The 56896-nt window shown below is 62.9% G+C and carries 50 protein-coding genes (1 of these 50 only partly in view); 20 read left to right on the forward strand and 30 right to left on the reverse strand.

Features of this window, described 5'->3' with window-relative positions; all coding sequences use genetic code 11:
- The first annotated feature begins 25 nt into the window (after window positions 1-25).
- Window positions 26-1048, forward strand: a complete 1023-nt coding sequence (adhP, locus tag MCB86_RS14290; protein ID WP_239611294.1) for an alcohol dehydrogenase AdhP — start codon at window positions 26-28, stop codon at window positions 1046-1048.
- A 40-nt stretch (window positions 1049-1088) separates the two neighbouring features.
- Here the strand turns inward: adhP and MCB86_RS14295 are convergent, their stop codons facing one another.
- Window positions 1089-2015, reverse strand: coding sequence for a LysR substrate-binding domain-containing protein (locus MCB86_RS14295; protein ID WP_045164135.1), 927 nt, complete (start codon window positions 2013-2015; stop codon window positions 1089-1091).
- A gap of 190 nt (window positions 2016-2205) precedes the next feature.
- Here MCB86_RS14295 and MCB86_RS14300 point away from each other — a divergent pair, with 190 nt between their 5' ends.
- The 3 genes from MCB86_RS14300 (at window position 2206) to MCB86_RS14310 (ending at window position 5912) form a co-directional block, all read left to right on the forward strand.
- Entirely contained in the window at window positions 2206-3630 is a 1425-nt protein-coding gene (locus MCB86_RS14300; protein ID WP_045164136.1) for an aspartate ammonia-lyase, read from the forward strand.
- A gap of 106 nt (window positions 3631-3736) precedes the next feature.
- Window positions 3737-4996 (forward strand): dicarboxylate/amino acid:cation symporter, encoded by a 1260-nt coding sequence (locus MCB86_RS14305; RefSeq protein ID WP_239611295.1) that lies wholly within the window; start codon window positions 3737-3739, stop codon window positions 4994-4996.
- Between the two features lie 157 nt (window positions 4997-5153).
- Window positions 5154-5912 (forward strand): transporter substrate-binding domain-containing protein, encoded by a 759-nt coding sequence (locus MCB86_RS14310; protein WP_239611296.1) that lies wholly within the window; start codon window positions 5154-5156, stop codon window positions 5910-5912.
- Window positions 5913-5967: 55 nt separating this feature from the next.
- Here MCB86_RS14310 and MCB86_RS14315 read toward each other — a convergent pair whose 3' ends face one another.
- A complete protein-coding gene (locus MCB86_RS14315) occupies window positions 5968-6789 on the reverse strand; it encodes a helix-turn-helix transcriptional regulator (protein WP_045164139.1) in 822 nt (273 codons plus the stop codon).
- A 151-nt stretch (window positions 6790-6940) separates the two neighbouring features.
- On the opposite strand from MCB86_RS14315, the gene MCB86_RS14320 reads away from it, so the two are divergent.
- Both MCB86_RS14320 and MCB86_RS14325 read left to right on the forward strand, forming a co-directional pair.
- Window positions 6941-8386 (forward strand): alanine/glycine:cation symporter family protein, encoded by a 1446-nt coding sequence (locus tag MCB86_RS14320; protein ID WP_239611297.1) that lies wholly within the window; start codon window positions 6941-6943, stop codon window positions 8384-8386.
- 204 nt (window positions 8387-8590) lie between these two features.
- Window positions 8591-9583, forward strand: coding sequence for an asparaginase (locus MCB86_RS14325; RefSeq protein WP_239611298.1), 993 nt, complete (start codon window positions 8591-8593; stop codon window positions 9581-9583).
- A gap of 30 nt (window positions 9584-9613) precedes the next feature.
- Here the strand turns inward: MCB86_RS14325 and MCB86_RS14330 are convergent, their stop codons facing one another.
- From MCB86_RS14330 to nudE, 3 genes are all read right to left on the reverse strand, one after another.
- Window positions 9614-12463 carry an ATP-binding protein gene (locus MCB86_RS14330; RefSeq protein ID WP_239611299.1) on the reverse strand — a complete coding sequence of 950 codons (2850 nt, stop codon included), beginning with the start codon at window positions 12461-12463 and terminating at the stop codon, window positions 9614-9616.
- 103 nt (window positions 12464-12566) lie between these two features.
- A complete protein-coding gene (gene cysQ / locus MCB86_RS14335) occupies window positions 12567-13382 on the reverse strand; it encodes a 3'(2'),5'-bisphosphate nucleotidase CysQ (RefSeq protein WP_239611300.1) in 816 nt (271 codons plus the stop codon).
- Window positions 13379-13945, reverse strand: coding sequence for an ADP compounds hydrolase NudE (nudE, locus tag MCB86_RS14340; RefSeq protein ID WP_045164383.1), 567 nt, complete (start codon window positions 13943-13945; stop codon window positions 13379-13381). The genes cysQ and nudE overlap by 4 nt, the downstream gene beginning before the upstream one ends.
- Window positions 13946-14070: 125 nt before the next feature.
- On the opposite strand from nudE, the gene yrfG reads away from it, so the two are divergent.
- A complete protein-coding gene (yrfG, locus tag MCB86_RS14345; protein ID WP_239611599.1) occupies window positions 14071-14748 on the forward strand; it encodes a GMP/IMP nucleotidase in 678 nt (225 codons plus the stop codon).
- Between the two features lie 201 nt (window positions 14749-14949).
- On the forward strand, window positions 14950-17052 hold the full coding sequence (locus MCB86_RS14350; protein ID WP_239611301.1) for a PAS domain-containing protein: 2103 nt from the start codon (window positions 14950-14952) through the stop codon (window positions 17050-17052).
- Window positions 17053-17159: 107 nt separating this feature from the next.
- On the opposite strand, the gene fdhD is transcribed toward MCB86_RS14350, so the two are convergent.
- From fdhD to MCB86_RS14375, 5 genes are all read right to left on the reverse strand, one after another.
- Window positions 17160-17993 (reverse strand): formate dehydrogenase accessory sulfurtransferase FdhD, encoded by an 834-nt coding sequence (gene fdhD, locus MCB86_RS14355; RefSeq protein WP_239611302.1) that lies wholly within the window; start codon window positions 17991-17993, stop codon window positions 17160-17162.
- 122 nt (window positions 17994-18115) lie between these two features.
- On the reverse strand, window positions 18116-18352 hold the full coding sequence (locus MCB86_RS14360; RefSeq protein ID WP_230623710.1) for a formate dehydrogenase subunit delta: 237 nt from the start codon (window positions 18350-18352) through the stop codon (window positions 18116-18118).
- A gap of 75 nt (window positions 18353-18427) precedes the next feature.
- Entirely contained in the window at window positions 18428-21271 is a 2844-nt protein-coding gene (gene fdhF, locus MCB86_RS14365; protein ID WP_239611303.1) for a formate dehydrogenase subunit alpha, read from the reverse strand.
- Window positions 21272-21286: 15 nt separating this feature from the next.
- Window positions 21287-22858: an NADH-quinone oxidoreductase subunit NuoF gene (locus MCB86_RS14370; protein ID WP_239611304.1), complete on the reverse strand. Its 1572-nt coding sequence runs from the start codon at window positions 22856-22858 to the stop codon at window positions 21287-21289.
- Window positions 22855-23349 carry a formate dehydrogenase subunit gamma gene (locus tag MCB86_RS14375; RefSeq protein WP_168422956.1) on the reverse strand — a complete coding sequence of 165 codons (495 nt, stop codon included), beginning with the start codon at window positions 23347-23349 and terminating at the stop codon, window positions 22855-22857. The genes MCB86_RS14370 and MCB86_RS14375 overlap by 4 nt, the downstream gene beginning before the upstream one ends.
- Before the next feature lie 199 nt (window positions 23350-23548).
- On the opposite strand from MCB86_RS14375, the gene MCB86_RS14380 reads away from it, so the two are divergent.
- Complete coding sequence (locus MCB86_RS14380) at window positions 23549-24637, forward strand: substrate-binding domain-containing protein (RefSeq protein ID WP_045164152.1); 1089 nt, start codon at window positions 23549-23551, stop codon at window positions 24635-24637.
- Between the two features lie 141 nt (window positions 24638-24778).
- Complete coding sequence (locus tag MCB86_RS14385; RefSeq protein ID WP_045164153.1) at window positions 24779-25237, forward strand: YMGG-like glycine zipper-containing protein; 459 nt, start codon at window positions 24779-24781, stop codon at window positions 25235-25237.
- A 52-nt stretch (window positions 25238-25289) separates the two neighbouring features.
- Here MCB86_RS14385 and MCB86_RS14390 read toward each other — a convergent pair whose 3' ends face one another.
- The 4 genes from MCB86_RS14390 to MCB86_RS14405 all read right to left on the reverse strand — a co-directional run bounded on the left by MCB86_RS14390 (window position 25290) and on the right by MCB86_RS14405 (window position 30082).
- Window positions 25290-25724: a thioesterase family protein gene (locus MCB86_RS14390; protein ID WP_045164154.1), complete on the reverse strand. Its 435-nt coding sequence runs from the start codon at window positions 25722-25724 to the stop codon at window positions 25290-25292.
- 57 nt (window positions 25725-25781) lie between these two features.
- Complete coding sequence (locus MCB86_RS14395) at window positions 25782-26945, reverse strand: iron-containing alcohol dehydrogenase (protein WP_239611305.1); 1164 nt, start codon at window positions 26943-26945, stop codon at window positions 25782-25784.
- A gap of 105 nt (window positions 26946-27050) precedes the next feature.
- A complete protein-coding gene (locus MCB86_RS14400) occupies window positions 27051-28841 on the reverse strand; it encodes an acyl-CoA dehydrogenase C-terminal domain-containing protein (RefSeq protein ID WP_239611306.1) in 1791 nt (596 codons plus the stop codon).
- Window positions 28842-28843: 2 nt separating this feature from the next.
- Window positions 28844-30082, reverse strand: a complete 1239-nt coding sequence (locus tag MCB86_RS14405) for a 3-hydroxyacyl-CoA dehydrogenase (protein WP_239611307.1) — start codon at window positions 30080-30082, stop codon at window positions 28844-28846.
- Between the two features lie 102 nt (window positions 30083-30184).
- On the opposite strand from MCB86_RS14405, the gene MCB86_RS14410 reads away from it, so the two are divergent.
- On the forward strand, window positions 30185-31096 hold the full coding sequence (locus MCB86_RS14410) for a LysR family transcriptional regulator (RefSeq protein WP_239611308.1): 912 nt from the start codon (window positions 30185-30187) through the stop codon (window positions 31094-31096).
- A 389-nt stretch (window positions 31097-31485) separates the two neighbouring features.
- Here MCB86_RS14410 and MCB86_RS14415 read toward each other — a convergent pair whose 3' ends face one another.
- From MCB86_RS14415 to MCB86_RS14445, 7 genes are all read right to left on the reverse strand, one after another.
- Complete coding sequence (locus tag MCB86_RS14415; RefSeq protein WP_239611309.1) at window positions 31486-32433, reverse strand: alpha/beta hydrolase; 948 nt, start codon at window positions 32431-32433, stop codon at window positions 31486-31488.
- Between the two features lie 127 nt (window positions 32434-32560).
- On the reverse strand, window positions 32561-32836 hold the full coding sequence (locus MCB86_RS14420) for a hypothetical protein (RefSeq protein WP_239611310.1): 276 nt from the start codon (window positions 32834-32836) through the stop codon (window positions 32561-32563).
- Window positions 32837-33024: 188 nt separating this feature from the next.
- On the reverse strand, window positions 33025-34236 hold the full coding sequence (locus MCB86_RS14425; protein ID WP_239611311.1) for an aldose 1-epimerase family protein: 1212 nt from the start codon (window positions 34234-34236) through the stop codon (window positions 33025-33027).
- A gap of 144 nt (window positions 34237-34380) precedes the next feature.
- Complete coding sequence (locus MCB86_RS14430) at window positions 34381-34944, reverse strand: fructose-2,6-bisphosphatase (protein ID WP_239611312.1); 564 nt, start codon at window positions 34942-34944, stop codon at window positions 34381-34383.
- Window positions 34945-35055: 111 nt separating this feature from the next.
- Complete coding sequence (locus MCB86_RS14435; RefSeq protein WP_045164161.1) at window positions 35056-35478, reverse strand: HPF/RaiA family ribosome-associated protein; 423 nt, start codon at window positions 35476-35478, stop codon at window positions 35056-35058.
- A gap of 214 nt (window positions 35479-35692) precedes the next feature.
- On the reverse strand, window positions 35693-36997 hold the full coding sequence (locus tag MCB86_RS14440; RefSeq protein ID WP_045164163.1) for an MFS transporter: 1305 nt from the start codon (window positions 36995-36997) through the stop codon (window positions 35693-35695).
- Window positions 36998-37042: 45 nt separating this feature from the next.
- A complete protein-coding gene (locus tag MCB86_RS14445; RefSeq protein WP_239611313.1) occupies window positions 37043-37960 on the reverse strand; it encodes an aldo/keto reductase in 918 nt (305 codons plus the stop codon).
- A gap of 353 nt (window positions 37961-38313) precedes the next feature.
- Between MCB86_RS14445 and MCB86_RS22955 the strand changes: the two genes are divergently transcribed.
- The gene (locus tag MCB86_RS22955; RefSeq protein ID WP_275589482.1) at window positions 38314-38445 is read left to right on the forward strand and encodes a hypothetical protein; all 132 of its coding nucleotides are present in this window, start codon (window positions 38314-38316) and stop codon (window positions 38443-38445) included.
- A gap of 9 nt (window positions 38446-38454) precedes the next feature.
- On the opposite strand, the gene MCB86_RS14450 is transcribed toward MCB86_RS22955, so the two are convergent.
- Complete coding sequence (locus MCB86_RS14450; RefSeq protein ID WP_239611314.1) at window positions 38455-40089, reverse strand: methyl-accepting chemotaxis protein; 1635 nt, start codon at window positions 40087-40089, stop codon at window positions 38455-38457.
- Between the two features lie 338 nt (window positions 40090-40427).
- Here MCB86_RS14450 and MCB86_RS14455 point away from each other — a divergent pair, with 338 nt between their 5' ends.
- Window positions 40428-42449, forward strand: coding sequence for an FIST N-terminal domain-containing protein (locus MCB86_RS14455; RefSeq protein ID WP_239611315.1), 2022 nt, complete (start codon window positions 40428-40430; stop codon window positions 42447-42449).
- A gap of 18 nt (window positions 42450-42467) precedes the next feature.
- Here the strand turns inward: MCB86_RS14455 and MCB86_RS14460 are convergent, their stop codons facing one another.
- From MCB86_RS14460 to MCB86_RS14480, 5 genes are all read right to left on the reverse strand, one after another.
- Window positions 42468-44393, reverse strand: a complete 1926-nt coding sequence (locus tag MCB86_RS14460; RefSeq protein WP_239611316.1) for an ATP-dependent DNA helicase RecQ — start codon at window positions 44391-44393, stop codon at window positions 42468-42470.
- 241 nt (window positions 44394-44634) lie between these two features.
- Complete coding sequence (locus MCB86_RS14465; RefSeq protein ID WP_045164169.1) at window positions 44635-45237, reverse strand: nitroreductase family protein; 603 nt, start codon at window positions 45235-45237, stop codon at window positions 44635-44637.
- 168 nt (window positions 45238-45405) lie between these two features.
- Window positions 45406-46947, reverse strand: a complete 1542-nt coding sequence (locus MCB86_RS14470) for a phosphoenolpyruvate carboxykinase (RefSeq protein ID WP_239611317.1) — start codon at window positions 46945-46947, stop codon at window positions 45406-45408.
- A gap of 155 nt (window positions 46948-47102) precedes the next feature.
- On the reverse strand, window positions 47103-47996 hold the full coding sequence (gene hslO / locus MCB86_RS14475; RefSeq protein WP_239611318.1) for an Hsp33 family molecular chaperone HslO: 894 nt from the start codon (window positions 47994-47996) through the stop codon (window positions 47103-47105).
- Window positions 47997-48130: 134 nt separating this feature from the next.
- A complete protein-coding gene (locus MCB86_RS14480; protein ID WP_045164172.1) occupies window positions 48131-48526 on the reverse strand; it encodes a S4 domain-containing protein in 396 nt (131 codons plus the stop codon).
- A gap of 102 nt (window positions 48527-48628) precedes the next feature.
- On the opposite strand from MCB86_RS14480, the gene MCB86_RS14485 reads away from it, so the two are divergent.
- Both MCB86_RS14485 and rimK read left to right on the forward strand, forming a co-directional pair.
- The gene (locus tag MCB86_RS14485; RefSeq protein ID WP_045164173.1) at window positions 48629-49096 is read left to right on the forward strand and encodes an ATP-dependent zinc protease; all 468 of its coding nucleotides are present in this window, start codon (window positions 48629-48631) and stop codon (window positions 49094-49096) included.
- Window positions 49093-49998 (forward strand): 30S ribosomal protein S6--L-glutamate ligase, encoded by a 906-nt coding sequence (gene rimK / locus MCB86_RS14490; protein WP_025243607.1) that lies wholly within the window; start codon window positions 49093-49095, stop codon window positions 49996-49998. The genes MCB86_RS14485 and rimK overlap by 4 nt, the downstream gene beginning before the upstream one ends.
- 24 nt (window positions 49999-50022) lie before the next feature.
- Here the strand turns inward: rimK and MCB86_RS14495 are convergent, their stop codons facing one another.
- From MCB86_RS14495 to MCB86_RS14505, 3 genes are all read right to left on the reverse strand, one after another.
- Window positions 50023-51342 carry an ATP-binding protein gene (locus MCB86_RS14495; protein ID WP_045164174.1) on the reverse strand — a complete coding sequence of 440 codons (1320 nt, stop codon included), beginning with the start codon at window positions 51340-51342 and terminating at the stop codon, window positions 50023-50025.
- Between the two features lie 96 nt (window positions 51343-51438).
- Window positions 51439-52173 (reverse strand): two-component system response regulator OmpR, encoded by a 735-nt coding sequence (ompR, locus tag MCB86_RS14500; protein ID WP_045164175.1) that lies wholly within the window; start codon window positions 52171-52173, stop codon window positions 51439-51441.
- Between the two features lie 121 nt (window positions 52174-52294).
- The gene (locus tag MCB86_RS14505; RefSeq protein ID WP_045164176.1) at window positions 52295-52681 is read right to left on the reverse strand and encodes a diacylglycerol kinase; all 387 of its coding nucleotides are present in this window, start codon (window positions 52679-52681) and stop codon (window positions 52295-52297) included.
- 234 nt (window positions 52682-52915) lie between these two features.
- Here MCB86_RS14505 and MCB86_RS14510 point away from each other — a divergent pair, with 234 nt between their 5' ends.
- The 5 genes in view from MCB86_RS14510 to bcsQ are tightly spaced (at most 7 nt apart) and all read left to right on the forward strand, a layout consistent with a single transcriptional unit that may run on beyond the window.
- Entirely contained in the window at window positions 52916-54457 is a 1542-nt protein-coding gene (locus MCB86_RS14510) for a BcsE family c-di-GMP-binding protein (protein WP_052679349.1), read from the forward strand.
- Window positions 54454-54645 carry a cellulose biosynthesis protein BcsF gene (bcsF, locus tag MCB86_RS14515; protein ID WP_045164177.1) on the forward strand — a complete coding sequence of 64 codons (192 nt, stop codon included), beginning with the start codon at window positions 54454-54456 and terminating at the stop codon, window positions 54643-54645. The genes MCB86_RS14510 and bcsF overlap by 4 nt, the downstream gene beginning before the upstream one ends.
- Entirely contained in the window at window positions 54642-56279 is a 1638-nt protein-coding gene (gene bcsG / locus MCB86_RS14520; RefSeq protein ID WP_045164178.1) for a cellulose biosynthesis protein BcsG, read from the forward strand. The genes bcsF and bcsG overlap by 4 nt, the downstream gene beginning before the upstream one ends.
- A 7-nt stretch (window positions 56280-56286) precedes the next feature.
- Complete coding sequence (bcsR, locus tag MCB86_RS14525) at window positions 56287-56520, forward strand: cellulose biosynthesis protein BcsR (RefSeq protein WP_045164179.1); 234 nt, start codon at window positions 56287-56289, stop codon at window positions 56518-56520.
- Window positions 56517-56896: the 5' portion of a cellulose biosynthesis protein BcsQ gene (bcsQ, locus tag MCB86_RS14530; protein WP_045164180.1), read on the forward strand. It continues 355 nt past the right edge of the window; only the first 380 of its 735 coding nucleotides appear in the window; its start codon is at window positions 56517-56519; the stop codon falls past the right edge of the window. The genes bcsR and bcsQ overlap by 4 nt, the downstream gene beginning before the upstream one ends.

Consider the following 56896-nt stretch of genomic DNA (forward strand, 5'->3'; position numbering starts at 1 on the left):
GCTCCGATGCAAAGGAGACTCCCCAATGACCCAGACCATGAAAGCCGCCGTGGTGCATGCCTTCGGCGAACCACTGCGTATCGAGGAAGTGAAAGTGCCGGTGCCAGGTGCCGGCCAGATACTGGTGAAAATCGAAGCCTGCGGCGTCTGCCACACCGACCTGCATGCCGCCGAAGGCGACTGGCCGGTACGCCCCGCCCTGCCCTTCATCCCCGGCCATGAAGGCGTCGGCTACGTCGCCGCCGTGGGCAGCGGGGTGACGCGCGTCAAGGAGGGCGACCGCGTCGGCGTGCCCTGGCTCTATACCGCCTGTGGCTGCTGCGAGCATTGCCTGACCGGCTGGGAAACCCTGTGTACCGCGCAACAGAACACCGGTTATTCAGTCAACGGTGGCTACGCCGAATATGTCCTGGCTGACCCCAACTATGTCGGCATCCTGCCGGACAAGGTCGCGTTCGATGAGATTGCACCGATCCTCTGCGCCGGCGTCACGGTTTACAAAGGCCTGAAGATGACCGGCGCCCGTCCCGGCCAGTGGGTGGTGATTTCCGGTGTCGGTGGACTGGGCCATGTCGCGGTGCAATACGCCAAGGCGATGGGCTTGCACGTGGTGGCGGTCGACGTCGACGACGCCAAGCTGGAACTGGCGAAGAAGCTCGGCGCCAGCCTGACCATCAATGCCCGCAGCGAAGACCCGGTGGCGATCGTCCAGCGCGACATCGGCGGGGCGCATGGGGTGCTGGTCACTGCGGTGTCCAACAGCGCTTTCGGCCAGGCCATCGGCATGGCTCGCCGTCACGGAACGGTCGCGCTGGTTGGCCTTCCGCCAGGCGATTTCCCCACGCCGATCTTCGATGTGGTGCTCAAGGCCATCAGCATTACCGGCTCGATCGTCGGCACCCGCGCCGACCTGCAGGAAGCGCTGGATTTCGCCGCCGAAGGCTTGGTCAAGGCGACTATCCATGCTGGCAAACTGGACGACATCAACCAGATCTTCGACCAGATGCGCGCGGGGACCATCGAGGGACGCATTGTTCTGAGCCTTTAAGCGCAGGCCCGGATGCGCCAAGCTCGTGTCCGGGCCCAACTCAATCCTCGACCGCCATCTCAGCAACCTGACCCGCGCCGCTTTCCAGCTTGCGCCAGAGCAGTCGCACCGGCGCCTTGCGCACCAGCGCACAGCGATACAGGCGAATCTCCAGCGGCACCCGCCAATGCTCGGCTCCGCAGATCACCAGCTCACCACGCTCCAACTCGGCGGTTACGGAGAGCCGTGGCACCCAGGCCAGGCCCAGCCGCTGCATCGCCATGCTTTTCAAGCTGTCGGCCATCGCCGTTTCGTACACCGTGGACGAGCGCAGGCCGCGTTGACGCAGCAGCAAATTAACCGACCGACCCAGCGAGGCGCCGGCGCTGTAGGCCAGCAGCGGCACGGTCTGGCCGCTGTCGGGATCGAACAGCGGCCTGCCGGCGTCATCGACAGCGCAGACCGGCACGATCTCGGTACGTCCCAGCGACAACGACGGAAACAGCTCCGGATCCATCTGCAGCGCGGCATCCGGATCGTAATAGGCAAGGATCAGGTCGCAGGCGCCTTCGCGCAGGGAATGCACCGCCTCGCCGACGTTGGTCGCCACCAGCCGGCTGTTGACCGGCACACCATCGAGACGTAGCCGGGCCAACCAACCTGGAAAGAAACCGAGCGCCAGCGAATGCGCAGCGGCGATCTGCAACACCTCGCCGCGTTGCCCCTCAAGGTTGTGCAGGTAGTGCACCACCTCGCCCAGCTGTTCGACCATGTTGCGTGCCGTGACCAAGAACAGCTGTCCCGCCTCGGTCAGCTCGATCGGCGTACGGGCGCGGTTCACCAGGGTCAGGCCCAGGGTGTTCTCCAGGCTGCGGATGCGCCGGCTGAAGGCCGGCTGGGTGACGAAGCGTCGCTCGGCGGCCTGGGAGAAGCTGCGAGTAGCCGCCAGTGCGACCAGGTCTTCCAGCCACTTGGTTTCGATGTTCATGCCGGCTCCTGGCAGGCTGGGAATGGGATCGGGATGAAGCGCAATAACGCTCGCCAGCCTAACGGCGTCACACCGCAATTATGCCGATTGTGCATAGGCCAGTGTTTAACGGCATTGGCCGAGAAAGGGCCTCAGCCCTATGGTAGCGGCCTTCGCGGCAAATGCCGCTTTTCTCTCGGATGAGAACCTCATGTCCTCCGCTGCATCCTTCCGCCTCGAAAAAGATCTGCTTGGCTCGCTCGAAGTACCTGCCGATGCCTATTACGGCATCCAGACCCTACGCGCCGTGCACAATTTCCATCTTTCCGGCGTGCCGTTGTCACACTACCCGAAGCTGGTGGTCGCGCTGGCGATGGTCAAGCAGGCGGCGGCAGACGCCAACCGCGAGCTGGGGCACCTCAGCGACGCCAAGCACCTGGCGATCAGCCAGGCCTGTGCGCACTTGATCCGCGGCGAGCATCACGATCAGTTCGTCGTCGATATGATCCAGGGTGGTGCCGGCACCTCGACCAACATGAACGCCAACGAGGTGATCGCCAACCTGGCGCTGGAATACATGGGCCACGCCAAGGGCGAGTATCGCCACTTGCACCCGAACAACGACGTGAACATGGCGCAGTCGACCAACGACGCCTATCCCACGGCTATCCGCCTGGGGTTGCTGCTGGGCCACGACACCCTGCTGGCCAGCCTCGACAGCCTGGTGCAGGCCTTCGCTGGCAAGTCCGCCGAGTTCGCGCACATTCTCAAGATGGGTCGCACCCAGCTGCAGGACGCCGTGCCCATGACCCTCGGCCAGGAATTCCGCGCCTTCGCCACCACGCTCGGTGAAGACCTTGAGCACCTGCGCCTGATCGCCCCGCAACTGCTGGTCGAGGTCAACCTCGGCGGAACGGCCATCGGTACCGGCATCAACGCCGACCCGAACTATCAAGCCCTGGCCGTGCAACGCCTGGCGACCATCAGCGGGCATCCGCTGAAACCCGCCGCCGACCTCATCGAAGCCACTTCGGACATGGGCGCCTTCGTCACCTTCTCGAGCATGCTCAAGCGTCTGGCGGTCAAGCTGTCGAAGATCTGCAACGACTTGCGGCTGCTCTCCAGCGGCCCGCGCACCGGCATCAACGAGATCAACCTGCCGCCGCGCCAGCCGGGCAGTTCGATCATGCCGGGCAAGGTCAATCCGGTGATTCCAGAGGCGGTCAACCAGGTGGCGTTCGAAGTGATCGGCAACGACCTGGCGCTGACCATGGCTGCCGAGGCCGGGCAGTTGCAGCTCAACGTCATGGAGCCGCTGATCGCCTTCAAGCTGTTCGACTCGATCCGCCTGCTGCAGCGCGCCATGGACATGCTGCGCGAGCATTGCATCGTCGGCATCACCGCCAACGAGGACCACTGCCGTCGTCTGATGGAAAACTCCATCGGCCTGATCACCGCGCTGAACCCCTACATCGGCTACGAAAACGCCACCCGCATCGCCGGCCAGGCGCTGCTCAGCGGCCGCGGCGTGCTGGAGCTGGTGCGCGAGGAGCAGCTGTTGGACGACGCCACCCTCGACGACATCCTGCGACCGGAAAACATGATCGCACCGCGGCTGGTGCCGCTGAAGGCCTGACGCGCTGGTGTTTCCCGCTGTAAAGGCGCCCGCTGTGCCGGGCGCCCTTGCATACCGAGCCGCCACAAACGGCTCGTTTCAATAAGAACAACAAACAGGTATCCGCATGAATCAGAGCACCACTCTCGCTAATCCCCTGCGCCTGCTCGGCCGCCTGGCCCTGTGGCAGCAGATCCTCATCGGCCTGGGCCTGGGCATCGTCACCGGCCTCGTTTTCAAGCAGGACGCGCTGGTTCTGGCACCGATCGGCACGCTGTTTCTCAATGCCATCAAGATGCTCATCGTGCCGCTGGTATTCGTTTCGCTGGTGGCCGGCATCACCTCCATGCAGGACAGCGCCAAACTGGGACGGATCAGCGTAAAGACCATCGCCATCTACCTGATCACCACCGCGTTCGCGGTCAGCATCGGGCTGCTGTTTGGTGCGCTGTTCAGCCCCGGCGAGGGCATGAACATGGTGGCCAGCACTACAGGCGAGGCCAAGCAGGCGCCGTCTCTGGTCAGCATCCTGGTCGGTCTGATCCCGAGCAACCCGGTCACTGCATTCGCCGAAGGCAATATCCTGCAGATCATCGTTTTCGCCATTGCGCTGGGCGTGAGCATGAATCTGGTCGGTGAACGCGCGGCGCCGGCGGTGCGGCTGTTCGATGGCCTAGCCGAGACCTTCTACAAGCTCACCGATTTAGTGATGCGCGTTGCGCCGATCGGGGTCTTTGCCCTGACCGCCGGCGTGGTCGGCAGCCACGGCGCCGAAGTGCTGCTGCCCCTGGCCGGCGTCATCGGCGTGATCTACCTGGCTAGCATTGCCCATGTATTGCTCGTCTATGGCGGCCTGCTCGGACTAGTGGGGCGGTTGAGCCCGCTGCGGTTCCTGCAGGGCATTGCACCGGCACTGGCGGTTGCGTTCAGCACTTCGAGCAGTTCCGGCACCCTGCCGGTTTCCATCGAATGCGCACGCAAGAATCTCGGCGTGTCCGAAGGCGTGGCGGGCTTCGTACTCCCCGTTGGCGCCACCATCAACATGGACGGCACCGCCATCTATCAGGGCGTGCTGGCGCTTTTCATCGCTCAGGCGTTCGGCATCGACCTCAATGCCGGGCAGTATCTAATGATCATCCTCACCGCGACCCTGGCATCAGTGGGTACCGCGGGCATCCCTGGTGCGGGGTTGATCATGCTCGGACTGGTACTGACTTCGGCCGGCCTGCCACTCGAAGGTGTGGCGTTGATCGCCGGCATCGACCGGATCCTCGACATGGCGCGCACCACGGTGAACGTCGCCGGTGACCTGATGACCACTACCTTGGTCGGGCGCAGCGAGAACGAGCTGGATCAAGACGTATACAACAGCAGCAACAAGGAATGAGCCTCGCTGGGCCGCTCTGACTCGGCGGTCCAGCAAACCCGCAGACAAACGCCGCGATCCGGGCGAGGCGGCGGCGACCCCGCTGGCTAAAGCGTGATACGGCACAAACCGCCGTTTTCAGCCCTTGCGTAGACTCCGCCGATTTCCTGGAGGCCTCATGCGCAAACTACTCACGCTTACCCTGTTGCTCAGCTCTTTCATCGCCGCACCGTTCGCCCAGGCGGAGCTCCCGAAAGGCTATGAGATGGTTCTGCAGACCGAGAACTTTCCGCCCTTCAACATGGCGGAGGGCGGCAAGAACTTCGCGAAGGAAGAGCATATCCATGGCATCAGCGCCGACACCGTGCGCGAGATGTTCAAGCGCGCCGGCATCGCCTATTCGATGACGCTACGCTTTCCTTGGGATCGCATTTACCAATCGACCCTGGATCTGCCTAACCACGGCCTGTTCTCGACGTCGATGACCGATGAGCGCCGGTCGCTGTTCAAGTGGGTCGGCCCCATCGCGCAGTACGAAAGCGTCCTGCTCTCGGCACCCGGCTCGAACCTCAAGCTGACCAGCCTCGCCCAGGCCCAGGGGTACAAGATAGGTGCCTACAAGAGCAGCGCGGTGAGTCAGCGCGTGGAGGCTCAGGGTCTTGCACCGGTCAATGCGCTGCGCGATCAGGAAAACCTGCAGAAGTTGCTCACCGGCAAGATCGACCTCTGGGCGACGTCCGACCCGGTGTGGCGCTACTACGCCAAGCAGGAGGGCGTGAGCGGCCTGAACACGGTGCTGGTGTTCAACTCGTCGCCGCTGTACCTGGCCCTCAACAAGGACACGCCCGATGAAGTGATCGCTCGTCTGCAAAGCGCCTTGGATCAGATGAAGACCGAGGGTTACGGCAGCTGCGTCAAGCACCCCGAACTCTGCTGAATCAGCAGCGACCTCGCGGAAGGCACCTTCGTGCCGGACCCGCAAGCGCCACCAGCTACTCGATCTCGAACAAGCCGTCACGCATTTGCGCTGAGGCCAACCGATCGCGGATCTCCGGATCGATCCGCGGATCATCCCGCCCGTAGAGCATTACCTGCCGGTAGGCATTGACCCGGTTGATCTCGGTACCCAGGTACTCCCAGACCACGCGAGTACAGGCCGGCGTACGTCGGTCTCCGCTGGAGACACCGGTTTTCAAGCCATTGAGGCGGCTGATACGGCTCTTGAAGCTGGGAATCAGGATGGTCTGGCTCATCTCGTTGTCGGTCAGCGACTCGTAGTCGATGAGAAACAGTCGATCCTGCAAATAGAAGGCGGCGCCCAGGTAGCGGCAGCGCACCACGCCGTCTTCCTGTTTGGGATTGTCGGGACGCGACTGTTCCTGACGTTCCTGGCGTTCGAAGACGAAGCTGCCGCGATCCTCGCGTAGATGCACCAGCGACAGCAGGATCTGCCCCGGCACCGACATGCAATTGGCATATTCGAAGTAGTAGCCACAGTAACGGGACAGGCTGTTGGCGTTGTCGCGCATCGGCTGGAACAACTCCAGCAGCGGGTCACTGGCGGCGATGCGCTCCTGATCGTTTCGTCGCAGACCGATCAACTGCGCGAACTGTTCACCGGGCAGGCTCAGCTCGTAGCCCTCGACCCCGAAGAAATCACAGATGCGTTTGAGATTGTGCGCAGTGGGGCGGCTTTGGCCATTCAGGTACTTGTTGAATTGCGCCCGGTTGATCGAAAGCTTGCGGCACACCTCGGCAATCGACCGGTAATGGCTGCAGAGCAGCTTGAGATTGGCGCCGAGGTGGTCTTTCATGGTCGATCCCAGTGATGCGAGCGGCGCGATTCTAGCATCAACTCGCGTCAGTTCGCCGCGATCCGCGCAATTGCATCACTGAGGCATCTGGCCAACCATTCCCCGGCTGCGTCCTTACATTCGTCCAAAACAACAAGAGAGACCCTTCCGCATGCTCGATCTTCTCAACGATCTCATCTGGAGCAAGCTGCTCATCGTGATGCTGATAGGCCTCGGCCTGCTCTTCACCATCGCCTCGCGCTTCGTCCAGTTCCGCTACTTCGGCAGCATGTTTAAGATTTTCGGCGAAGCCTTCAAACGCCAGCCGGGCCAGCTCAGTTCATTCCAGGCGTTGATGCTCAGCGTCGCCGGCCGCGTCGGTGCCGGCAACATCGCCGGTGTCTCGGTCGCCATCATGCTCGGCGGCCCAGGCGCGATCTTCTGGATGTGGATTGTGGCCCTGGTCGGCATGGCCACCAGCTACTTCGAGTGCTCCCTGGCGCAGCTGTACAAGCGCCGTGAACCCGACGGCGGCTATCGCGGCGGCCCGGCGTTCTACATCCAGCACGGCCTCGGCCAACGCTGGCTGGGTATCGTGGTATCGCTGCTGTTGCTGGTGACCTTCGGCTTCGGCTTCAACGCCGTGCAGTCGTACACCGTCGCCAGTTCGATGAACGATACCTTCGGCGTGCCGACCTTCGTCAGCGGCATCGTGCTGATGGTGGTGATCGGCCTGATCATCTTCGGTGGCATCAAGCGCATCGCCAAGTTCGCCGACGTGCTGGTTCCGGTGATGGCGTTCTCTTACATCGCCATGGCGATCTTCGTCATCGGCAGCAATGCCGGCGATATCCCTGCCGCCTTCGGCACCATCTTCCGTAGCGCCTTCGGCCTCGAACCGGCATTCGCCGGTGGCATCGGCGCGGCGATCATCATGGGCGTCAAGCGCGGTCTGTTCTCCAACGAAGCCGGCCTGGGCAGCGCGCCCAACGTGGCCGCAGTCGCCGAGGTCAAGCACCCGGTGGCACAGGGCATCGTGCAGTCGCTGAGCGTGTTCATCGACACCATCGTGCTGTGCAGCTGCACCGCGCTGATCATCATCCTCTCCGGCGTATTCGAGCCGGGCAGCGAGATGGCCGGTGTGGTCCTGACGCAAACTGCCGTCGCGGCCGTTGTCGGTGAGTGGGGCCGGGTGTTCATCAGCGTGGCGCTGTTGCTGTTCGTGTTCACCACCCTGATCTACAACTACTACCTCGGCGAGAATGCGCTGGGCTTCTTCACTGAGAAGCGCTGGCCGGTGCAGGTCTACCGCGTCATGGTGATCGGTCTGGTGATGTGGGGCTCGATCCAGGACCTGGGCACGGTGTTCGGCTTTGCCGACGTCACCATGGGTCTGCTGGCGATCTGCAACCTGATCGCCTTGGCGCTGCTGTTCAAGGTTGGGCTGCGCCTGATGCGCGACTACGACAACCAGCGTGATGCGGGCGTGGAGTCTCCGGTGTTCGATCCGAAGAACTTCGCCGATCTGGATCTGGACCCGACCGTCTGGCCAGCCCGCGGCACCAGTGAATCGCCTGCCACGGGATCGGCAACCGCCTCCCCGGTGCAGCAGCGCTAAGCGCCCGCAGCGGGTACGAACAGGGGGCCACACAGGCCGTGTGAAAACGTAGCGAGCGAAGGTCAGGCAAGGCAAAAACAGCCGAAAAAGCGCAGTTTACGTGCTGTAAATGAGCATTTTTGAGGTTGTTTTTAACGCAGCATGACCGAGCGCAGTAGCTTTTCATACGGTTTGTACGGCCTCCTGTGTTCTTAGGAGACCAACATGGTGGCTTCCAGAAACATTCTGGTGCTGTACACCGGCGGCACCATCGGCATGCAACAAAGCGCCGTAGGCCTGATGCCCGCCTCTGGCTTCGCCGGCAGGCTACGCGAGCAGCAGGACCAGCAACCTCAGCTGACGTTACCCAACTGGCTATTCCGCGAGCTGCTGCCAGCAATCGACAGCGCCAACATGAACCAAACCAACTGGCTGTCCATGGTCGAGGCCATTCGTGCCGGAGTCGAGCAGGACGGCTGCGATGGCGTGCTGGTGCTGCATGGCACCGATACCCTGGCCTACAGCGCTGCCGCCCTGAGCTTCTTGCTGCTCGGGCTCGAGGTGCCAGTGCTGCTGACCGGCGCCATGCTGCCGGCCGGTGCGCCTGACAGCGATGCCTGGAGCAACCTCTTCGGCGCCATGCACGCATTGCAGGCCGGGATCGAGCCGGGGGTATATCTGTACTTCAGTGGCAAGCTGATGTCCGGTGTGCGGGCCAGCAAACGCGGTACCGCGACGCTGGATGCCTTCGGTGTCGCGCCTCGTTTGCGTCAGGGTAAACGTGCGCCAGGCATCCCGGCCACGCTCGACTATCGCCAGCCGCGCCGGTCGGTCAGCCTTGCGGTGCTGCCGTTCTACCCGGGCATCGAGGCGTCACATCTACGCGCCCTGCTGGCCTGCGGCGTGCAAGGTGTGCTGCTCGAATGCTACGGCAGCGGTACGGGCCCGGCGGACGATGCCGAGCTGCTGGCGGTATTGAAGGATGCACATGAGCGTGGTGTGGTGCTGGCAGCAATCAGTCAGTGCCCGCAAGGTCACGTCGAGTTCGGCATCTACGCCGCCGGCAGCACGCTGGCGGCCACAGGGTTGATCTCCGGCGGTGGCATGACCCGTGAAGCCGCGCTGGGCAAGCTGTTCGCGCTGCTCGGCGCGGGTTTGTCACAGGCAGAAACCGAACACTGGTTCGCCCTCGATCTTTGCGGCGAGCGTGCCGACTAGCGGTATCGGCGACTCAGTCCGGGCTGAGGTTCAGCGCTGCAGACAGGCGCGGACCTGCCTGCGCAGCTCGTCCAGGTCCAGCGGTTTGGCCAGGCGAGCCTGACAGTCGATCTCCTCAGCGAGCTCGCTGGACGCACTCAGCACGATGACCGGAACCTCCCGGGTAGCCGGCGTCTGGCGTAGCAGCGCCAGCAATTCCTTGCCCTTGAGTTCCGGCAGATTGAGGTCCAGCAGCAACAACTCCGGCGGATCGGCGAGCACATGTTTGAGGGCGGTCCGGCCGTTATCGATCACGCTGATTTCACCGATGTCGGCCAACGCCTTGCGTACCAGCAGCTGGCTGGCCGGATCGTCTTCCACGTAGACGATCCGCGGCCGCTCGTGGGGCGGCAGTACAGGCTCCGGCTCGAGCACCGGCAGCGCGACCCAGAACAGGCTCCCGGCACCCAGCTTGCTCTTCACACCGATGCTGCCTCCCATCAGCTTGGCGTATTCCAGGCTCAGCGACAGCCCGATACCGGCGCCCTGGATATTCGAATTCTCACGTCCTAGACGCTGGAACGGCGCGAACAATTGCGCCTGCAACGCCTCGTCGATGCCCAGTCCCGTGTCCTCGACCATCAGCCTTACCTGCCCGGCAGCCGTTTCGATGGACATCCGTATCCGGCCGGACGGGTTGTTGTACTTGATCGCGTTGGACAACAGGTTGAGCAACACCTGGCGCAGCCGTCTCGGCTCGGCCAGCACCTCGATGGGTGACGCTGGCAGGTCGAATTCCAGCTGCAAGTCATGACGCTGGACATCAAGCGCGACCAGCTCGGCGCACTCTCGCATCAGCGCACAGACCTCCACCCGCTTGAGCTCCAGCCGCGGCCGCTCGGCCTGCAGGCTCGACCAGTCGAGGATGTCAGCGAGGAGCTGATTGAGGTGGCGGCTGGCCAGCAGGATTTCGTCGAGATAGTCGGCCGCCTCCGGGTCGGTTTCAGGGGAACAGTCCATGCGCATCAGTTGGGCGAAGCCGAGGATGGCATTGAGCGGTGTTCGCAATTCATGGCTGATGCTGGAAATCAGATGGGTCTTGGCCTCGTTGGCCGCCTGGGCCTGTTGCGTGGCATGGCGCAGATCCTCTTCGACCCGCTTGATCGCATCGATGTCGACATGAGTACCCGCCAACAGCGTGGCTTCGCCTGTCTGCGGATCGCGCTCGAGCACGCGGCCGCGACTCAGCAGCCAGTGATATTCACCGAGCGCGTCGGCAAAGCGGAACTCGCATTCATAGCGCGTAGCATTTCCCGACTGCATACGCGCCAGCTCGGCACGCACGCGAGGCAAATCGCGCGGATGGATGCGTTGGAAAAATTGCGCCGAGGCGAGTTTCGACGAGGGCAAGCCGAAGCGGTACGGGAGGCGCCCGCGCAGCTGCAGGGTGGCGTTGCGCATGTCGTTTTCCCAGAGGCTTTCGGTCGAGCTCTCGAGCACCAGTTCGAGACGCTTCTGCGTCTGCGTCCGCTGCGCCTCGCTGAGCTCCAGCTGGCCACCGATGGCCTGGGTGTGCTGGGCCAGATCGTCCAGTTCACGGATATTGGACGAGACCGACTGAGGCCGCCATTGACCCTGGCCGATCTGTCCCATCATCCGTGAGATGCTGGCGATGGGCGCCAGCAGCGCCTGGCTGAGCCGCCGTGCACGCAGCCACATATAGGCGAAGAACAGCAGATAGAACAGCAGCAGGCCGGCAATCAGCAAATAGCCGATCTGCCGATAATGGCTGGCCAGGGTCGTGGTCTGGCTGAACACCGCAGCCTCGTCCACCACCGCCAGCAGATGCCAGCCCGTCGGCTCCACCGTGGCCCAGGCTACCAGCTGCCGACCATCATCGAGGCTCAGGCGCTGCACCCCGTCAGCCTGCGCGGCGACGGCGCTGGCCAGCTTGTCGGTACCCGGACGACGCCCGAGACGGAAATCCTCGGGCTTGAAGATCTCTCGCCGAATCGCTTCGTCGTAGGAGTGCTCGGTCAGCTCAGCGAGGCCGAACTGGCGCTCGCCCGCCTCGGGCAGGGCCATGATGTCGAGGTCGCGGCTGACCAGCATGGCATAACCGTTCCAAGGCACTCGCAGACGTCCGATCTGCTGCAGAATGCCGCTGACCGTGACGTCGATACCGCTGACCCCTTCCAGGAAATCGCCTCGATACACCGGCGCGATGGCTGACATCATCCACCCGTGCCCAGCCGGATCCAGGTAGACGTCGGTCCAGACCACCCGCCGCGCCGGGTTTTGCCAGGAGTTGGCCAGGTAATAGAAGTTGTAGCGGGGGATGTCCATGTCCGGCGGATACTGTTCCGCGGTGTTGAACCAGGGGTAGATGTGGTTATAGCTGTCCCAGCTGTTGAAATAGAGGCTGGCGATCAGCGGGTTGCCGGCGTGCAACTCCTTCATCAGCGGATCGAGACGGTGCAAGCGCGCCACCTTTTCCAGATCCTGCTGCTCGGGCGCGGTGGCGGCGGAGTAGAAACTGGCCGCGCCGCCGTTATCGATCGGGCTATAGCGCACCCCACCCTCACTCAGGGTCAGCGATGCAGGCGGCACCGGGCTGTCGTCCTCCAGCGCACGGAGGGTGAAATTGCGAAACAGGGCGGTGGTACTCGCCACTTGCTGCAACTGCTGACTGATGATCCGCGCTTCGCGGTCCACCGCAGCTTGCAGCTCGGCAAGCGCTGTCTCGCGTAGATACTCTATCTGCGCATCGCGGATGGCCGTGTTGGTCAGCAGGTAGGCCGCGATAAGCACCACCTCGACCAGCACCAGCGGAATCAGCGCGCTTTGAACGAAGGCGCGCCAGATCCATTGACGTATCCCGACAGGGGTTTTCAATGACACTGCGCTGCTCCAGCGATCCGACTCAGGCCCCCGGCTGGCCACGGTGCGCACTGCATTGGCGGAACCGGACCGCGTTCAGTGTAATGACCGATAGCCCAGCGACTCAGCGGTTCGCCAGCTCGATCAGCCCGGCACGCCACGCCACACCGCGTGGCAACGCCAGGAAGGATGGGTTGAGATAGCTTTCACGTGCCTCGTACGTCAGCGTGGCGCCGCCAATGTCCAACACCTCGCCCCCTGCACCCTCGAGCACGCCCTGGGCGGCGGCGGTGTCCCACTGCGAAGTTGGCGCCAGTCGCGGATAGCAGTCGGCAGCGCCCTCGGCCAGCAGGCAGAACTTCAACGAACTGCCGACGCTGGCCAGCACCAGCTCGCCGAAGCGCTGGCGCAGCCCGTCCAGTAACTGCTCCTGCGCCGGGCTCGAATGACGACGGCTGGCGACCACGGTGAACCCCTCGGCCGGTTCATGGCGCACCTGCAACGGCTGGGCCGCGCCATCGGCTTCGGCACGCCAGGCACCGAATTCGGCGCCGCCGTAGTAACAGCGGCCGTTGGCCGGAATGCCTACCACGCCGAACAGCACCCGCCCCTGCTCGATCAGCGCCACGTTGACGGTGAACTCCTCGCTGCCGGCAATGAATTCCTTGGTTCCATCCAGCGGATCGACCAGCCACCAGCGGGTCCAGCCGGCGCGCTCGGCCAGGCTCAGATTGCAATCTTCTTCGGACAGCACCGGAATGTTCGGATCCAGCGCACGCAGGCCGTCGGCCAACAGGTGATGCGCCGCCATGTCGGCCGCGGTCACCGGCGAGGCGTCCGCCTTCTCGTGCACCCGTACCTCATTGCGCCAATGTGGCAGGATCGCCTGCCCGGCGTCGCGCACCAGGTCGATGACCCTGGCCAGATACGAATGACTCATCGGACGTACTCCCCTCGCTCGGTCAGCAGGTCCCGCGCCAGATACAGCGCCGCCAGAGCGCGTCCTTCGCTGAATTGCGGGTTCTGGATCAGGCTCGACAACTCGCGCAGATCGATCCGGTCGACGCGCATCGGCTCCGGCTCGTCGCCTGGCAGCTGTTCGGGATAAAGGTCGCGGGCCAGGACCACCTGAATTTTCTGGCTCATGTAGCCGGGCGAGAGGGATAGCTCGGTGAGCAATTCGAGGCGGCGCGCACCGAAACCAGCTTCTTCCTTCAACTCGCGGTTGGCAGCATCGAGCACGTCTTCGCCCGGCTCGATCAGGCCCTTGGGCAGCGACAGCTCATAGGTATCGGTGCCGCCGCAATATTCCTCGACCAGCAATGCCCGTCCGTCGGCATCCAGCGCGACGATCATCACCGCGCCATAGCCGGTGCCCTGGCCAACCAGCCGTTCGTAGGTGCGCTCGACACCATTGGAAAACCTCAGCTGCAGCTCCTCGACACGGAACAGACGGCTGGTGGCAACGATCTCACGGGCAAGCACGGTAGGTTTCTGGCGCATGGGGATATCCTTGAAACGCGAACCGCAATCATAACCCGCCTTTTTGCCATCGCCGTGAACGCTTTGCATCGAACCGACCACTGCCGCACCATTGCATCAATCGCCGAAAAAAAGAGCCTGCCATGATCGCTTCACTGCCCTGGTCCGACATCGATACCGTCCTGCTGGATATGGACGGCACCTTGCTGGACCTGCATTTCGATAATCATTTCTGGCTCGAATTCCTGCCGCAACGTTACGCCGAACTGCACGGCATCAGCTACGCCATGGCCGAACTGGAGCTGGCTCCGTTATTCAACGAGCACGAAGGCAAGCTCACCTGGTATTGCCTGGATTTCTGGACCCGCGAGCTGAACCTGCCGATTCGCGAAATGAAGCGCGAAATCGCCGACCTGATCGCCCTGCGGCCAGCCGCCGACGAGTTCCTCGCCGCCCTGCGTGATGCAGGCAAGCGGGTGGTGCTGATCACCAATGCCCATCGCGACTCGCTGTCATTGAAGCTCGAGCGAATCGAACTGGCGCCCTGGTTCGACCGCCTGATCAGCTCTCACGACTACGGATTTCCAAAGGAGCAGGCACAGTTCTGGGACGCCCTGAAGGCGGATCTGGACTTCGACCCGGCCACATCGCTGTTCATCGACGACAGTCTGCCTGTTTTGCGCAGCGCTCGTGATTTCGGCATCGCGTACCTGTTGGCCGTCAGCGAACCGGACAGCCGGCGCGGGCAAAAAAATACCGAAGAATTCACAGCCGTCGGCGATTACCTGGAGCTGATCCGCAGCCTGCAGGGATATCCGGCCTGAACCGCCGCTGTGATGACTTAATTACAGCGGCCCGAGGTCGCCCATAAGCCAGTGGCCATTCGACAGGAATGATTAGGATGGCGATGCGTCCAAACAGACAAGACAACGAGGCCCAGCCTCTGGCTGCGCCGCACCAGGCATCCGATGCCGCATAAACGCGACGACCGGCGAAATCGCTCGTCGCGCATCGATGGACAACCTATGGCAGTAAACCCAGAGCCCTGGCCGGCCGGTACTAGTCAAATGAGCGGACGCATCCGCGGCCACGACTGGAGCGCAACGCCACTGGGCCCGATCGAAAACTGGCCCGTCCCGCTGCGAATCCTTCTCGACACGCTGCTCGACGCGCCGCTGCCCATGTGCGTGCTATGGGGCGAGACCGGCTTGCAGCTGTACAACGATGCCCATGCCGCGCTGATCGGCCGTTACCATCCTGACGCTTTGGGTGCGCCAGTCGCCATCACCTGGGGTGCCATCTGGCCCGAGCTGATCGAAGCCCGCGAAACCAGCGACCGGAGCCAGGCGTGTCTGCTACGCAACCACCGTCTTTCAGAGGACGGTACCGCCGACGGGGCCGCCGCCTGGTTCGATCTGGCCCTCAGCCCGATCAGGGATGGCCAGGTAGTCGGCGGGCAGTTGTTGTGCCTGCGCCATAGCGAGGAACAAGCGCTGCGCCGCAGCGAAGCGGAGATCCGTATGATCACCGATGCGCTGCCGATCCTTATCGGCTACATCGATCGAGACCAGCGTTTTCGTTTCAACAACCACTATTACAAAGAATGGTTCGGGCATTCACCCGAATGGCTGCGGGGCAAAACCGTGCGCGAGGTGCTTGGCGAGGAAGGCTACGCGCTGCGCCAGAACCATATCGAAGCGGTCCTCGCCGGACAGACCATCAGCTTCGAGACCTCGAGTCCACACCGTGACGGCCAGGAACGCCACAGCCAGGTGCAATACCTGCCACGTCGGGATGCCAACGGGCAGGTACAGGGATTCTTCGTCCTGGCGCAGGACGTCACCGAGCGCTGGCAGGCCGAGCAGGCACTGCGCGAACTCAACGAGACGCTGGAAAGCCGGGTGCAGGAACGTACCGAGGCCCTGGCCGAAGTCTATGAGCGGCTGGTCACTGAAATGGCCAGCCGCGAACAGGCACAGGAAGCCCTGCGCCAGGCACAGAAGATGGAAGCAGTGGGCCAGCTCACCGGCGGCATCGCCCACGATTTCAACAACATGCTCACCGGTATCATCGGCGGGCTGGATCTGATCCAGCGGTACAACCAGTCGGGCCGCCACGGCGAAACCCAGCGTTTCATCGATGCCGCGGTGAACTCGGCCAATCGCGCCGCCGCACTGACCCATCGACTGCTGGCCTTCGCCCGGCGCCAGCCGCTGAATCTCAAGCGAGTCGATCTGAATGCCCTGGTCGAGTCGATGCGCGACCTGATGGTGCGCACCCTCGGCAGTCATATTCTGATCGACGCCATGTTGGCGCCGGATCTGTGGCCGGCCAACAGTGACGAGAACCAGCTCGAAAGCGCTCTGCTCAATCTGGTGATCAACGCCCGCGACGCCATGCCCGACGGCGGCAGCCTGTACATCGCCACCGCCAACGTGCATCTGCAGCGCCCATCGGAGGTGGGCGAGCTGGCACCCGGGCGCTACGTCAGCCTCAGTGTGATCGACAGCGGTTTCGGCATGACACGCAAGGTGTTGGCTGCGGCCTTCGAGCCATTTTTCACCACCAAACCGATCGGCCAGGGCACCGGTCTCGGCCTGTCGATGATTTATGGCTTCGCGCGCCAGGCCGGCGGTCACGTGCAGATCCGCAGCGAACCGGGCAACGGCACCGAGGTCACGCTCTATTTGCCAGCGTACAAAGGGATGGCTTCGCCAGCAGCGCTGTCCGAGCCCTCGAAACAGGCCCCACAGGCACTGCAGGGTGAAACCGTGCTGGTGGTGGAGGATGATCCCGCCGTGCGTCTGCTGGTGTTGGACGTATTGGGTATGCTCGGTTACCGCGCATTGGAAGCAGCCGAAGGCGATGCCGCAGCGAAGATTCTGCAAAGCGGCGAGCACATCGACCTGCTGATCTCAGACGTCGGTTTGCCGGGCATGAACGGTCGCCAGCTGGCCGACATCGCGCGTCAGCACCGCCCCGGGTTGCGTGTGCTGTTCATGACCGGTTACGCCGAGCAGGCGGCCAGCAGCGGCTTTCTCGATACCGGCATGGACATGATCAGCAAGCCATTCTCCGTCGATCATCTGGCGACGCGGGTGCGCGACATGCTGGCAAGCGATTCCTAGCGCACCGGATACCCACCTGTGCGCAACTCGCATTGAAGCATCGTCTGGGGCCGCTCACACAAGCGCGATCGGCACAAGAACACCACGGCATTCGTGAAGCGGAAGGGCTATTCGGCGTTATTACAGGGGCTGTAGGCCCGCGGCGCGCTGTGGTGCGGCAGATGGATCAGATTGAGGTGGTGCTGGCGCGCCCAGCGCACGCAGAGGTCGGTCGGTGCCGACAGGCTGACCAGCGTCGACAACCCGGCACGCACGGCCTTGTGGATCAGCTCCAGGCTGCAACGGCTGGTGACCACGGCGAAGCCCCGCCGGCTGTCGCGGCCTTCTCGACGCAGCGCGCCGATCAGCTTGTCCAGCGCATTGTGCCGGCCGATGTCTTCGCGACACAGCACGATTTCGCCGTGCTCGTCGACGTACAGCGCGGCGTGCAGCGCACCGCTTTGCCGCGCCAGGCGCTGCGCATCGTTGATCCGCGCGCGCAGCTCATGCAGATGCGCGGCCGGCGGCAAGGGGCTGGGCGTCAGCGTGGTCAGTTGCGGCAACGCCTGCTCGATCGCCTCCACGCCGCACAGACCGCAACCGCTGGTGCCAGCGAGACTACGGCGCTGTTGCTTGAGCGCCCAGAACGCACGATTACCGATCTGCACCTCGGCGCTGAACGCCTCGCCGCGACGGCTGAGCTGGATGTCGTAGATTTCATCCACGCTTTCGACAAGCGCGCCGCTCAGGCTGAAGCCGACGACGAAGTCCTCCAGGGCACTGGGCGAGACCATCATCACCGCATGGCTGATGCCGTTGTAGGCGATGGCCAGGGCGCACTCCTCGGCCAGCACCGCATTGCCCCGCTGCGCGGCAGCGTCCAGCTCGACGTAGCGGTAGGCCTCCGGCGCCGGGTTGGTGATGCGATCAGCGGCGAGCGGACGGGAGGCACGGCGTGACATGGCGTTGGGTTCCTCGCAATGATCGTAGGGTGGATCGCGCTTTTATCGATCCACCATAGGCGCCGCGACGGCGGATGAAAAGACCGTCATCCACCCTATGCCGAACCAGGACCTTATGCTGCTCACGCCACCTGCGGTTCGATCTGCTCACGCAGCCCTTGCAGCGCCTGCAGGGCGAACTCGCTGAGCCCTTCGCCGCCGTGGGCGTCCAGATGCGCATAGAGTGCGGTGCGCATCTGCGGGTCCCACTGGCGCCTGAGGTGCTGGGCGAATTCGCTGCGCGCCTGGGCGGGGTCGGGTTGGGAGGCGAAGAAGGCGCCGATCTGGTTGGCCATCTTGATCAGTTGCGTGGCATTCATGCCCATCTGCACACCTCGATGCGCTGAAGAGAAAACAGGAGCCAACGGCGGGCCGCGAAGGCCCGCCGCTGGGGTTTACAGCTGGGTGACCTGGATGCGCGGCAGGAACTCGACCTGCTCGCGGGTGAAGGCCTCGAACTCCTGCTGCCACTTCGATGGCACCTCGACCTTGTGCACCTGTACCGCAGTCACCTTGTACTCGGGACAGTTGGTGGCCCAGTCCGAGTTGTCGGTGGTGATCACGTTGGCGCCGGATTCCGGGTGGTGGAAGGTGGTGTAGACCACACCCGGCTGCATGCGCTCGGTGACCTTGGCGCGCATCACCGTCTCGCCGGCACGGCTGTTGATGCCGACCCAGTCGCCATCGTTGATCCCACGGTCCTCGGCATCCACTGGATGCAGTTCGAGAATGTCCTCGGCGTGCCAGGCGCCGTTGGCGGTGCGCCGGGTCTGTGCGCCAACGTTGTACTGCGACAGGATGCGGCCGGTGGTGAGCACCAGCGGACGCTTGCGCGAGGTGCGCTCTTCGGTCGGGATGTACTCGGTGACCATGAAGCGACCCTTGCCACGCACGAACGCGTCCTCGTGCATGATCGGCGTACCTTCCGGCGCCTCGTCGTTGCACGGCCACTGGATACTGCCCATCCGGTCGAGCTTGGCGTAGCTGACGCCAGTGAAGGTCGGGGTCAGGCGGGCGATCTCGTCCATGATCTGCGACGGATGGGTGTAGTTCATCGGGTAGCCGAGGGCGTTGGACAGCGCCACTGTCACTTCCCAGTCTTCCTTGCCGGCCAGCGCGGGCATCACCTTGCGCACCGGTGAAATGCGCCGCTCGGCGTTGGTAAAGGTGCCGTTCTTCTCCAGGAAAGAGGCGCCCGGCAGGAACACATGGGCGTATTTGGCGGTTTCGTTGAGGAAGAGGTCCTGCACCACCACGCACTCCATGGCCTTGAGCGCATCGGTGACGTGCTGCGTATCCGGATCGGATTGCGCCGGATCCTCGCCCTGCACGTAGAGGCCCTTGAAGGTGCCGGCGTGGGCCGCGGCGAGCATGTTGGGAATGCGCAGACCCGGCTCGTCGAGCAACTGGACGCCCCAGGCGGCCTCGAATTGCGGCCGCACCACCGGATCCGAGACATGGCGGTAGCCCGGCAATTCGTGCGGGAAGGAGCCCATGTCGCAGGAGCCCTGCACGTTGTTCTGTCCGCGCAGCGGGTTCACCCCAACGCCCGGGCGACCGATGTTGCCAGTGGCCATGGCCAGGTTGGCGATCGCCATGACGGTGGACGAGCCCTGGCTGTGCTCGGTGACGCCCAGGCCGTAGTAGATCGCGGCGTTGCCGCCGGTGGCGTACAGCCGGGCGGCTGCGCGTACCTCGGCGGCCGGCACGCCGGTCAGCTCCTGCATGGCCTCGGGGCTGTTGCGCGCTTCGCTGACGAAGGCGCGCCATTGCTCGAAGGCCTCGGCCTCGCAGCGCTCGGCGACGAAGGCTTCGTTGATCAGGCCTTCGGTGGCGATGACATGCCCCAGGCTGTTGAGCAGGGCGACGTTGCTGCCCGGACGCAGTTGCAGGTGATGCTCGGCCTTGATGTGCGGGCTGCGCACCAGGTCGATGCCGCGCGGGTCGGCGACGATCAACCGCGCACCTTCACGCAGGCGGCGCTTGAGCTGCGAGCCGAACACAGGGTGGCCGTCGGTGGGGTTGGCACCGATCACCATCACCACGTCGGCGGCCAGTACCGAATCGAAGTCCTGGGTACCGGCGGATTCGCCGAGAGTGACCTTGAGGCCATAGCCGGTCGGCGAATGGCAGACGCGCGCGCAGGTGTCGACGTTGTTGTTGCCGAAGGCGGCGCGCACCAGCTTCTGTACCAGATAGGTTTCCTCGTTGGTGCAACGCGAGGAGGTCAGCCCGCCGACCGAGTCGCGGCCGTACTGCGCCTGGATCTCCTTGAAGCGCCTGGCGGCATAACCGATCGCCTCGTCCCAGCTCACCGAACGCCAGGGCTCGTTGATGCTGTCGCGAATCATCGGCGTCTTGATGCGGTCCGGGTGGGTGGCATAGCCCCAGGCGAAGCGGCCTTTGACGCAGGCATGGCCGTGGTTGGCGTGGCCGTCCTTGTTCGGCACCATGCGCACCACTTCGTTGCCCTTGACCTCGGCCTTGAACGAGCAGCCAACGCCGCAATAGGCGCAGGTGGTGGTCACGCTGCGTTCGGCCTGGCCCATCTCGATCAGCGACTTCTCGGTCAGGGTGGCGGTCGGGCAGGCATTCACGCAGGCGCCACAGGAAACGCACTCGGAATCGATGAAGCTTTCGTCCTGGCTGGCGGCCACTCGCGAGTCGAAGCCACGGCCGTCGATCGTCAGGGCGAAAGTGCCCTGCACTTCTTCACAGGCCCGCACGCAACGGTTGCAGACGATGCACTTGGATGGGTCGTAGGTGAAATAGGGGTTGGATTCGTCTTTGGGCTCGGCCAGGTGAGTCTTCACCGGGTCGTAGCGCACCTCGCGCAGGCCAACCACGCCAGCCATGTCCTGCAGTTCGCAGTTACCGTTGGCCGAGCAGGTCAGGCAGTCCAGCGGGTGATCGGAGATGTACAGCTCCATGGTGCCGCGGCGCAGTTCGGCGAGCTTGGGGCTCTGTGTGCGCACCTTCATACCCGGCTCAACCGGAGTGGTACAGGACGCCGGATAACCGCGGCGGCCCTCGATTTCCACGGTACACAGGCGACATGAGCCGAACGGCTCCAGGCTGTCACTGGCGCACAACTTGGGCACGGCGATGCCAGCCTCTTGTGCAGCGCGCATGACCGAGGTGCCAGCTGGCACGGTGATGGCGGTGCCGTCGATTTCCACCGTTACCGGTGCGCCGGTGCGGGCGGGGGTGCCATAGTCGAGTTCACGATACAGGGCCATGTCTGTGCCTCCGAATCAGCGGGCTTCGGCGGTGTCTGGCGACACCCCGAAGTCCTCGGGAAAGTGGTTGATAGCGCTCATCACCGGGTAGGGCGTCATCCCGCCGAGGGCACAGAGCGAGGCGCCGAGCATGGTGTCGCAGAGGCTCTTGAGCAGCTCGATACGGCCCGGCTGCGGCCCTTCGGAACGGGCGACGATGATTTGGTCGAGCAGCTCCTCGCCACGGGTCGAACCGATCCGGCAGGGCGTGCACTTACCGCAGGATTCCACCGCGCAGAATTCCATGGCGTAGCGCGCCATCTCGGCCAGGTCGACCGTATCGTCGAACACCACGATGCCGCCGTGACCGAGCACCGCGCCGAGGGCGGCGAAGGCCTCGTAGTCCAGCGGGGTATCAAACTGCGACTCCGGCAGATAGGCACCCAGCGGGCCGCCCACCTGCACCGCGCGGATCGGCCGGCCACTGGCCGAACCTCCACCATATTCATATAGCAGCTCGCGCAGGGTGATGCCGAAGGCCTTCTCGATCAGGCCGCCACGCGCGATGTTGCCGGTCAGCTGGATCGGCAGGGTGCCGAGCGAGCGGCCCATGCCGTAATCCTTGTAATAGGCGCCACCCTTGTCGAGGATGATCGGCACCGAGGCCAAGGAGATCACGTTGTTGATCACCGTCGGCATGCCGAACAGGCCTTCGATGGCCGGCAGCGGCGGCTTCGGCCGCACGGTGCCGCGTTTGCCTTCGATGCTTTCGAGCAGTGCGGTTTCCTCGCCGCAGATATAGGCGCCGGCGCCGCGGCGCAGCTCCAGATGGAACGCCTTGCCGCTACCCAGCAGGTCGTCGCCCAGGTAGCCGGCGGCGTTGGCGCGGGCGATGGTCTCGAGCAGCACCGCCTCGGCGTGTGGGTATTCCGAACGCAGGTAGATGTAACCCTTGGTGGCGCCGACGGCCAGACCGGCAATGGTCATGCCCTCGATCAGCACATAGGGGTCGTCTTCCATCACCATGCGGTCGGAGAAGGTCCCCGAGTCGCCTTCGTCAGCGTTGCAGACGATGTATTTCTGCGCCGCCTCGCAGCCGAGCACGGTGCGCCATTTGATACCGGTGGGGAAGGCCGCGCCGCCACGGCCGCGCAGGCCGGACTCGGTGACCTCGGCGACGATGGCCTCAGGCGTCATGCCCAGAGCACGCTTGAGCCCGCGATAGCCGTCGTGAGCGATATAGTCATCCAGCGACAACGGGTCGGTGATGCCAGCGCGAGCAAAGGTCAGGCGTTCCTGACGCTTGAGGTACTCGATCTCCTCGGTCAGACCCTGGCCCAGCGGATGCTCGCCGCCCGACAGGAACCCGGCATCGAACAGTCCGGCGACATCCTTGGCCTTGACCGGACCATAGGCGACACGGCCGGCGGCGGTGGCGACTTCGACCAGCGGCTCGAGCCAGAACAGCCCACGCGAGCCATTGCGCACCAGCTTCACGTCGAGGCCACGAGCCGCAGCCTCGGCGGCAATGGTCTGGGCGACCTTGTCGGCACCCAGGCTCAGCGCGGTGACGTCTCGCGGTACGTAAACGGTAATGGACTCGCTCATGCGCGAACCTCCTGTTCAGCCAACAGTTCCAACAGACCCTCGGCATCGACGCGGCCATGCAGCTCGCCGTTGAGCATGGCGTTCGGCGCGCAGGCGCAATTGCCCAGGCAATACACCGGCTCGAAGGTGAGGCTGCCGTCTTCGCGGGTCTCGCCGAGCGGCAGGCCGAGCTTTTCCTCGAGTTCGGCAGTCAAGGCCTTGACCCCCATCGAGCGGCAGGCTTCGGCCTGGCACAGCTTGAGCACCTGACGGCCCGGCGGCGTGGCGCGAAAGTCGTGGTAGAAGCTGACCACGCCGTGCACTTCGGCACGCGACAGGCTGAGGTCCTCGGCAATCATCGGCAGCAGCTCCGGCGGCACCGCACCGAGGCGATCCTGGATGTCGTGCAGGATGGGTAACAGGGCGCCTGGCCGACCGCGGTGGGCGGCCAGTACCTCACGGGCGACGGCCTGGCACTGCTCGGGGGCGAAGCGCTGGGGAAGAATGGCCATGTTCTATGCTCCAGCCGGCGGCTAAAACCGGTACTGTCGGGAGACAAGCGCCACACATCACGGCTGATGAGCGCTTATCCCAGGTGGCGTTCGAAGGATCGCCACATATGAATAAAAGTTCTTATACTTGGCCGCAGAGCGCCCATGTGCGGCACACTAACATGGGCAATCAGCCGAACAAATATGAAGTCTTAAGCATATGATACGCATCGAAATCCAGCCACGTTGGCGTTTTCATCAACGCGACGGCAGCAGCCTCGATCCCCAAGGCCTGGAACTTCTGCAGGCCGTGCACGACACCGGCAAGCTGACCGAAGCCGCTGCCCGCGTCGGCTATTCCTATCGCCATGCCTGGAACCTGCTGGGCAAATGGCAGGCCTTCTTCGGCAGCCCGCTTATCGATCTGGAACGCGGCAAGGGCGCACGCCTGGCGCCGCTGGGGGAAAAACTGCTGTGGGCCGACCAGCGCATCCGCGCGCGACTTTCGCCCCAGCTGGACAACCTGGCCGGCGAGCTGGAACTGGAACTGAACCGGGTGCTGCAAGCCAGCAACCCGGGCCTACGCATTCACGCCAGCCACGGTTTCGCCGTGGCGGCGCTGCGCGAGTGGCTGGAGCGCGACCCGAGCTGGCAGTGGGAGGTGCAGTTTCGCAGCGGCAGCGAGGCGATGATCGCCCTGCATCGCCACGACTGCGAGGTGGCCGGCTTGCATGTGCCCGCCGGGCCGCTCGGCGCGCTCAGCATGAACCGCATACAGCCCTGGCTGCGGCCCGACCAGCGGGTAATCACCTTCGTCGTGCGCACCCAGGGATTGATGCTGGCCCCCGGCAATCCGCACGGCGTCGAGGGGTTGGCGGATCTGGCGCGTGGCGAGCTGCGCTTCGTCAACCGCGAGCCAGGTTCGGGCACGCGTTTGCTGCTCGAAGATCTATTGCGCCGCGACGAGCTGGACAGCACCGCGATCAAGGGTTTCCACAACGAGGAATTTACCCATGCCGCAGTGGCCGCCTACGTGGCCAGCGGCATGGCCGACGTCGGCTTCGGGGTCGAGGCGGCAGCACGCCAGTTCGGTCTGACCTTCCTGCCCATGGCCCGCGAGCACTACTGCCTGCTGTGCCGCGAGGACAGTCTCGAGCTACCGGCCATGGCCGCGCTGCTACGGGTGCTGCAGAACCCGGAATTCCAGGCACGCATCAGTCAACTACCCGGGTACGCCTTGAGCCGTCCCGGCGAGGTGCTGCCGTTAACCCAGGCGCTGGAACAATGGAGTCGCGAGAGCCTGCTCTGAGAGCCTTCCTATCCTCTGGCGGATGAATCGTGAACCAGCTCACAAAGCTGGCAAGCGAACAACCGAAGCGGGAACTCGACGCGGACTCACCAGTCTATGGCGCAATTCTCGCCGCAAGGCGGCTCTGTCCTCGAGGTGTCTATGAAGTCTCTGCAGTTGCTCCTCCTCTCGCTTGGCTTGACCTGTGGCGGCTACGCCCTGGCGGGCAATACCGAAGCCGCCGTGGGTGGCGCGCTGGGAGGCGCCCTGGGCACGGTGGTCGGCGAACAGTTGGGCGGATCGACCGGCGCGACCATCGGCGCCGGGGTTGGCGGGGCAGCCGGCGGTATGGTCGGTGCCGACAAGCGCAGCCGCACCGAAGCAGCCATCGGCGGCGGCCTGGGCGCCGCCGGTGGCAACGTCATCGGCCAACGGGTCGGCGGCAGCACCGGTGGCTTGATCGGCGCAGCGGTGGGCGGTGGCGCTGGTGGAGCGCTCGGCAACGAATATGGCGATGACGATGATCATCGTGACCGCCGTTATCGTGATGATCGTCGCTATTACGGGCACCCAGGCAAAGCCAAGGGTCACTGGAAGCACAAACACAAGCATCACGACTGATACATACGTTCCGGGCGGGCCACTCCTTCAGGCCCGCCTCGCCCTCGTCCCGCTATTTTGCCAAAGCCTCCAAGGCCGTGCGCAACCCATCCGGAATCGGCGTCGGCCGATTGCTGGCGCGGTCCACGAACACATGCACGAAGCGCCCCGCCGCGCAGGCCTGCTCTTCGCCTACTTTGAAGATCGCCAATTCGTACTGCACCGAGCTGTTCCCGAGCTTGCCAACCCGCATGCCTACTTCCAGCGCATCGGGAAAAGCGATGGATGCAAAGTAGTCGCACGATGAGCTGACCACGAAGCCGACCACTTCGCCTTCATGGATATCCAGCCCACCGCGTTCGATCAGGTAGGCATTCACCGCGCTGTCGAAATAGCTGTAGTAAACGACGTTGTTCACGTGGCCGTAGATGTCGTTGTCATGCCAGCGCGTGGTGATAGGCTGGAAGTGGCGATAATCGGCGCGCAGGTGCTGCGGTTGTTCAGCCATTGGAAATCCTTGAGTAGGCAAAGCGCTGCGCAACGCTAACGCGACGCAGCGCGCGGCTCAGTATGCTGCTTGGTAGATCGCCAGGGCATCGGCCTCGGTCACTTCGCGCGGATTGTTGACGAGCAGGCGCTGCTGAAGCATCGCCTCCTTGGCCAGTTGCGGCAGCATGTCTTCCGGCACACCGGCATCGCGCAGGCGAGTCGGCAAGCCGACGCGAGCGCTCATCTGCTCGAACTCCTCAATCAGCTGTTCGGCGTAGGTAGTGGGGTCGCCCGTACGCAGCCGGTCACCGAGGACGATCGGTGCCAGTTCGCCGTAGTGAGTGGTAGCCGCGCTGACGTTGAAGCGCAGCACCTGCGGCAGCACCAGCGCATTGGATAGCCCGTGAGGGATATGGAAGTTGCCGCCCAGCGGATAGGCCAGCGCATGCACAGCCGCCACTGGCGCGTTGGCGAACGCCTGTCCGGCCAAGCAGGCGCCGAGCAGCATCGCCTGGCGCGCCTCGCGGTTACCGCCGTTGTGCACCGCCTCGTCGAGATTGGCGGACAGCAGCCGCAGCGCTTCGCGGGCCAGCAGGTCGGACATCGGGTTCTTCTTCAGTGCGCTGGTATAGGCCTCGATGGCATGCACCATGGCGTCGATACCGGTGGCGGCGGTCACCGCTGGCGGCAGGCCGAGGGTGAGGTCGGCATCCAGCAGCGCCAGATCCGGCAGCAGCAACGGCGAGACCACGCCCATCTTGGTCGTCTCGCCAGTGGTGATGATGGCGATCTGGGTGACTTCGGAGCCGGTACCCGCAGTGGTCGGCACCTGGATTAGCGGCAGACGCTGGCCCTTGGCGTTTCCCACGCCATAGATGTCCTGCAGCGATTGCGCACACGCTGGATGCGCTAACAACGCCACCAGCTTGGCGACATCCATCGAGCTGCCGCCACCGAAGCCGATCACCAGATCGGCACCGCATGCTTTCGCCTGCTCGACCGCGGCCAGCACGATGGCTTCTGGCGGATCGGCGACGACCTGATCGTAAACGGCGACCTGCAGCCCTTCCGTCTCAAAGCCGGGTAGCACCTCGTTGAGCAGGCCGAAGCGGGTGATGCCGGGGTCGGTCACCACCAGCACCGAACGCGCGCCGCGCTCCTTGCAGAGGCTGGCCAGCCGGCGCGACGAGCCGGGTTCGCAGATCAGTTGAGCGGTTGTGGCAAAGCTGAACGGATGCATCGGTGCCTCCTGTGTCGAATATTGGGCTCTCCTGGCGGAGGCGCTTGGTTGCCTAAGGCATCCCGGTGCTGCTCTATCCGGGGCTGATGGGTTTCACGATTCCGATCAAAAAGCGAAATCCGTCTCCGGCAACGCCATCAGACATCCTGCTCCGCCCTGAATCGCTTCCCGATGCGCACTCGCCCGCGGCAGGACGCGACGCAAATAGAAGCCCGCACTGGCCAGCTTGGCCTGATAGAACGCCTCTTCGCCGGCGCCCTGCTCCAGCGCATCCTGCGCCCGCGCCGCCGCCTGCAGCCACAGCCCGGCCAACAAGACATAGGCCGAGTACTGCAGAAAGTCCACCGACACTGCACCGATCTCCTGCGGATCACGCCCAGTCGCGGCGATTATCTCGGCGCTCAGCTCGCGCCACTCGCCGATACGCGCCTGCACCTTGCTGACCATTTCATGCAGTGCTGGCCGATCGATCTGCTGGTCGCAAATCTCGCTGAACTCCGCCTGCAGCGCCGACAGTTCTGCCCCGCCGTCGCCCAGCAATTTGCGACGGATGTAATCCAGCGCCTGGATGCCATTGGTGCCCTCGTAAAGCTGCGTGATGCGGCTGTCACGCATCAGCTGCTCCATGCCCCACTCACGGATATAGCCGTGCCCGCCATAGACCTGCACGCCCAAGCTGGCGACCTCCTGGCCCATATCGGTGAAGAAGGCTTTGACGATCGGGATCAGCAACGCCGCGCGCTTGCTCGCCGCCTTGCGATAGCCTGGTTCGGGATGGCCGTGTTCCAGATCCAGCTGCCGCGCGCAGTACGCCGCCAGCATGCGGCTGCCTTCCACCAGCGTCTTCTGGGTGAGCAGCATGCGCCGCACGTCCGGGTGAACGATGATCGGGTCGGCGACCTTGTCCGGATGCTGGACGCCTGCCAGCCCGCGGGATTGCAGGCGTTCACGGGCATAGGCCAGCGAGCCCTGATAAGCCTGCTCGGCGATGCCCAGGCCCTGCAGGCCGACCTGGAAACGCGCGTCATTCATCATGGTGAACATGCATGCCAGGCCCTGATTCGGCTCGCCGACGATCCAGCCGGTCGCTCCATCGAAGTTCATCACGCAGGTGGCCGCACCCTTGATGCCCATCTTGTGCTCGACGGCACCGCAGGACAGCGAGTTACGCTCGCCTGGCGTGCCATCGGCATTGGCGATGAACTTGGGCACCAGCAGCAGGCTGATGCCCTTCACGCCGGACGGCGCATCCGGCAGGCGCGCCAGCACCAGATGCACGATGTTCTCGCTCATGTCGTGCTCGCCGCCGGAGATAAAGATCTTGCTGCCGGTGACGCGGTAGCTACCGTCCGCCTGAGGTTCGGCTTTGGTGCGCAGCAGCGCGAGGTCTGTGCCGGCCTGGGGCTCGGTGAGGCACATGGTGCCGCTCCAGCTGCCGCTGACCAGCTTCTCCAGATAGGCATTCTTCAGCGCGTCGCTGCCGTGCTTGTAAAGCGCCAGCACCGCGCCTTCGGTGAGGCCGGAATAGATGCGAAACGACAGCGAGGCGGCCATCAGCATCTCATGGAAGTTGCACGCCACCAGCTGCGGGAAGCCCTGGCCGCCGTACTCGGTCGGCCCAGTCATGCTCGCCCAGCCGTTATCGACGTACTGCCGGTATGCCTCGACGAAGCCCTGCGGCGTGCGGACCTCGCCGTTTTCCAGGGTCACGCCTTCTTCGTCGCTGTTGCGATTGAGCGGTGCGATCTCGCCGCCGGTGTAGCGCGCCGCTTCTTCCAGCACGCCGTCGATCAGCTCGCGATCAAGGCCATTACCGAGCAGCTCGCAATGGGCAGTGGCGTCGAACAGCTCGTGCAGTACGAAGCGCATGTCACGCAGGGGAGCCTTGTATTCCATGCTCAAGCCTCCCGCTTGTAGTCGACGAAGCGACCACCCAAGGTGGCCAGGCTGTCGATCAACTCAGCCGGCTGCCAGTGTGGGCCGTGACGCTCAGCCAAGGCGTTGAGGCGATCACGAATGGCCGGCAGCCCCTGGCGACCAGCCCAAGTCATCGGCCCACCAACTTCGGCGGGGAAGCCGTAGCCGTAGAGATAGACGGTGTCGATATCGGCGCTGGACTCGGCCATACCTTCCTCGAGGATCTTCGCGCCTTCGTTGACCAGTGCCAGCAGGCAGCGCTCAAGGATCTCCTCACTGCCAATCTCGCGACGCTGGAAGCCAAGCCGCTCGGATTCGCGCTGCACCAGCGCATCCACTTCCGGATCGTGCTCGGCCTGACGGCTGCCCTCGGCGTAGCGGTAGTAGCCCATGCGCGACTTCTGACCGAAGCGGCCGAGCTCGCAGAGGCGATTGTCGACCTGCACCTCGGGCTCATCCTGCCCTTTGCCCGCCAGCTCCCGGGCGCGCCATTCCAGATCGATGCCGACCACGTCGTACATGCGGAACGGTCCCATGGCGAAGCCGAAGCCCTGCAGCGCGGCGTCCACCTGATGCGGATAGGCGCCTTCGAGTAGCATCATCCGCGCTTCACGGACATAGGTGGCGAGCATGCGGTTGCCGATAAAGCCTGGGCAGTTGCCGGCGATCACGCTGACCTTGCCCATGCGCTTGCCGAGCTCGGTGGAGGCCTCGAGCACCGCTGTCGAGGTCTTCGCCCCGCGGACGATTTCCAGCAATTTCATGATGTGCGCCGGGCTGAAGAAGTGCAGGCCCACGACCTGCTCTGGGCGCCCGGTAACGGCAGCAATGGCATCGATGTCCAGCGCCGAGGTGTTGCTGGCAAGGATGCCGGCCGGCTTCACGATGCCGTCCAGCTCGCGAAAGATGTTCTGCTTGAGTTCGAGGTTCTCGTACACCGCCTCGATCACCAGATCCACGTCCGCCAGCGCCTGATAGTCGGCGGCCTTGCTGATGCATGCGCGGCGCGCTTCGGCCTGGGTTTCGTCGATGCGCCCCTGCCGGACGTTATGCGCGTAGGTATCGGCGACAACGCTCAACGCCTGTTCGAGCATCTCGGGATTGTTGTCCAGCCACAGCACCTGCACACCGGCGTTGGCCAGGCTCATGACGATGCCGCGGCCCATGGTGCCCGCGCCGATCACGGCGGCGGTCTGGATATCGAAGCGGGTTTGGCTCATTGCAGCTGTCCTCGTCGCAAGGCGGAAAAAACTGGAGACCAACCATAGACGAAGACGCTACTATTTTTGAAATTTAGTCTTGTGATGTTTCAGATTCACCGAATGAATATCTACAACTTCGACCTCAACCTGCTCCGCGTACTGGACGCCCTGCTGCGCGAACGCAACGTCTCCCGCGCCGCCGAGCGGCTTTCGCTCAGCCAACCGGCGGTCAGCAATGCGCTGAGCCGCCTGCGCGAACTGCTCGATGATCCGCTGCTGGTACGGGTCGGGCGCGCCATGCAGCCGACGCCGCGCGCGCTGAGCCTGGAAGTGCCGATTCGCGATGCGCTGCAGCAGATCGAACACACGCTGAACGCCGGCGATTACTTCGACCCCGCCACCAGCCGCCAGCGCTTCGTCATTGCCGTGACTGATTACGTCGAGCTGATCTGCATGCCTTCGCTAATGGCCCGTCTGGCGAGTGTAGCGCCGGGCATCCAACTGGCGATTCAACACCTGACCCCGAGCCTGCCCGCGGCGGCGCTGGATGACGGCGAGCTGGATCTGGTACTGGGCCGTTTCGTCGATGTGCCGACGCGTTTCCACACCCGCCGCTGGGCCAGCGAGACACTGCAGGTCGCGGTGCGCAAAGGGCATCCGCTGATTGGCAAAACGCTGAATCTCGACGCATTTCTGCGCCTGCGTCACCTCTGGGTCCATGGCGGCCAGACGCGTGGCATGGTCGATCAATGGTTGGAAGGCCAAGGGCTCAGCCGCGACGTCGTCTATACCACGCCCAACTATCTCCAGGCCGCGCACATCGTGGCCAGCAGCGATCTGGCCGCCGTACTCCCAACCCAGCTCGCCCGGCATTTCGCCCGGTTGCTGCCACTGCAACTCTTCAATCTGCCGTTCGACCTCGGCGCCTTTCAGCTGGACATTGTCAGCGTGGCCCAGCGCGAGCGGGATGCAGCGCTGCAGTGGTTGATCGAGCAGATCGCGGCGGTACCGGGCAGCAGTGCGGGCCAGTGAACACAGCGCTTAAGGCTCACCGCCGCTTTCTTGCAGACAACAAAAAACCCGCCGAAGCGGGTTTTTCCTGACCATTCCGAATCCTTCCGGTTGCCGTCCTGGCGATGGCCGATCTTCCTTGATCCTGAGCGCATCCTGCGCTTCAGAGATGGGCATAGATTAGGCTTCGGACGGCCTCAGCTAAATAGCCGATCGCTGCGATCCGTGTAAGCCTTTCGCTATATCGGCAACCAATTAGGCGTTTCGCTGTCAGGGAGCCCGCACACTGATCTGATGCGCCCTGATGTTTAATGAGCCCGCCCCAGAGCCAGCACGCAATCGCAACGGAAGCTGGCGCCGGTCGCCAGCAGGTACCGACCGGCCCGGTATCCGGACCGATCGATGACAGCTTATTGCTCTAGGAAATCCAGCAGGTCCTGATTCAGGCGGTCCTTGTGAGTATCGGCCAGGCCATGCGGAGCGCCGGGATACACGATGAGTTCGGCATCCTTGATGATGGCAGCGGCCGCACGGGCCGAGGTGTCGATCGGCACGATCTGGTCATCGTCGCCATGAATCACCAAGGTCGGAACATCAAACTTCTTCAGGTCCTCGCGGAAATCGGTAGCGGAGAACGCGGCTATCGAGTCGTAGGTATTCTTGTGCCCGGCCTGCATGCCCTGCACCCAGAACGATTGGATCAACCCTTGAGAAGGCGTCGCGCCGGGTCGGTTGTAGCCGAAGAAGGGCCCGGACGCGATGTCCAGATAAAGCTGCGAGCGGTTGTCCAGAGACGCCTGACGCAGACCATCGAAGACTTCCAGCGGAACACCATCGGGATTGCTGTCTGTCTTAAGCATCAGTGGCGGAACCGAGGCGACCAATACTGCCTTTTTCACACGAGCGGTGCCGTGACGACCGATGTAGCGGGCCACCTCACCGCCACCGGTGGAGAAGCCAACCAGGGTGGCGTCTTTCAGATCAAGCGCGTCGAGCACCGCGGCCAGGTCGTCGGCATAGTGATCCATGTCGTTGCCGTCCCACGGCTGGCTGGAACGACCATGTCCACGCCGATCATGGGCGACTACCCGATAGCCCTTCGAGGCCAGAAACATCATCTGCGATTCCCAGCTATCCGAATTCAGAGGCCAGCCATGGCTGAAGGTGACCACCTGACCGTCTCGCGGGCCCCAGTCTTTGTAGTAGAGACTGACACCGTCTTTCGTCGTGACATAGCTTTCAGTTCGTTCGCTGCCGAGTACCGCGGCGGTGCCGGTGCCGGCGGGCTCGGCGGCGTTGGCTGCAGTAGTAGCCAGGACCAGGGCGGCCAGGGTGAGTGCGCGATTCAGTGTATGCATGGTCTTATCCTCGATAGGTGGAAGGACGGTGAGCGGGATGTGCCCAACCGATGAAGCTATGGTGCCTACCGAAAGGATCTTTACGGACTCAAAATATCCAATAAATGCTGCAGATCGTCTAAATCGATCAAAACGCCATGTAGTTGTAGCTTTGCATCATCGCAATGATCGCCGTCGCGAATGCTGCTTTGACCAGAAAGCAAAAAACCCGCCGAAGCGGGTTTTTTTCTGACCGTATCGAATCCGTTCGAGTGCCGTCCTGGCGGTGGTCGATCATCCTGATCCTGAGCGCGTCCTGCGCTTCAGAGTGGGAGTAGATTAAGCATTCCCCGCCCTGAGCTGAAGCAGCCAATGGCGCAGGTTTTTGTAAGTCTTTTGCCATAGCTGCGTGAGTGGCGTCCATCGAACGACGCACTATGAGCACTTCCCCAAATGCTCACAAGGTGCTGGTTGCGCCCGCCTTGAATGCCCAAGGCAGAGCAGCTGCAACGGTTCAATCAACAGGCCGTTGGCGAACCGTGGAAACGGTTCACAGCGTAGCAGGCAAGGCGCAGGCCGGCTTTCCGTCAATAACCTTGCATTGAGTGCGTATTAGTTCTTGTCAAGGTCGACCAACGGCTCCTGGCGGACCTCGCTCTGGCGGCTAGCCTGGATCGCCTCGATGCGTTTACGGGCGTCCGCAACGGCCGCCTTGTTCGCCAGCAACTCGTAGCGCACGTGGAAATGCTTCTGCTCACCCGGTTCGATCTTCGGCACCAATCCGAGCGGGCGCTGGTAGGAACGGTTGTAGGAAAAACTGGTGCCCGGTTCCAGCCCGGTGACGTAGCCCTGCTTGTGGGTGTCGGTGTTCTTCCACAGCGAGAATACCGGCAGCTCGCGCGTATCGAAGCCGACGGTGACACCCAACTCGGCGTCGCGGTTATGTAACATCGCCAGCGTTTCGCCTTGGGCATCGGCATAGGGCACAACGTTGTAGACGGTTTCATCGTAGTCCGGGGTCGGGCCACGATAGGTCTGCCAGTCACCGAGCTCCTTGGCGGCCTTAGCGTTGAACGGCGAGACCTGCTTCACCGGCGCGACGAAGCGAGCACCCTGCTCCAGCAAGGGCGTCCCGAAATTGGTGTGATACAGCGCCTGATATTCCTTTGCGTAGTCGCCCTGGTTGGTCAGGGTATCGTGCAGCGAGAAACCGCTGCGGCCGGGCTCGGTGCTCAGTTCAGTCATGATCGAAAAGTCGACCTTCTTGAACGCCTTTTCCTTCAGCTCACCACGCAGGCGAATGGCGTAAGGTGGCTTCTCGTCGATCTCCAGCACCACGCGAGAGGCAGGGATATTCGCCGCGCGGCCATGCAGCGTGAGCAACTCGCCATTGTCTTCGCCGGGGTGGCCGACCCATTCGAAACCGCAACGGGTAACCAGCTCGTTGAAGCCTTCCAGCCAGCCCAGACCACCGCGACCGTTGAGTTCAATAAAGGCCGGGTTGACCACCTCATCCACCGGCGAATCCCACCCCAGGCGCACATCACCAGCCACGGCCTCGAGCACGTTCATGCCGCGCGTCGGGACGACCGTGATCCGCATCGCGCCGTTGTCGATCTCGATCAGGCTGGCACCCTCCTGGCGCCCGCCATGCAGGGTGCGCAGGCTGACACTGAACGGCTGCTCGGCCTTGATTCCGAGCGCTTGGCTGGTGATGCGCCAATTCTGCACAGGCTTGTCAGGGTCGATCAGCACCTGTTCCCAGGCCATGGCAGGGTTGGACAGGCACAGGCCCAGACCGCAAAGAAGCTGCAAACGCGTCATGAGGTTTTCCTTTGTTGTTATGCATGCCTGATTACGTTAGCTGAAACGTTTCAGCTTGCAAACCAAAGCGAGAGGCAAACGCATAAGGTCATCCAGGAAGGGCGGACTGCGAGGCTTCAGGCGAGGTCAGCGATGGAAGGCCAATCAGGACGGTTTGTGGTAACGACTCGGGTGCCAGTAGCCGGACAGCAGCGGCAACGCCGGCCCATGCCAGCCGCGCCGGCGCATTTCACGAGCGATCAACGCATTCATGATCTTGTGCCCCATGAGCAACACACAGTCGTGGGTATGCGCCAGTTCGATGAGCTTGTCGGCGGCTGCGCGGGCGCGTTGCCTCGAGTCACTCACCGGCTCGGTGTGCCGGGCAAAACCGAAGAACCAAGCCGTGCGAAAGGTGATGCGCCAGAAGCGTGAGGGCATCGGTGGGAACGACCAATCGGGGTAAGGCAGATGCGCCTCTGCAAATAGCGGATCAGGCTCGGAACGGCAGTCGCAACCAAGCCCGTCACGCGACTCCACACAGCGCATAAGCGAACTGCAGAGCACTGTGCCGGCGGAACCAGCGAGGCGGCGCAACGCTTCCGGTCGTTCGGCGACCACGACGTTGGCGGCGTTGTAGCGCTCGACCCAGCGCTGCATGCCGGCCGGCGTGCTCCATGGGCTGGCACGGTGATCGGGCCGTCCATGACGCACCAGAATGATCTGCATGAAAAGCCCACCGAGAGGAGATGCTGGGTTTGAAACGCACCGGTAGCGATGGGTTCCGGGCTCTGCGCAACTTTGATGGGAACAGACCCCGGCTGTGCGCCGGGGCTGGAATTACTTATCGAGTTCGTCCTGCTTTTCCAGGAAGTCTTCCTCGATCATGGCGTCCTTGACGGCCTGCGGTTGCTCGTCGAGAAACGGATCGTTGAGTTCGCCAGTAGACAAGACGTTGTTGTCCAGCTTGCCCATCAAATGATCGAGTGCATGGCGCATCTTTTCCGCCGCGCCCTCGACCGCCAGCTGCAGCGAATCGGCCTTGTGAGTTACCGAAACCGCCTGATGGCCCTTGGGCCGTGCCTCGATCTGGCAGCGCTTATCGTCGGCTCCGGCCTTTTGCGCGTTCTCGTCGCTGACGTGCACCTCAATCCGAGTGAGGAATTCGTCGAAGCGCTCCAGCCGCTCCTCCACGGTCGACCCCACCCATTCATGCAGCTCGACACTGCCGGGGATGTGATGGCTGTTGACTTGAACATGCATACGACTACTCCTGATTGATAACGTACCTACAAGGGTTCGAGGCGCCCGCATCGCCGAGGTTCAGCGGCTTCGTTTGAAGGAATTGTCATCAGCGGCGCGATTGCCGCTCCTGACCCAGGTCAGCGAATCGGCACAGGCGAGACAGCGCACGCCACAACAAGCTGCCCGAAGGCAAGATCAAGCCATGGCTGCGAACAATCTCAGCTGCACCGCTTCAGTCGTGCCCTGTCGCCTTGGTCACATCGGCACGATCGGCACGCCCACCGAGAAACCACCCCACCGCACCCCAGACCGCGGCGCAGATCGCTCCCACCACGCCGATCAGCCAGGCGCCCTGACCTAGACTGTCGAGCAGGCTCTTGGCCCAGCCGCTCAAGGCGTCACCGCCGCGATAGACCACGGTGTCGATGAAGTTCTTCGCCTTGTATTTACTCTCGGCGTCCAGCGGCGCGAAGAGCATTTCCCGTCCCGGTCGGACGAAGGCGTACTCACCAATCCTTCGCACGATCATCACCGTCGCCAGTACGGCGAAGGTCGGCGCCAGCGCCAGGCCAATGAAGCCCAGGCAGACCAACCCCGGCACCGCCGTCAGCAGCACCCGCACACCGAGGCGCTGGGCGATGCGGCCAGTGATGAACAGCTGGGACAGCAACGCACCGGCCTGCACCACGAAGTCGATCGCGCCGAACACCCGCACCTGCTCGGCGCGGTCTTCAAACAGCTCGGCTACCAGCCGCGCCTGCTCGAAATAGAGAAAGGTACTGGCCGTGGTCAGCAGCAGGACGAATGCAGCGATGCCCAGCAGATAGCCCGAGCCGAGCACCCGCGTAAGGCCGCTGAAGGGATTGCCGGCGACCGGCCGCCGCGAACTTTCGGCATGCTCGGCACCGGGCCGGCCGGCGCCATGGATTTCGCGCCACGCCATCAGGTAATGCTTGAGCGCCACGGCCGCAGCCAGCAACAGTGCGGCCAACAGCATCAGGCCGAACTGTCCGAGCAGACCCACCAGCAAGGCGCTCAGCGCCGGCCCGACCAGGCCGCCAACACTGGCACCGGCGGCGATGAAGGCGAACAGGCGACGCGCCTGAGGCGCGTCGAACACATCGGCCATCAGGCTCCAGGCCACCGAGACCACGAACAGGTTGTAGACCGAGATCCATACGTAGAACACGCGCGCCAGCCAGATGCTGTCGCGTAGCACGAAGAACAATCCGGCGAAGAGCAAAAGGTTCAGGCAGAAGAACCCGTACACCCAATCTATGTAGTGAATGCGCGCGACCCGCGAGTTGAGCCAGGCGAACAGCGGCACCGCCGCCAGCATGGCGAAAAAGGTCGCGGTGAACAGCCATTGCAGATTGTCCACCCCGCCCTGGATGCCCATCGACTCGCGAATCGGGCGCAGCATGAAATAGCCGGTGAACAGACAGAAAAACAGCCCGAACCCCGCGAGCGCCGCGTGCAGCTCGCCGGGGCGCGCATTGATCGATGCGGAAAACCGCGTGGCTAGATGGGCAGGCATGCGGCCTCCCGACGGCGGCGACACCCAGACTGTGCCATGTGGTGATCAGCTGAAAGCGTCGATGATCAGTTGCCGCTGGCGCGCGTCCGGCAGCCTTCCCTGCCCCGCCATAATATTGTCAGCCATGTAACGGGGGTTGGAAGTCGCCGGGATCACCGTAGTGACCGCCGGTTCGGCGAGGATGAACTTGAGCAGCATCTGCGCCCAGGAACTGGCGTCGATCTCGGCGGCCCAGGCCGGCAGCGGCTTGCCCTTGACCCGTGAAAGCAGGTTGCCACGGGTGAACGGCCGGTTGATCAGCGTGGCGATGCCCTTGTCGGCGCAATAGGGCAACAGGCGCTTCTCGGCATTGCGCTCGCTGACCGAATAGTTGAACTGGACGAAGTCGACGGGCTCCTGCTTGAGAACCTCTAGCAGCCGATCGTGGGCCGACTCGACATAGTGTGTCACGCCGATATAGCGGATCCGCCCTTGCTCCTTGAGGTCGCGCAGCAGGCCGAGCTGGGTGCGGGTGTCCTGCAGGTTGTGCACCTGGACCAAGTCGAGCGTGTCGGCCTGCAACGCCTCGAAGCTCTTCTCGAGCTGTGCCATGCCGCGGTCCCGGCCGGTGGCGGAGACCTTGGTGGCGAGAAACACCCGCTCACGCACGTTCTGCCGCCGAACCAGCTCACCCACCACGCGGTCGGCGTTGCCGTAGCTCGGCGCCGTGTCGATCAGTTGGGCGCCCCCCTCGATGAAGACTCGCAGGACCTCGAGCAGGGCTTGCATCTCGTCGTCATCGAGGCGGATGTCATGCGTACGCGAGGTACCCAGGCCGATCACCGGCAGCAATTCGCCTGAGGCCGGAATCTTGCGCATCCGTAACGGCTCGGCGGCTTTCGCCAGCAACGGCCATGACGGCCCGAGCGCGGCAAGGGTAGCGAACAGGACGGAACGATGAAGCAGCTGGCGGCGCGTCTGCATGAAAGCCTCCGGTTCGGTGTTGCGGTCGGCAATATCGACGCTTGAGTATGGTCGACACCGCACGCCTCACCCGCAGACTGACGAACGAGAGCTTTTCCGTTTGTTTCAGGGGTATGAGCGAATCGCAAGACGCGAAGCCGGGAGCCCCCGCGCAGTCCGTCGGACCGCTATCGCAATAGTGGCATTATGCTTCTATTTCGGTTTTACTTCGCCGCGCTCCGCGCCTGTCCCGAATGCCATCAGCGATCCGCGGTTCGCCACCTGTAGAGACAACGATGCACCCAACCTCCTCCCGACCCTCCGGGCATTCGTCAACCTACGCGCCAGACACGCGCCGGCGGCGAAGGCAGCGAATGATCAGCCTGGCCTACGCAGTGGGCCTGATACTGGTATTTCTGCTCAGCGTACTGCTATTGCCCGACGACACCGGCCTCGGCAAGTTGCTGTGGGGAACGCTCAACGCCGCTGCAAAAGCCGGGGCATGAGCGCTGAGATCAGACCCGAAAGCGCCCAACCAAATCTGCCAGGCTCTGGGACAACGATGAGAGCTGCTGGCTAGCCTGCATGCTCTCGGCCGAATTGCCCGCCGCATCATTGGACAGGTCGCGGATATCGCTGATATTGCGCGCGATCTCTTCGGTGACGCTGCTCTGCTCCTCACAGGCGGTGGCAATCTGCGCCGCCATGTCGTTGATGCGCTGGACCGAGTGCGTCGTGTCGGCCAACACCTGATCGACGCCGGCGGCGCGCTCGACACTGTCGCGCGCCTTGTTGCTGCCGACATGCATCGCCTGCACGGCCTTGGCGACGCCAGTCTGCAAGCGCTCGATACGCAGTTGGATGTCTTTGGTCGAATCCTGGGTACGGGCCGCCAAGGCTCGCACCTCATCGGCGACCACGGCGAAGCCTCGGCCCTGCTCACCGGCCCGTGCGGCTTCGATGGCAGCATTGAGCGCCAGCAGGTTGGTCTGCTCGGCAATGCCGCGAATGACTTCGAGCACGGCGCCAATGCTGGCGGTTTCTTCAGCCAGCGCCTCGATGGTCTGCGAGGTGCTTTCCACTTCCTGCGCGAGCTGGCGGATCGATTGGATGGTGTTGCTAACCGCCGCTGCGCCCTCACGTGACTGGCGCTCGGCATCCCGCGCCGCATCCGAGGCGTTCTGTGCATTCTGCGCGACTTCATGAACCGCGGCGCTCATCTCTGTGGCCGCCGTGCTGACCTGGTCGACCGCCACGTGTTCGCGGCTAATCAGCTGATCGTTGGTCGCGGCCATCCCCGCCATGCCCCGCGCGGCGGCATCGACCTCACCGGTCATCCGCCTTACTTCAGCGATCAGCGGCTGCAGCTTGTCGAGAAAACGGTTGAATGCGTTACCGAGCTGACCCAGCTCATCGGCCGAACGCACTTCCAGCCGGGTGCGCAGGTCACCATCACCCTCTGCAATCTGCTGCACACGGTCGAGCAGACGGCGGAGCGGGCGCAACACCACCAGCGGCAGGCCGAGCACCAGCAGCGTGCAGCCGAGCAAACCGACCACCAGCACTGCGCCTTGTTGCCTGGCGGTCGCCGCCCCCTCGGCCATTGCCTCCTCGCCCTCGGCCGCTGCGGCCTCATCTGCGAGTTCGCCCAGCTTGTCGATGGCATCGCGCATGGCATCGAAGCGCGCTTCGCTGTCACCGAAGCTCAGCGCACTGGCCGCCTGCCGCTCGAGATCGATTTGACCGATCACCCGCTGCGAAACCTCCGACCATTGTTGAAAGCCGCGATTGAACTGTTCGATCAATGCCAGGGCCTCGGAACCCGGCTGGGTGGCGGCGTATTTTTGCACCCGGTCATAGGCCTGCTTGAGGTTTTCCGTATGACTGTCACGCAGCGCCTGACGATGTTCGCCGGCGTCGCTATCGAGCAGGCTGCGCTCAGCCACGAAGGCCTGGTAAAGGTCGCGATCGGCATTGAGCAGCAGGCTGATAGCGGGCAGATGTCGCTTGGCCAGCTGCTGGCTTGAGTCGGCCACCCGGTCGATGCCACGCATGCCAACGCCCCCCATCAACACCAGCAACAGGGCCAGCACAGCAATGGGCAGGGTGATTTTCCAACGGAATCCGAGATCTGAAAGAAAGCGAGACATGGCGCCGCTCCTGGGATGAATACCGTGGCTATCGGCAATTTCTTCCACAACAAGAGGCCTCTGGTCGAAATTTGCACAATCACAGCAGCCGCTATCGCGCCGGTCGCCTGCGGCCTGAACAGCGCGCCCGCCCCTCGTCCCAGCGCACCTACTACTTCAGAACGAACACCAAGGTTGCATAGCCAGCGTTGCCGAAGCGGCCGATAACCTGAAACCACCGAGCCGCTGCCGAACGGTCTGCAGGGCATGCCTGCACGAGGCTGATAGCGAATCATCCGGTCATCGGGAACGGGCGGGTTCGGGACCGCTCACCCACCCACAATGCGCGAGTAACGCCCATGTTTTCGTTCTCTCGATTCAAGCCAGGTCATACGCCCACCAACGGAACCCTGAGTCTGCTCGGTACCGCGCAAAAGCTCGCGCAGCAGCTGGCCGCCCTGCGCTTCGAACCGACTTATATCGCCGGATTCGTCTCGCCACATGTCGATCTGGACCAGGTGGCGCGGCAGATCTCACAGCGCTTTCCGCGCGCAGCCATCAGCCTGTGCACCACCTCGGGTGAGCTATCCAGCGAGAATCAGCGGCTTTACTGCGCCACTGGCACGCAGTGGGACCGGGTGGTGCTGCAGCTGTTCGACGCCAGCGTCATTGCCGCCGCTGAAATCGTCCGGGTGCCGTTGGAGAGCGAGGACATTCGTGGGCAGGGACAACGCAAGAGCATGTCGCAGCGGATCGCCAAGCTCACCGCGTCAATCAAGCAGTTGCAGGTGTCGATGAAAATCGACTATCGCGACACTCTGGCGAACATCTTCTTCGACGGCCTTTCGGCATCCGAATCCTTCTTCATCGAAGCGCTCTACGAATCCGGGCGCTTCCCCTGTCTGTTCGTCGGCGGCTCGGCCGGCGGCAAGCTGGATTTCCAGAAGACTCAGCTGCACGACGGCAAGCGCAGTTATCAAAACCATGCATTGATCGTCTTTCTCAAGTGCGCCCGGGACGTGCGTTTCGGCGTGTTCAAGAGCCAGAACTTCGAGCCCACTTCGCTCAGCCTGAGCGTGCTCAGTGCCTCGCTGGAGGACCGCTACATCAGCCAAGTGGTGGACGCCAAAGGCAACATCCGCAGCATGGTCCAAGCGCTGTGCGAGGCACTCAAGTGCGCGCCGCAAGAGCTGGAGCAGCGTCTGTCGGATTATTCCTTCGCCATTCGCGTGGGCGATGAAGTCTTCGTCCGCTCGATTTCGCAGATCGACTTCGCCAAAGAACGCGTGCACCTGTTCTGCGACGTGGCGCCCGGCGAGGAGCTGATCATGGTCAAGCGAACGCCGCTGGCCGAGACCACCCGACGCGACTATCAGCGTTTCATGCGCAACAAACCCGGGAAGCCGTTGGTGGGCATCCTCAACGACTGCATCCTGCGTCGGCTGAACAATGAGCGGGCACTGGCCGGCATGGATCCGGTATTCGATGACGTACCGGTGGCCGGCTATTCCACCTTCGGCGAAATTCTCGGCCTCAACCTCAACCAGACCCTGACCGCGGTCTTCTTCTTCCGCACCCACGGCAAGGATGACTTTCATGACGAATACACAGACAACTTCATCGCCTATCACGGTGAGTTCAAGGCGTTCTTCCTGCGCCGACAGATCAAGAAGCTCACGGGTTTGAGCCAGGTGGTGGTCAAGCAGATCGAGCAGTTCAAGCGTCAGGATTACAGCAGTGCGGTAGACGTCAACGGGCTCGACGAGCACATCCGCCCGGTGTTCCGCGGCCTGGCCGACCTGGGACAGGTGCTGTCACAGGCCGACGAGGAGCGTCGCTCGATGTCCGAGCAACTGAGCCAGTGCGCCACCGAACTGCACGGCTCGATGGACGACCTGACGCTGAATATCACTCAACAGGGCGCGGTCATCGAGCAGGCCGGTACCTCGGTCAAGCAGATGGTCCATCAAGCCGACAAGGTGGTCGGCAGCGCCCGCGATCTGGCGCAGTCGAGTCAGCGCATTCAGTCGGTGGTGCAGACCATTCAGCAGATCGCCGGGCAGACCAATCTGCTGGCGCTGAACGCCGCAATCGAAGCGGCGCGTGCCGGCGAGCAAGGCCGCGGGTTCGCGGTGGTCGCCGACGAAGTGCGCAAGCTGGCCGAAATTACCGGCAAGAATGCCGAGGAGATCGGTAACGATATCGACCGCCTGGCCAGCGAGATCCGTGCGGTGGCGCAGCACATCGAAACGCAGTCAGCGGACGTCGGCTCGCTCACCAGCTTGCTCGATGCGCTGGAAAACTCGAGCAACCTCACCGCCGGAACCTCACGCCAGACCAAGGGCGTGGCGGACCGATTGATTGGTCTGACGGCCCGCTGAGGCGGTGCAGCGAGGGATTTACTGCGCCAACCGCGCGCGAACCTCGCCGTAGGGATAAGCCTCCAGCGAGGCGAACCCAGGTATCTGACGGGCCTTGAGTTTGGTGAACACCGGCACGCTGATCCCGCAGAGAAAGCGCGTCAGGCATTCGACGCTGGGCGCGCCGCCCTTGAGCTGTTGGTAACGCTGACTGAAATCTGCGCAGCGACCCTCGACATCGATCTCAGCGAGCGGCGCCAGCGCCGGCGGATCGGGCAGTTGCGCCACCTGCCCCCCGCAGACCGAGCAATGCCCGCAACGCTGCGGCGCCTGGTGGTCGCCGAAGTAGGCGGCTAGCCGCTGACTGAGACATTCGGCAGATTCGAACAGCGCCAGCATGTTGTCGATGCGGGTGATCTCGCTCGCCTCGTGCTGCCTGAAATAGGCGTGCAGCTCGGCGCTCAATGCCTCGGCATCGAAGCCCCCGTCGAGCAACGCATAGACCTCGGTCATCTGCTTGCTCTCAAGCTCGATCCAGCCTTTTTCCTGGAAATATTCCAGTGCCTTGACCACCCGCGCGCGGTCGGCGCCATGCTGCTGATAGAGCGCATCGAAATCCAGCGTGCACCAGGTCCGCGCCCGCGCCGAGCTATGCACGATCGCCTCGACGAACTGACGCCGCTCCCCTTCGAACTTCGCCACCAGCGCCTCAGGTTCGAGCAGGTACTTGTAGCGGTACTCGGCGAAATAGGCGAAGCGTGGCGCGATGATGCCGCGCAGCTCCAACTGCACCAGCAGAGTTTTCAGCGGCAGCTGGCGGATGTTGCTCTGGTCCGACAGCTGGCTGAGCATCAGCTCCCATTGCCCGTCGGCGCCCGCCTGCAGCAGCTCGTCGAGTACGCAGCGGATGCCCTCGCGTTCCGGCGTATCGCCGTAGACGAAGTTCTGCAGCACGCTGAGGCTGTCGCGATTGGCCAGCACCAGGCAATCCGATGCCTGACCATCACGCCCGGCACGGCCGATTTCCTGGCTGTAGTTCTCGATCGATTTCGGCAGGTCGTAGTGCACCACGTTGCGGATGTCCGCCTTGTCGATGCCCATGCCGAAAGCGATGGTGGCGACGATGCAGTTCAGCTCGCCCGCCATGAAGCGCCGCTGGATCGCCTCGCGCACTTCGTGGTTCATGCCGGCGTGATAGGCGCTGGCGGGGAAAACCCGCTGCGCCAGATGCTCGGCGACCTGCTCGGCGGTCTTCTGCTGAGTGACGTAGACGATGGTCGGTTGGCCGCCCTTGTCTGCCAGCCATTCCACCAGCCGACGTTGCTTGTTGAAGCCGCTGACCGGCTCCACCAGCAGATTGAGGTTGGGTCGATAGAAGCCGGTGGTCACCACGTCATCCGCGCCAATCGAGAACTTGGCCTGCATGTCGGCGATGACCGGCGGCGTCGCCGTGGCAGTCAGCAGCAGCGTCTGTGGAATGTTGAACTGGCGCTGATACTCGGGAAGCTTGAGGTAGTCAGGGCGAAAGTTATGACCCCATTCGGAGATGCAGTGCGCCTCGTCCACCACCAGCAGCGAGATCGGCACCTGGCTGATGAAGTTGCGGAAGCGCTCGTTCTTCAACCGCTCCACCGAAATCATCAGGATCTTCAGTTCGCCCGATTTGGCCCGTGCCATGGTCGCACTGGTCTGCTCACGGCTTTGGGCCGAATCGATGCTGCCGGCGGCAATGCCGTGGCGGTGCAGAAAGGCGAGTTGGTCCTGCATCAGCGCCAGCAACGGCGAGACCACCAGGGTGAGATGCGGCAACAGCAGTGCCGGCAGTTGATAGCACAGCGACTTGCCTGAGCCGGTCGGAAAGATGGCTGCCGCCGAGCGGCCCGCCACCACGGCACGAATGGCCTGTTCCTGGCCAGGACGAAAGCCGTCGTAGCCGAATGTTTGTTTGAGCGTCTGCTCGATCATGCTGGGTCACTCCCTTGACTGGAGGACGGAGGGTAGCAAGGGTCGGGATGCGTAGGGTGGATCACGCTTCACCGTTCCACCAGACAGATCACAGTGGCATTGCGGTGGATGTAAGAGGCGACATCCACCCTACACAGTGAGTCACGCCCTTAATTGAGGGCGGAGGGTAGCAAGGCGCGGGGGGCGTAGGGTGGATCACGCTTCATCGATCCACCAGGCAGACACCTACCTTGCCGAGCGATCAGAAGCGATCGCGGATGATCACCTCATCGAACGGCAGCTTGCCGACACGCGGCTTGGGCTCGGCGGCGCGCTTGCCGACCGCGACCATCATCGCGATGACATGGTTGTCCGGCAGGTTGATCAGCTTAGCCACGGCGTCGAAATCGAAGCCGTCCATGGGGCAGGAGTCCAGGCCCTTGCCACGGGCGGCAAGCATCAGGGTCTGAGCCATCAGGCCGCAACTGCGCATGGTTTCGTCGCGCTGAACCTGCGGCTTGCCACGGTAGTAGGTGTCGATGGCGCCAGCCATGTAGTCCTGCACCTCGGGCGGCGCACCCTCCCAGACGCGGCGGACATTCTTTTCCCAGCTGTCGAGCTGCGCGCAGACCACCACCAGCATCGACGCATCGGTCATCTGCGCCTGATTCCAGCCCACCTCGCGGATCTGCGCACGCAACGCCGGATCACTGACCTCGACGAAGCGTACGTGCTGCAGATTGAACGCCGACGGCGCCAGCAGCGCCAGTTGCAGCAGCTCGTCCTTTTCTTCGCGGCTGAGCTGAAAGTTGGTGTCGTAGGCTTTGACGGCGCGACGGGTGCGGATGGCTTCTTCGATGTGCATGAACGGCTCCACTGGCTGAGAAATGTGGCCGCCATGCTATGCCCAACGGATTGATCGAATCCATGCGTCTTTACTGATGGTACTCATCACCTGCTTCGATCCGTTGCGCAGGTGCCGTTGAGGCAAGAAAAAGCCGCCCGAAGGCGGCTTGTCTGATGCAGTGCTGGCTTAAAGCTGCGGCCCGGCAGCCTTGATGACCTCGGACACATCGAACTTCTTGAAATTCTCGATGAATTTGTTCGCCAGTTCCTTCGCCGCTTCGTCGTACGCGTTCTGGTCTGCCCAGGTATTGCGTGGGTTGAGCAGCTGGGTATCCACGCCCTCGACGGCCTTCGGTACGTCCAGGTTGATGATCGGCAGATGCTCGGTCTCTGCACCCACCAGCGCGCCGCTCTGAATCGCCGCGATTACCGCACGGGTCGTCGGGATGTTGAAGCGCTTGCCGACACCATAGCCGCCGCCGGTCCAGCCGGTATTGACCAGATAGACCTTGGAGCCGAACGCCTGAATGCGTTTGATCAGCAGCTCGGCGTAGACACCGGCTGGGCGCGGGAAGAACGGCGCGCCGAAGCAGGTGGAAAAGGTCGACTTGATGCCGCTGCCCGAACCCATCTCGGTGGAACCGACCAGCGCGGTGTAGCCGGAGAGGAAGTGGTAAGCCGCCTGCTCTTCATTGAGTACGGACACCGGAGGCAGCACACCGGTCAGGTCGCAAGTCAGGAAGATCACCGCGTTCGGCTCACCGCCCAGGTTCTTCTCGGAGCGCTTCTCGACGTGCTCCAGCGGATAGGCGGCACGGCTGTTCTGCGTCAGGCTGTCATCGGCATAGTCGGCGATGCGTTCGTCGTTCAATACAACGTTCTCGAGAACCGCGCCGAACTGGATGGCTTTCCAGATCACCGGCTCGTTCTTCTCGGACAGATCGATGCATTTGGCGTAGCAGCCGCCTTCGATGTTGAATACGACGCCCGTACCCCAGCCGTGCTCATCGTCGCCGATCAGGTAACGCGACTCGTCGGCCGACAGGGTGGTCTTGCCGGTACCGGACAGGCCGAAGAACAGGGTGACGTCGCCGTCGTCGCCGATGTTGGCGGCGCAGTGCATCGGCAGCACGTCGGCCTCCGGTAGCAGGTAGTTCTGCACCGAGAACATCGCTTTCTTCATTTCACCGGCGTAACGCATACCGGCGATGAGGACCTTCTTGGCGGCGAAGTTGATGATCACGCAACCGTCGGAGTTGGTGCCGTCGCGTTCGGGCACGCACTCGAAGTTGGCGACGTTGAGCACTTGCCACTCGTCCTTGCCGGCCGGGTTGTACTGCGTGGGATTGATGAACAGCTGGCGACCGAAGAGGTTCTGCCAAGCCGTCGCCGTGGACATCTTGACCGGCAGGTAGTGACCCTCGGAAGAGCCTACATGGACGTGGGATACAAAATGGTCCTGGGCCTTGTTGAAGGTCTCTACGCGATCCCACAGGGCATCGAACTTGTCGGCCGGGAACGGGCGGTTGATCGGCCCCCAGGCGATTGAAGCCTGCGTGCTGGGCTCCTCGACGATATAGCGATCAGCTGGCGAACGACCGGTCCGATGGCCGGTTCTCACGACGAGCGCGCCGTTGGCGGCCAATTCACCTTCACCGCGTTTGATGGCCTCTTCGACCAGTTGAGCGATGCTGATATCGATGTACACGGCGTTATTGGCTTGCGTCATGAGTTCCCCGTCGGCCCTGGGCCGATTCCTCCATGCTGTTGTAGCCCAACTGACGATGGACTACATCGAAAAAAGTGCGCGCGATTATGACAGAAAAGGCGCGGCGCTGGGTATGAGGGCGTAATGGCGAAAAGGTTCTACGCCCCCCGCCATTTTTAATGCCGAGTGCCGGAAGGCCCCTCGATGCCGGCACCGGCAAACAGCTGAGCGACATCGGCTGCATCGAAGCGATAGCTGTGATTGCAGAACTGACAGTCGATGGTAATCGCGCCACCCTGCTCGTTGAGTAACTGCTCGGCGTCGTGCTGGCCGAGGCTCACCACCGCGTTGGCCGAACGCTCGCGCGAGCAGCTGCAGCGGAAGACGATCGAACGCGGTTCGAACAGCCGCACCTGCTCCTCATGATAAAGACGATGCAGCACGGTCTGGGTGTCCAGGCCGAGCAGTTCCTCGGCCGACAGGGTGTCGGCCAGCGTGCGCAAATGCTGCCAACTGGCTTCACGCGCTTCGCCGTCACGGATGCGATCGGCTGGTAGCTGCTGCAGCAATATGCCACAGGCACGACGGCCGTCGGCGGCCAGCCAGAAGCGCGTCGGCAACTGCTCGGACGAGGCGAAATAGTTCGACAGGCTGTCCGCCAGATCGACCCCGTCCAACGCGACGATGCCCTGATAACGCTGCCCATTGGCCGGGTCGATGGTCATCGCCAGCACGCCTTCCGGCATCAGCTCGGATAGCGTGGCGCCAGGTGTCAGTTGCTCTTCGTGGTACCGCGCAATGCCACGCACTTCGCGATCGCTCGAGCACTCGACCATCAACAGCGGCACCGCACCGGCCGAACGCGCCTGCAGCACCATCAACCCGTCGAATTTCAGCGTACCCACCAGCAACGCCGCGGCGGCGAGCAGCTCACCGAGCAGCTGCGCCACAGGCTCCGGATAGGCGTGCTTGGCCAGCACCTCGGCATAGCTGCGCTCGAGCCCGACCCACTCGCCACGGACGTCGGTGTCATCGAAGAGGAAACGCTGAGTGAAGTCGAAATCAAGCATTGGACAGACCAGGGCAGGTTGAAGGCCGGAGCCATTGGAGGGCCGGGTCGCATCGACCCGGGCGCGCGTGCACGGCACCTGAAAAAAGGGACCGCATTCTAGGGGGAAAGTGGCAACGGTCCAACCGTCAGCGTTCATCCCGCATCAGAGCGAAAGCGCTGCAAGGCGCGTCGTTGTTTCTTGCTCGGTTTGCCATCGGTTTCTACGCCCAGGCTGCCGGCCTTGCGCATCGCCGCAGCGTTTTCGCGACGCGCTTGGCTTTCGGCGGTTTCTTCATAAAGCAACTGCGCTTCCGGCGCGCCTCGGCGCACCGCTGACAGGGCCCGTACGACCACGGTACGTTCATCGAAACCAGCGCGAATCATCAGCTCCTCACCGACCTTGGGTTCTTTGCTCGGTTTGCAGCGCTCGCCGCGGCAATGGACCTTGCCGCCCTCGATGGCAGCCTTGGCCAGTGCGCGTGTCTTGAAGAAGCGCGCGGCCCATAGCCACTTGTCCAACCGGACCTTGCCGTCGTCTTTTTCGCTCATTGCTCAACTCAGTCAGCCGTCGTGTTGTCATAGAGTCGTACAGGTAGATGCGGTTGTCATGCACCCCGTCTAGAATGCGCGGAAATCTACTGGATACGCCTTTTGAACAATCCCGACCCCCAGACAATCATCGGTTTGCGCGAATGGATCGCCCTGCCCGAGCTTGGCGTGGTCGGGTTGCGCGCAAAAATCGATACAGGTGCCAGCACCTCCGCGCTGCATGCAACCGATATCACCGAATTCGAACGCGGCGGCAAGCGCTGGGTTCGCTTTACCGCGCATCTGGGCACGCTGGTGCAGCGACGCCATCGCTGTGAAGCGCCTGTCGTCGCGCGCAAGACGATCAAGAGCTCCAATGGCCATGCGCAGACCCGCTATGTGGTGCGCACGCTATTGGCGCTGGGCTCTCACCTGTGGCCCGTGGAATTCACCCTTACCTGTCGCAAGACCATGCGCTATCGCCTGCTGTTGGGATCAAAAGCCCTGATGGACGGCAAATGGCTGGTCGACCCTGCGCGCACCTACGTGCAGGAAAAACCCCAGACCCTTACCTCTCCCGGTGCCCAATGAAAATCGCCGTGCTGTCGCGCAATCCACGTTTGTATTCGACCCGCCGCCTGGTAGAGGCCGGCCAGCAACGTGGCCACGAGGTCGTCGTGATCGACACCCTGCGCGCCTACATGAATATCGCCAGCCACAAGCCACAGATCCACTACCGCGGCCGTCCGCTGGAAGGCTTCGACGCAGTGATCCCACGGATCGGCGCCTCGGTCACCTTCTATGGCTGCGCCGTGCTACGCCAGTTCGAGATGCAGGGCGTATTCCCGCTCAACGAATCGGTGGCCATCGCTCGCTCGCGTGACAAGCTGCGCTCGCTGCAATTGCTGGCGCGCCGGGGCATCGGCCTGCCGGTGACCGGCTTCGCGCACTCGCCCGACGACATCGCCGACCTGATCCGGATGGTCAACGGCGCGCCCTTGGTCATCAAGGTGCTCGAAGGTACCCAGGGCATCGGCGTGGTGATGTGCGAAACCGCCACGGCCGCCGAATCGGTAATCGAGGCCTTCATGGGTCTGAAGCAGGACATCATGGTCCAGGAGTACATCAAGGAAGCCGGCGGCGCGGATATCCGCTGTTTCGTCGTCGGCGACAAGGTGATTGCGGCGATGAAGCGTCAGGCCAAGCCCGGCGAGTTTCGCTCCAACCTGCATCGCGGCGGCACCGCTAGCCTGATCAAGATCACCCCGGAAGAACGCATGACTGCCATCCGCGCTGCCAAAGTCATGGGTCTGAGCGTGGCCGGCGTCGATATCCTGCGCTCCAATCACGGCCCGCTGGTGATGGAGGTAAACTCATCACCCGGCCTTGCCGGCATCGAGGAGACCACCGGCAAGGACGTGGCCGGTCTGATCATCCAGTACCTGGAGAAAAACGCCGGCCCGCACCTGACCCGAACCAAAGGTAAGGGCTAGTCAGCGTCAATCTCCCTGCGGTTTTCAAGCCTTTATCGCATCGCGCGGCAGCAGCAGGCCCAGCGGCAAGCTAACCCGGGCCTCAAGCCCGCCACCTTCACGATTGCGCAGCTCGATCACACCGCCGTGCTGCGAGGCGATGCGTTTGACGATGGCCAATCCCAGTCCGGCACCCTGTCCACCGCGCGCGCGATCACCACGGATGAACGGGTTGAAGATTTCCCCCAGCTCGTCCTGATCGATACCAGCTCCCCGGTCGAGCACACTGAGCACCACATAGGGGGCGCTGCTGTCTCCGGAGACGTGGGCGGCGACTTCGACGCCATGCCCACCGTAGCGCAAGGCGTTCTCGATGAGGTTGACCAGTAGACGTTTGATCGATACCCGGCGCAGCGCCAGCGGTGGCATCGGCTCGACGCACAAACGCACGCTTTCGCCATACTGGTTATAGGGCGCCACGACTTCGCGGACCAACTCGCCCAGGTCGACGCTTTCCACCGACTCGTCGCTGCCGTCACGGACGAAGGCGAGAAACTGATCGAGGATCGCATTCATGTCTTCGATGTCACGCACCATGTCTTCGGTGAGCTCGGAATCGCTGGTCATCAGCTCCAGCGACAAGCGCAGACGGGTCAGCGGCGTACGCAGATCATGGGAGACGCCGGCGAGCATCAGCTCGCGCTCGCGGCCCGCTTGCTCGACATCTTCGGCCATCTGGTTGAATGCGCGATACACCTCGGTCATCTCGCTCGGCGTGTCGCCGATGGGTAGCCGTACGCTGCGACCCTTGCCGATCTGCCGAGCCGCGTAGACCAACCGCTTGAGCGGTAGGTTGAGCTGGCTGACGAAGATCCACGCGGCTGCGGTGGACAACAGCCCGATCCCGAGGAACCAGCCAAGCACGCTCCAGATCCGCTGACCGCGCAACGGGTATGCATAGAGCGGCACTTGTAGCCAGTCCGGCCCCAGACTGGGCGCACGCACCCAGATGGCCGTCTGCGGCTGAATACGCACCCGAACCTCGGTTTCCTCACCGAGTTCGGTCTGCATCTGTCGCTGAAAGATTTCCGTGTAGGGCCAGTGATATTCGCTGGGTGGCACCTCGTCGTCGCTGACCCGGTGCAAGCCAGCGGCCTCGGCGATACGCTCACGGTTCTCGTCGTCGGCAGCCCAGTACGCGCGCAGGGTCAGCGCCGCGCCGTGGCTGTACTGCCGATCGACCATAACGTCCTCGTTCATCATCAGGTACACCAGCATCAGTACCTTGGAGAACAGCACGACGATCAGCACCATCCACAGGGTGCGGGCGAAGAAGCTTTGCGGAAACCAGAGTGGGGTCTTCATTGAGCTGAACGTCTCAAGCTACAGACGGCAAGAAAAGAAGAGATAGTGCCGTACCGTAGCGCTCTGTAATTGCAGCTCGAGCCGTGCAGCTTGTGCTCATTTATTGCCATCGGGCACGAACACATAACCCACACCCCAGACCGTCTGGATATAACGCGGCTTGGACGGATCCGGCTCGATCAGCCGGCGCAGGCGGGAAATCTGCACGTCGATGGAGCGTTCCAGTGCGTCCCACTCGCGGCCGCGGGCCAGATTCATCAATTTGTCGCGGGTCAGCGGCTCGCGGGCGTGTTGAACCAGGGCCTTGAGAACAGCGAACTCACCCGTGGTGAGCATGTGTATCTGATCACCTTTCTTCAACTCACGAGTACCGAGGAACAGCTCGTAATCACCAAAGGTCACCGTCTCATCTTCGCTGCCCGGGGCACCTGGCACCTGCGGCGCCTGCCGGCGCAGCACCGCGCGGATCCGCGCCAGCAGCTCGCGTGGGTTGAAGGGCTTGGCCAGGTAGTCGTCGGCGCCCTGCTCCAGTCCCTGGATCCGGCTGGTCTCGTCGCCCTTGGCGGTGAGCATGATGATCGGGATCTGATTGCCGCCGCCGCGCAGACGCGCGCAGGCGGACAAGCCATCCTCGCCAGGCATCATCAAATCCAGCACGACCAGATGGAACAACTCGCGACTGAGTACGCGGTCCATCTGCTCGGCGCTTTCCACAGTACGCACGCGATAGCCCTGCTCGTCGAGAAAGCGCTCGAGCAAGCGCCGCAAGCGCGCGTCGTCATCGACTATGAGGATCTTTTCGCCTTCGCTGGCGGATGCAGTGCTACTCATGGGAGCTCCCGGAAAAATCGTCAACGCATTATGCGCACACAGATGACAGCGCAACCGAAGCCATTGTTAGCAGATTTTTCGTGGCCGAGCAGATATGCGTTAGCCATGCGGCTTGCACCTCTCAGAGGAGGATGGCGAGCCAGATGATGACGATGGAGCAAAGCCCGACAAGCTGGGCAGCACTGCCCAGATCCTTTGCTCGCTTGGATAACGGGTGAATCTCCAGCGATACGCGATCCACCACCGCCTCAATGGCGGAGTTCACCAATTCGAGCGCAAGCGACATAAGGATGGGGAGAATCAGGAGCGCCCGTTCAACGGGCGAACCTGTCAGTAAAAAAGCAAGGGGAATCAGCAAAAAGGCCATGCACGTCAGTTGGCGAAAAGCGGCCTCATGCTGCCAAGCGGCGTTGAGACCGGCGAGAGAGTAGCTAGCGGCCTTGGCCAAGCGACCCAGGCCGGGCTTGGTTTTCAGCGCAGAAGCATCGCTGGCTGTTTCGGTTTTCATCATGTTCTCTTCTGAGTCATCCGGACGGGCAACCTGCCGGTTCGCTGAGCGTGGTTACCACTTATCAGAGCGGGTATCTGGGCGCCCTGCCTGCTGATATCATAATGATATCGCAATAGCTATCACGCCAGATTCCGACGAGCTGCAGTTAGCGGATTAAAGCCCATCTCAACTCAGCCGAAATCTGGCTACGGCGACTTCAGATCGTCGAAAGCACTCACCACAGGTGACACCTTGTCCACTACTGCTAGCTATCCCGAACACGGCCCAGCCTCGCTGGGGCTGGATATCGACCGCGGAGCCCTGACGCTAAGCGTTGGCCGTGTGCAGTGGGTCATCGTAGAGCAAGCAAGCGATGCAGCGCTCTTGTCACAGCAAGTCATCGAGGCGTTCGGTCCACACCACCAGGCTGTCCTAGTGTCGGACGACGCCAGACAGAAGAGCCTTCTCGCCAAACTACCCGCAGATTCAGGGCCGAGCGAGTTATTGTGTCTGACACTGGCATCAAGCCATTTCACCGCCTTTCTCAAGCGTCTAGGCTCGGAACTGGACCGCGCGGGCGACATGCGGGGTCGCTGCATATTGTTGACGCCTCCAACCACCGTGTGGGACCGGTTCGGCGAGCGAACAATTGCCACCTGGCTCGAAAAAGTGAGTCGCTGGCTTATCGAACGCCAGGCGACGTTGCTCGTCATCAGCGACGGTGTGTGTGATGGCTTGAGCGAGCGCCTTAGTCAGCTCACCTATTCGCTTGCCGGCTATGCATCGCTGAATCGCACGCCCCTTGGCCCTCGCCTGTTTCTGCACTTCTGGAACGGCGGTCAGGGCATTACGAGCGCTCGCGAACTTCATCTTCAGTACCGACCCGACGGCTTCCGAGTGGCGGCTTCAAGCGATATCGAGCCCACCATCGAGTACCCGGACCAAGGGCGGATTCACGCCGAGCGCAGTGTGCTGGACGGCGCGCAAAATCTCTCAGTGCAATGGCGCTTGTTCGAAAACAGAAACGAGCTGTTTCAGCATGCGCTTGCAGCCAGAGCGGCCAGTGTCTTGTTCGCCATTACGAAAAACGAGCAAGTCGAAGATCTGGCGCATCAGCTTAATCAGCTGCGCCGCTCGTGTGGCAACCAGCTCAAGCTGATCGTTCGGGAAATAGCGCCCTGTCTTCGCTACCGCGACGAACAGTTGCTACTGACCAGCGGTGCCTCGCTGGTCGTGCCTTTTGGTACTTCCCTTCCCCGTTTTCTGACATTGGTCGAAAGTGTCCAGGGTCATCTCTGGCAAAGGCAGCTGAAAGACATAGGCGTCAACCTTGACGAATTGAAACCACTTCCCCTATGTGGCCAGCAAAGTCCGCTGGGATTCGCCGAAGCCGTTCGGGAAATGTGGCCGAGCAGCGCAACGGGCGAGATCATCCATCAGCTGATTCGCCTGCAGCCCGTGTCGGGTTTAAGCCTGCAGCAGGTCCTGAGCCAGACGCGTCTGCGGCGCAGCGGCGATATCGCCTGTATTGCCGACAAAGCCCTCCATTTGTTTCTTTTCGCTTGCCGTCCGGAATCGCTCGAAGCCGCCCTGAGTAATATTTTCGGGGTCAGGTGGCAGGAGCTTTTCGTGGGACTGGAGCAGCTGACCGATCTCGACCCCCTATCAAGACCCAGTTTCCAGAGTGACGCCTCGCCGATGCCCAGCAGTACGCCAGTCGCTGCCAGCGCGGGTGAACCGAAACAGCCTTTTCATCCACGCCCTATGCGTCTTTCTCTAGAAGCACGGCCATGACCCTCGAACAACTCCTTGAGGTGGCAGGCCTGTTCACCGTAATTGGCGCCTGCATCGGCTGGCTGATAGCAACAAGCCACTACAAAATCGTTCGCTCATTCGATCGGCTGCTTCCGCCTCGCTATTTGAAGACGGCTGCACTGCGACGCCGCCCTGCCGGATCGATCGGCGAGGAAGAAAAACAATGACCGCACACGAGCGCTTGAGCGTACCCGTGCCAGCCGCTGTGACCTGGCCTGGCCTGGGCACCTGGAACCTTTATTTCCTGCTCAAGTTTCTGTTGCTGGGTCTTGGCATGCTGAATTTCCAGCCGTTGCCGAATCTGATATTCGCTGCATTCCTTGTCGTGCCGCTCCCTGGCCGCGCTTGGCGCATCGCACGCCAGCTCATCGCGATCCCGATCGGTGTAGCGCTGCTCTACCATGACACTTGGCTCCCTCCGTTCGAGCGGTTGCTGGCGCAACCTGGCGTACTGGACTTCACGCCGGCATACCTGCTCGAACTCGTCGGGCGCTTCATTGACTGGACACTCGTGGGTCTCTGCGCGTTGTTGGTCATCGGCTATAGCTACCTTTCCAACTGGATTCGCCTGTCGACGTTCTGCCTGGGCGGACTCCTCTGGCTGAATCTGGGCAGCATTCCCTTTCTGGCTCCCGCAACAAGCATGGCTGCCTCGCCAGCCACGACGCCCGCCCAGGGACAGCCGGCAGCGTCGACGGCAGCGGCAAGCAACGACAACGTTGCACTGGACAATTGGCTTGAAACCTTTTTCAAGACCGAAGCGACCCGCCAGACGCAGTTCCCCCAACCCAGCGAGCAAACGGCGGCGTTCGACGTACTGATCATTAACGTCTGCTCATTGGCATGGGACGATCTCGATGCGGTCGGCCTGCGCGAGAACGCATTGCTTCAACGCATGGATGTAATTTTCGATCGATTCAATTCCGCGACGTCTTATAGCGGGCCCGCGGCAATCCGGCTGTTGCGTGCCAGCTGCGGTCAACCTCGTCATCAAGCGCTGTACGAACCTGCGCCGGAGCAATGTCTGCTGTTTCAAAACCTGGCCAATCTGGGATTTCGCTCCGAAACTCTGATGAACCACAACGGCCGCTTCGATGGATTTGCCGAGGAGATCCAGGCCCAGGGTATGCCACAACCGGTTCTGCCCAGCCAGAAGTTCGCTCGCGCCCTTGCAGGCTTCGACGGCTCCCCGATCGCAGGGGATCTGGACGTACTCAGCGGCTGGTGGAAGCGTCGGCAGGAGCTGCCGGACGCCCACGTCAGCCTCTTCTACAACAGCATCAGCCTGCACGATGGAAACCGCATCGTCGGATCAGACGGAAATGCCCAGTCAGCAGAATATCGCCCCAGAGCGCAGCGACTTCTGGACGACCTTAGTCGCTTCATCGATGAGCTGGAGCGTAGCGGCCGACCTGTAGCCTTATTGCTGGTGCCGGAACACGGCGCTGCGCTGCATGGCGACCGCATGCAAATTGCTGGCATGCGCGAAATACCACGACCCTCGATTACTCAGGTCCCCGTCGGGTTGAAACTGATCGGGATGACGCCGCCCACCCCAGGCCTACCGCTCCACGTCCAGCAACCCTCGAGCTTCCTAGCGCTTTCCGAGCTGATTTCCAGGCTCTACGCCGCGCAGGGAAGCAGCAGCGCGGTGGACGTCAACACGCTGATCGCCAACCTGCCGCAGACCGAGCCGGTCTCCGAAACCGCCGGTGCCCAAGTGATCGAACAGGCTGGACAACCTTACGTACGGCTGGGCGGCCAGACCGTCTGGCTCCCTTACCCAAATCGGTTCGAGTAGCAAGCATATGGTCAGCCTGGCTCAGCGTGTTCAACACGACGACATTGCCCGCCTAGAGCGTCATCTGGGACTGCCAGATCTCGGCTACCAGGACATTTCCGCATCGTTGGAATTGGATAGGGCCATTCAGCGATGGCCACTGCTCACGGAACTTTCGATCATTGCCGATCTGGAAACCGCCTTCGACAGCGTGTCACTCGAGCCGGTAACGGCGCCAACCGTCGGTAGACAGCCCGTATGAAGCGTCTCGTGATGCGGGCAATCCGTGGAGGCCTCGGCGCCACGACATTGCTGGCCGATCTGGCTCTGGCCCTCCATGAACAGGGCGAGCGCGTGCTGTTGGTCGATCTCAGTCCGGACAACATGCTGCGCCTGCATTTCAATGTCGACACCACGTATGAAGCTGGCTGGGCGCGTGCGCAGCTGGACGGCAGCGAGTGGAACGATGCTGCCCTGGAGATGCTGCCAGGGTTGCATCTGCTGCCATACGGGCGCCTGAACGATTCGGAGGTCGCACAGATTGAGTTGCAGCTCTGCGCCGACTCGAGTTGCTGGTCACAACGCTGCGGCCTGGTTTCGCGCGACTACGACTGGATTCTGTTCGACCTGCCGCAGAG

Source organism: Pseudomonas sp. KSR10 (assembly GCF_022355455.1).
Classification (GTDB): Bacteria; Pseudomonadota; Gammaproteobacteria; order Pseudomonadales; family Pseudomonadaceae; genus Stutzerimonas; species Stutzerimonas stutzeri_E.

Coding starts and splice junctions, on each gene's coding strand:
- adhP (WP_239611294.1), top strand. CDS start 26: ATGACCCAGACCATGAAAGCCGCCGTGGTGCATGCCTTCGGCGAACCA.
- MCB86_RS14295 (WP_045164135.1), bottom strand. CDS start 2,015: ATGAACATCGAAACCAAGTGGCTGGAAGACCTGGTCGCACTGGCGGCT.
- MCB86_RS14300 (WP_045164136.1), top strand. CDS start 2,206: ATGTCCTCCGCTGCATCCTTCCGCCTCGAAAAAGATCTGCTTGGCTCG.
- MCB86_RS14305 (WP_239611295.1), top strand. CDS start 3,737: ATGAATCAGAGCACCACTCTCGCTAATCCCCTGCGCCTGCTCGGCCGC.
- MCB86_RS14310 (WP_239611296.1), top strand. CDS start 5,154: ATGCGCAAACTACTCACGCTTACCCTGTTGCTCAGCTCTTTCATCGCC.
- MCB86_RS14315 (WP_045164139.1), bottom strand. CDS start 6,789: ATGAAAGACCACCTCGGCGCCAATCTCAAGCTGCTCTGCAGCCATTAC.
- MCB86_RS14320 (WP_239611297.1), top strand. CDS start 6,941: ATGCTCGATCTTCTCAACGATCTCATCTGGAGCAAGCTGCTCATCGTG.
- MCB86_RS14325 (WP_239611298.1), top strand. CDS start 8,591: ATGGTGGCTTCCAGAAACATTCTGGTGCTGTACACCGGCGGCACCATC.
- cysQ (WP_239611300.1), bottom strand. CDS start 13,382: ATGAGTCATTCGTATCTGGCCAGGGTCATCGACCTGGTGCGCGACGCC.
- nudE (WP_045164383.1), bottom strand. CDS start 13,945: ATGCGCCAGAAACCTACCGTGCTTGCCCGTGAGATCGTTGCCACCAGC.
- MCB86_RS14350 (WP_239611301.1), top strand. CDS start 14,950: ATGGCAGTAAACCCAGAGCCCTGGCCGGCCGGTACTAGTCAAATGAGC.
- fdhD (WP_239611302.1), bottom strand. CDS start 17,993: ATGTCACGCCGTGCCTCCCGTCCGCTCGCCGCTGATCGCATCACCAAC.
- MCB86_RS14360 (WP_230623710.1), bottom strand. CDS start 18,352: ATGAATGCCACGCAACTGATCAAGATGGCCAACCAGATCGGCGCCTTC.
- fdhF (WP_239611303.1), bottom strand. CDS start 21,271: ATGGCCCTGTATCGTGAACTCGACTATGGCACCCCCGCCCGCACCGGC.
- MCB86_RS14370 (WP_239611304.1), bottom strand. CDS start 22,858: ATGAGCGAGTCCATTACCGTTTACGTACCGCGAGACGTCACCGCGCTG.
- MCB86_RS14375 (WP_168422956.1), bottom strand. CDS start 23,349: ATGGCCATTCTTCCCCAGCGCTTCGCCCCCGAGCAGTGCCAGGCCGTC.
- MCB86_RS14380 (WP_045164152.1), top strand. CDS start 23,549: ATGATACGCATCGAAATCCAGCCACGTTGGCGTTTTCATCAACGCGAC.
- MCB86_RS14385 (WP_045164153.1), top strand. CDS start 24,779: ATGAAGTCTCTGCAGTTGCTCCTCCTCTCGCTTGGCTTGACCTGTGGC.
- MCB86_RS14390 (WP_045164154.1), bottom strand. CDS start 25,724: ATGGCTGAACAACCGCAGCACCTGCGCGCCGATTATCGCCACTTCCAG.
- MCB86_RS14395 (WP_239611305.1), bottom strand. CDS start 26,945: ATGCATCCGTTCAGCTTTGCCACAACCGCTCAACTGATCTGCGAACCC.
- MCB86_RS14400 (WP_239611306.1), bottom strand. CDS start 28,841: ATGGAATACAAGGCTCCCCTGCGTGACATGCGCTTCGTACTGCACGAG.
- MCB86_RS14405 (WP_239611307.1), bottom strand. CDS start 30,082: ATGAGCCAAACCCGCTTCGATATCCAGACCGCCGCCGTGATCGGCGCG.
- MCB86_RS14410 (WP_239611308.1), top strand. CDS start 30,185: ATGAATATCTACAACTTCGACCTCAACCTGCTCCGCGTACTGGACGCC.
- MCB86_RS14415 (WP_239611309.1), bottom strand. CDS start 32,433: ATGCATACACTGAATCGCGCACTCACCCTGGCCGCCCTGGTCCTGGCT.
- MCB86_RS14420 (WP_239611310.1), bottom strand. CDS start 32,836: ATGGACGCCACTCACGCAGCTATGGCAAAAGACTTACAAAAACCTGCG.
- MCB86_RS14425 (WP_239611311.1), bottom strand. CDS start 34,236: ATGACGCGTTTGCAGCTTCTTTGCGGTCTGGGCCTGTGCCTGTCCAAC.
- MCB86_RS14430 (WP_239611312.1), bottom strand. CDS start 34,944: ATGCAGATCATTCTGGTGCGTCATGGACGGCCCGATCACCGTGCCAGC.
- MCB86_RS14435 (WP_045164161.1), bottom strand. CDS start 35,478: ATGCATGTTCAAGTCAACAGCCATCACATCCCCGGCAGTGTCGAGCTG.
- MCB86_RS14440 (WP_045164163.1), bottom strand. CDS start 36,997: ATGCCTGCCCATCTAGCCACGCGGTTTTCCGCATCGATCAATGCGCGC.
- MCB86_RS14445 (WP_239611313.1), bottom strand. CDS start 37,960: ATGCAGACGCGCCGCCAGCTGCTTCATCGTTCCGTCCTGTTCGCTACC.
- MCB86_RS22955 (WP_275589482.1), top strand. CDS start 38,314: ATGATCAGCCTGGCCTACGCAGTGGGCCTGATACTGGTATTTCTGCTC.
- MCB86_RS14450 (WP_239611314.1), bottom strand. CDS start 40,089: ATGTCTCGCTTTCTTTCAGATCTCGGATTCCGTTGGAAAATCACCCTG.
- MCB86_RS14455 (WP_239611315.1), top strand. CDS start 40,428: ATGTTTTCGTTCTCTCGATTCAAGCCAGGTCATACGCCCACCAACGGA.
- MCB86_RS14460 (WP_239611316.1), bottom strand. CDS start 44,393: ATGATCGAGCAGACGCTCAAACAAACATTCGGCTACGACGGCTTTCGT.
- MCB86_RS14465 (WP_045164169.1), bottom strand. CDS start 45,237: ATGCACATCGAAGAAGCCATCCGCACCCGTCGCGCCGTCAAAGCCTAC.
- MCB86_RS14470 (WP_239611317.1), bottom strand. CDS start 46,947: ATGACGCAAGCCAATAACGCCGTGTACATCGATATCAGCATCGCTCAA.
- hslO (WP_239611318.1), bottom strand. CDS start 47,996: ATGCTTGATTTCGACTTCACTCAGCGTTTCCTCTTCGATGACACCGAC.
- MCB86_RS14480 (WP_045164172.1), bottom strand. CDS start 48,526: ATGAGCGAAAAAGACGACGGCAAGGTCCGGTTGGACAAGTGGCTATGG.
- rimK (WP_025243607.1), top strand. CDS start 49,093: ATGAAAATCGCCGTGCTGTCGCGCAATCCACGTTTGTATTCGACCCGC.
- MCB86_RS14495 (WP_045164174.1), bottom strand. CDS start 51,342: ATGAAGACCCCACTCTGGTTTCCGCAAAGCTTCTTCGCCCGCACCCTG.
- ompR (WP_045164175.1), bottom strand. CDS start 52,173: ATGAGTAGCACTGCATCCGCCAGCGAAGGCGAAAAGATCCTCATAGTC.
- MCB86_RS14505 (WP_045164176.1), bottom strand. CDS start 52,681: ATGAAAACCGAAACAGCCAGCGATGCTTCTGCGCTGAAAACCAAGCCC.
- bcsF (WP_045164177.1), top strand. CDS start 54,454: ATGACCCTCGAACAACTCCTTGAGGTGGCAGGCCTGTTCACCGTAATT.
- bcsG (WP_045164178.1), top strand. CDS start 54,642: ATGACCGCACACGAGCGCTTGAGCGTACCCGTGCCAGCCGCTGTGACC.
- bcsR (WP_045164179.1), top strand. CDS start 56,287: ATGGTCAGCCTGGCTCAGCGTGTTCAACACGACGACATTGCCCGCCTA.